The sequence below is a fragment of the Ramlibacter sp. MAHUQ-53 genome (assembly GCF_052600055.1).
In genome coordinates this window covers 55,587-107,498 of the sequence record NZ_JBQWTS010000005.1, presented here as the reverse complement: position 1 = coordinate 107,498, position 51,912 = coordinate 55,587, and the positions used below count along the sequence as shown (strand labels likewise).

General features: G+C 69.9%; 62 protein-coding genes and 2 tRNA genes (2 of these 64 running past the window's edge). 22 read left to right on the top strand and 42 right to left on the bottom strand.

Annotated features, from left to right (window positions below):
- Window positions 1–681 carry the 5' portion of a LysR family transcriptional regulator gene (locus tag ACT80S_RS09420; RefSeq protein WP_377415371.1) on the bottom strand. 237 nt of this gene lie to the left of the window's left edge, so 681 of the gene's 918 nt are visible here — the first part of the coding sequence; the start codon lies at window positions 679–681; its stop codon lies off the left edge, out of view.
- A 105-nt stretch (window positions 682–786) separates the two neighbouring features.
- Here ACT80S_RS09420 and ACT80S_RS09415 point away from each other — a divergent pair, with 105 nt between their 5' ends.
- From ACT80S_RS09415 to ACT80S_RS09400, 4 genes are all read left to right on the top strand, one after another.
- Entirely contained in the window at window positions 787–2,328 is a 1,542-nt protein-coding gene (locus ACT80S_RS09415; protein WP_377415370.1) for a CoA-acylating methylmalonate-semialdehyde dehydrogenase, read from the top strand.
- A gap of 53 nt (window positions 2,329–2,381) precedes the next feature.
- A complete protein-coding gene (locus ACT80S_RS09410) occupies window positions 2,382–4,007 on the top strand; it encodes a GMC family oxidoreductase (RefSeq protein WP_377415369.1) in 1,626 nt (541 codons plus the stop codon).
- Between the two features lie 217 nt (window positions 4,008–4,224).
- Window positions 4,225–4,983, top strand: coding sequence for a sulfite exporter TauE/SafE family protein (locus ACT80S_RS09405; RefSeq protein ID WP_377415368.1), 759 nt, complete (start codon window positions 4,225–4,227; stop codon window positions 4,981–4,983).
- Between the two features lie 37 nt (window positions 4,984–5,020).
- Window positions 5,021–5,554: a DUF2946 family protein gene (locus ACT80S_RS09400; protein WP_377415367.1), complete on the top strand. Its 534-nt coding sequence runs from the start codon at window positions 5,021–5,023 to the stop codon at window positions 5,552–5,554.
- A 46-nt stretch (window positions 5,555–5,600) separates the two neighbouring features.
- Here ACT80S_RS09400 and ACT80S_RS09395 read toward each other — a convergent pair whose 3' ends face one another.
- A complete protein-coding gene (locus ACT80S_RS09395) occupies window positions 5,601–6,158 on the bottom strand; it encodes a c-type cytochrome (RefSeq protein WP_377415366.1) in 558 nt (185 codons plus the stop codon).
- 130 nt (window positions 6,159–6,288) lie between these two features.
- On the opposite strand from ACT80S_RS09395, the gene ACT80S_RS09390 reads away from it, so the two are divergent.
- Window positions 6,289–6,364, top strand: a tRNA-Arg gene (locus ACT80S_RS09390).
- 22 nt (window positions 6,365–6,386) lie between these two features.
- Here the strand turns inward: ACT80S_RS09390 and ACT80S_RS09385 are convergent.
- Both ACT80S_RS09385 and ACT80S_RS09380 read right to left on the bottom strand, forming a co-directional pair.
- Entirely contained in the window at window positions 6,387–7,367 is a 981-nt protein-coding gene (locus ACT80S_RS09385; protein WP_377415365.1) for a Bug family tripartite tricarboxylate transporter substrate binding protein, read from the bottom strand.
- Between the two features lie 4 nt (window positions 7,368–7,371).
- On the bottom strand, window positions 7,372–8,256 hold the full coding sequence (locus ACT80S_RS09380) for an alpha/beta fold hydrolase (protein WP_377415364.1): 885 nt from the start codon (window positions 8,254–8,256) through the stop codon (window positions 7,372–7,374).
- Between the two features lie 101 nt (window positions 8,257–8,357).
- Here ACT80S_RS09380 and ACT80S_RS09375 point away from each other — a divergent pair, with 101 nt between their 5' ends.
- The 3 genes from ACT80S_RS09375 (at window position 8,358) to ACT80S_RS09365 (ending at window position 10,625) form a co-directional block, all read left to right on the top strand.
- Entirely contained in the window at window positions 8,358–9,245 is an 888-nt protein-coding gene (locus ACT80S_RS09375) for a LysR family transcriptional regulator (protein ID WP_377415363.1), read from the top strand.
- 9 nt (window positions 9,246–9,254) lie between these two features.
- Window positions 9,255–10,061 carry a 4,5-DOPA-extradiol-dioxygenase gene (ygiD, locus tag ACT80S_RS09370; protein WP_377415362.1) on the top strand — a complete coding sequence of 269 codons (807 nt, stop codon included), beginning with the start codon at window positions 9,255–9,257 and terminating at the stop codon, window positions 10,059–10,061.
- 81 nt (window positions 10,062–10,142) lie between these two features.
- On the top strand, window positions 10,143–10,625 hold the full coding sequence (locus ACT80S_RS09365; RefSeq protein WP_377415361.1) for a phasin family protein: 483 nt from the start codon (window positions 10,143–10,145) through the stop codon (window positions 10,623–10,625).
- 6 nt (window positions 10,626–10,631) lie between these two features.
- Here the strand turns inward: ACT80S_RS09365 and ACT80S_RS09360 are convergent, their stop codons facing one another.
- Entirely contained in the window at window positions 10,632–11,537 is a 906-nt protein-coding gene (locus ACT80S_RS09360) for a LysR family transcriptional regulator (RefSeq protein ID WP_377415360.1), read from the bottom strand.
- Window positions 11,538–11,639: 102 nt separating this feature from the next.
- Between ACT80S_RS09360 and ACT80S_RS09355 the strand changes: the two genes are divergently transcribed.
- Both ACT80S_RS09355 and ypfH read left to right on the top strand, forming a co-directional pair.
- On the top strand, window positions 11,640–12,455 hold the full coding sequence (locus ACT80S_RS09355; protein WP_377415359.1) for a DODA-type extradiol aromatic ring-opening family dioxygenase: 816 nt from the start codon (window positions 11,640–11,642) through the stop codon (window positions 12,453–12,455).
- Window positions 12,452–13,117, top strand: a complete 666-nt coding sequence (ypfH, locus tag ACT80S_RS09350; protein WP_377415358.1) for an esterase — start codon at window positions 12,452–12,454, stop codon at window positions 13,115–13,117. The genes ACT80S_RS09355 and ypfH overlap by 4 nt, the downstream gene beginning before the upstream one ends.
- On the opposite strand, the gene ACT80S_RS09345 is transcribed toward ypfH, so the two are convergent.
- Entirely contained in the window at window positions 13,089–14,117 is a 1,029-nt protein-coding gene (locus tag ACT80S_RS09345; protein ID WP_377415357.1) for an ornithine cyclodeaminase, read from the bottom strand. The genes ypfH and ACT80S_RS09345 overlap by 29 nt on opposite strands.
- A 160-nt stretch (window positions 14,118–14,277) precedes the next feature.
- Between ACT80S_RS09345 and ACT80S_RS09340 the strand changes: the two genes are divergently transcribed.
- Window positions 14,278–14,814 (top strand): Hsp20/alpha crystallin family protein, encoded by a 537-nt coding sequence (locus ACT80S_RS09340; RefSeq protein ID WP_377415356.1) that lies wholly within the window; start codon window positions 14,278–14,280, stop codon window positions 14,812–14,814.
- 5 nt (window positions 14,815–14,819) lie between these two features.
- Here the strand turns inward: ACT80S_RS09340 and ACT80S_RS09335 are convergent, their stop codons facing one another.
- From ACT80S_RS09335 to rplN, 19 genes are all read right to left on the bottom strand, one after another.
- Window positions 14,820–15,905: a hypothetical protein gene (locus ACT80S_RS09335; RefSeq protein WP_377415355.1), complete on the bottom strand. Its 1,086-nt coding sequence runs from the start codon at window positions 15,903–15,905 to the stop codon at window positions 14,820–14,822.
- A gap of 143 nt (window positions 15,906–16,048) precedes the next feature.
- Window positions 16,049–16,125: transfer RNA gene (locus tag ACT80S_RS09330), tRNA-Met, on the bottom strand.
- 35 nt (window positions 16,126–16,160) lie between these two features.
- A complete protein-coding gene (rplQ, locus tag ACT80S_RS09325) occupies window positions 16,161–16,550 on the bottom strand; it encodes a 50S ribosomal protein L17 (protein WP_377415354.1) in 390 nt (129 codons plus the stop codon).
- A gap of 67 nt (window positions 16,551–16,617) precedes the next feature.
- The gene (locus tag ACT80S_RS09320; RefSeq protein ID WP_377415353.1) at window positions 16,618–17,607 is read right to left on the bottom strand and encodes a DNA-directed RNA polymerase subunit alpha; all 990 of its coding nucleotides are present in this window, start codon (window positions 17,605–17,607) and stop codon (window positions 16,618–16,620) included.
- 112 nt (window positions 17,608–17,719) lie between these two features.
- Complete coding sequence (rpsD, locus tag ACT80S_RS09315; RefSeq protein ID WP_377415352.1) at window positions 17,720–18,343, bottom strand: 30S ribosomal protein S4; 624 nt, start codon at window positions 18,341–18,343, stop codon at window positions 17,720–17,722.
- Window positions 18,344–18,434: 91 nt separating this feature from the next.
- Entirely contained in the window at window positions 18,435–18,839 is a 405-nt protein-coding gene (gene rpsK, locus ACT80S_RS09310) for a 30S ribosomal protein S11 (RefSeq protein ID WP_377415351.1), read from the bottom strand.
- An 18-nt stretch (window positions 18,840–18,857) separates the two neighbouring features.
- Window positions 18,858–19,223 carry a 30S ribosomal protein S13 gene (gene rpsM, locus ACT80S_RS09305; protein WP_377415350.1) on the bottom strand — a complete coding sequence of 122 codons (366 nt, stop codon included), beginning with the start codon at window positions 19,221–19,223 and terminating at the stop codon, window positions 18,858–18,860.
- Between the two features lie 25 nt (window positions 19,224–19,248).
- Entirely contained in the window at window positions 19,249–19,362 is a 114-nt protein-coding gene (gene rpmJ, locus ACT80S_RS09300) for a 50S ribosomal protein L36 (RefSeq protein WP_011481465.1), read from the bottom strand.
- A 62-nt stretch (window positions 19,363–19,424) separates the two neighbouring features.
- Window positions 19,425–20,744, bottom strand: coding sequence for a preprotein translocase subunit SecY (gene secY / locus ACT80S_RS09295; protein WP_377415349.1), 1,320 nt, complete (start codon window positions 20,742–20,744; stop codon window positions 19,425–19,427).
- 21 nt (window positions 20,745–20,765) lie between these two features.
- A complete protein-coding gene (rplO, locus tag ACT80S_RS09290; RefSeq protein ID WP_377415348.1) occupies window positions 20,766–21,200 on the bottom strand; it encodes a 50S ribosomal protein L15 in 435 nt (144 codons plus the stop codon).
- A gap of 19 nt (window positions 21,201–21,219) precedes the next feature.
- Window positions 21,220–21,402: a 50S ribosomal protein L30 gene (gene rpmD, locus ACT80S_RS09285; protein WP_377415347.1), complete on the bottom strand. Its 183-nt coding sequence runs from the start codon at window positions 21,400–21,402 to the stop codon at window positions 21,220–21,222.
- A 13-nt stretch (window positions 21,403–21,415) separates the two neighbouring features.
- Window positions 21,416–21,937, bottom strand: coding sequence for a 30S ribosomal protein S5 (gene rpsE / locus ACT80S_RS09280; protein WP_377415346.1), 522 nt, complete (start codon window positions 21,935–21,937; stop codon window positions 21,416–21,418).
- 18 nt (window positions 21,938–21,955) lie between these two features.
- Window positions 21,956–22,321 (bottom strand): 50S ribosomal protein L18, encoded by a 366-nt coding sequence (gene rplR, locus ACT80S_RS09275; RefSeq protein ID WP_377415345.1) that lies wholly within the window; start codon window positions 22,319–22,321, stop codon window positions 21,956–21,958.
- Between the two features lie 11 nt (window positions 22,322–22,332).
- Window positions 22,333–22,866, bottom strand: coding sequence for a 50S ribosomal protein L6 (gene rplF, locus ACT80S_RS09270; RefSeq protein WP_377415344.1), 534 nt, complete (start codon window positions 22,864–22,866; stop codon window positions 22,333–22,335).
- Window positions 22,867–22,882: 16 nt separating this feature from the next.
- Window positions 22,883–23,278, bottom strand: a complete 396-nt coding sequence (rpsH, locus tag ACT80S_RS09265; protein ID WP_377415343.1) for a 30S ribosomal protein S8 — start codon at window positions 23,276–23,278, stop codon at window positions 22,883–22,885.
- A 16-nt stretch (window positions 23,279–23,294) separates the two neighbouring features.
- Window positions 23,295–23,600: a 30S ribosomal protein S14 gene (gene rpsN, locus ACT80S_RS09260; RefSeq protein ID WP_377415342.1), complete on the bottom strand. Its 306-nt coding sequence runs from the start codon at window positions 23,598–23,600 to the stop codon at window positions 23,295–23,297.
- 9 nt (window positions 23,601–23,609) lie between these two features.
- Window positions 23,610–24,149 (bottom strand): 50S ribosomal protein L5, encoded by a 540-nt coding sequence (gene rplE, locus ACT80S_RS09255; RefSeq protein WP_377415553.1) that lies wholly within the window; start codon window positions 24,147–24,149, stop codon window positions 23,610–23,612.
- A 2-nt stretch (window positions 24,150–24,151) separates the two neighbouring features.
- Complete coding sequence (rplX, locus tag ACT80S_RS09250) at window positions 24,152–24,469, bottom strand: 50S ribosomal protein L24 (protein ID WP_377415341.1); 318 nt, start codon at window positions 24,467–24,469, stop codon at window positions 24,152–24,154.
- Window positions 24,470–24,478: 9 nt separating this feature from the next.
- Window positions 24,479–24,847, bottom strand: coding sequence for a 50S ribosomal protein L14 (gene rplN / locus ACT80S_RS09245; RefSeq protein WP_377415340.1), 369 nt, complete (start codon window positions 24,845–24,847; stop codon window positions 24,479–24,481).
- A 249-nt stretch (window positions 24,848–25,096) separates the two neighbouring features.
- Here rplN and proC point away from each other — a divergent pair, with 249 nt between their 5' ends.
- Window positions 25,097–25,933 (top strand): pyrroline-5-carboxylate reductase, encoded by an 837-nt coding sequence (gene proC, locus ACT80S_RS09240; protein WP_377415339.1) that lies wholly within the window; start codon window positions 25,097–25,099, stop codon window positions 25,931–25,933.
- 26 nt (window positions 25,934–25,959) lie between these two features.
- Here the strand turns inward: proC and ubiA are convergent, their stop codons facing one another.
- From ubiA to recG, 4 genes are read right to left on the bottom strand one after another with little or no spacing between them, the layout of a single operon-like run.
- On the bottom strand, window positions 25,960–26,847 hold the full coding sequence (gene ubiA / locus ACT80S_RS09235; protein WP_377415338.1) for a 4-hydroxybenzoate octaprenyltransferase: 888 nt from the start codon (window positions 26,845–26,847) through the stop codon (window positions 25,960–25,962).
- 1 nt (window position 26,848) lies between these two features.
- Complete coding sequence (locus tag ACT80S_RS09230; protein WP_377415337.1) at window positions 26,849–27,340, bottom strand: Dps family protein; 492 nt, start codon at window positions 27,338–27,340, stop codon at window positions 26,849–26,851.
- Window positions 27,341–27,398: 58 nt separating this feature from the next.
- Window positions 27,399–28,352, bottom strand: a complete 954-nt coding sequence (locus ACT80S_RS09225) for a LysR substrate-binding domain-containing protein (RefSeq protein ID WP_377415336.1) — start codon at window positions 28,350–28,352, stop codon at window positions 27,399–27,401.
- Between the two features lie 18 nt (window positions 28,353–28,370).
- Window positions 28,371–30,524 (bottom strand): ATP-dependent DNA helicase RecG, encoded by a 2,154-nt coding sequence (gene recG, locus ACT80S_RS09220; RefSeq protein WP_377415335.1) that lies wholly within the window; start codon window positions 30,522–30,524, stop codon window positions 28,371–28,373.
- Between the two features lie 60 nt (window positions 30,525–30,584).
- On the opposite strand from recG, the gene queA reads away from it, so the two are divergent.
- On the top strand, window positions 30,585–31,628 hold the full coding sequence (gene queA, locus ACT80S_RS09215) for a tRNA preQ1(34) S-adenosylmethionine ribosyltransferase-isomerase QueA (protein WP_377415334.1): 1,044 nt from the start codon (window positions 30,585–30,587) through the stop codon (window positions 31,626–31,628).
- Window positions 31,629–31,632: 4 nt separating this feature from the next.
- Entirely contained in the window at window positions 31,633–32,793 is a 1,161-nt protein-coding gene (tgt, locus tag ACT80S_RS09210; RefSeq protein ID WP_377415333.1) for a tRNA guanosine(34) transglycosylase Tgt, read from the top strand.
- Between the two features lie 31 nt (window positions 32,794–32,824).
- Here the strand turns inward: tgt and ACT80S_RS09205 are convergent, their stop codons facing one another.
- The 7 genes from ACT80S_RS09205 to ACT80S_RS09175 form a co-directional block, all read right to left on the bottom strand.
- Complete coding sequence (locus ACT80S_RS09205; protein ID WP_377415332.1) at window positions 32,825–33,307, bottom strand: DUF456 domain-containing protein; 483 nt, start codon at window positions 33,305–33,307, stop codon at window positions 32,825–32,827.
- 8 nt (window positions 33,308–33,315) lie between these two features.
- On the bottom strand, window positions 33,316–34,572 hold the full coding sequence (locus ACT80S_RS09200; RefSeq protein WP_377415331.1) for an FIST signal transduction protein: 1,257 nt from the start codon (window positions 34,570–34,572) through the stop codon (window positions 33,316–33,318).
- A 22-nt stretch (window positions 34,573–34,594) separates the two neighbouring features.
- The gene (locus ACT80S_RS09195; protein WP_377415330.1) at window positions 34,595–35,224 is read right to left on the bottom strand and encodes a PhaM family polyhydroxyalkanoate granule multifunctional regulatory protein; all 630 of its coding nucleotides are present in this window, start codon (window positions 35,222–35,224) and stop codon (window positions 34,595–34,597) included.
- Between the two features lie 94 nt (window positions 35,225–35,318).
- On the bottom strand, window positions 35,319–35,825 hold the full coding sequence (locus ACT80S_RS09190) for a copper chaperone PCu(A)C (protein ID WP_377415329.1): 507 nt from the start codon (window positions 35,823–35,825) through the stop codon (window positions 35,319–35,321).
- Between the two features lie 22 nt (window positions 35,826–35,847).
- Complete coding sequence (locus ACT80S_RS09185) at window positions 35,848–36,408, bottom strand: YcnI family copper-binding membrane protein (RefSeq protein ID WP_377415328.1); 561 nt, start codon at window positions 36,406–36,408, stop codon at window positions 35,848–35,850.
- A gap of 89 nt (window positions 36,409–36,497) precedes the next feature.
- Complete coding sequence (locus ACT80S_RS09180) at window positions 36,498–36,851, bottom strand: hypothetical protein (RefSeq protein ID WP_377415327.1); 354 nt, start codon at window positions 36,849–36,851, stop codon at window positions 36,498–36,500.
- A 33-nt stretch (window positions 36,852–36,884) separates the two neighbouring features.
- The gene (locus ACT80S_RS09175; protein ID WP_377415326.1) at window positions 36,885–37,766 is read right to left on the bottom strand and encodes an amino acid ABC transporter substrate-binding protein; all 882 of its coding nucleotides are present in this window, start codon (window positions 37,764–37,766) and stop codon (window positions 36,885–36,887) included.
- Window positions 37,767–37,924: 158 nt separating this feature from the next.
- Between ACT80S_RS09175 and otsB the strand changes: the two genes are divergently transcribed.
- The 3 genes from otsB to ACT80S_RS09160 are packed head-to-tail and all read left to right on the top strand — an operon-like array spanning window position 37,925 to window position 41,887.
- On the top strand, window positions 37,925–38,668 hold the full coding sequence (gene otsB, locus ACT80S_RS09170) for a trehalose-phosphatase (RefSeq protein ID WP_377415325.1): 744 nt from the start codon (window positions 37,925–37,927) through the stop codon (window positions 38,666–38,668).
- Window positions 38,665–40,452: a glycoside hydrolase family 15 protein gene (locus ACT80S_RS09165; protein WP_377415324.1), complete on the top strand. Its 1,788-nt coding sequence runs from the start codon at window positions 38,665–38,667 to the stop codon at window positions 40,450–40,452. Before otsB ends, ACT80S_RS09165 begins: the two co-directional genes overlap by 4 nt.
- A gap of 16 nt (window positions 40,453–40,468) precedes the next feature.
- Complete coding sequence (locus ACT80S_RS09160; RefSeq protein WP_377415323.1) at window positions 40,469–41,887, top strand: alpha,alpha-trehalose-phosphate synthase (UDP-forming); 1,419 nt, start codon at window positions 40,469–40,471, stop codon at window positions 41,885–41,887.
- Between the two features lie 32 nt (window positions 41,888–41,919).
- Here ACT80S_RS09160 and ACT80S_RS09155 read toward each other — a convergent pair whose 3' ends face one another.
- A complete protein-coding gene (locus tag ACT80S_RS09155; RefSeq protein ID WP_377415322.1) occupies window positions 41,920–42,936 on the bottom strand; it encodes a fumarylacetoacetate hydrolase family protein in 1,017 nt (338 codons plus the stop codon).
- 101 nt (window positions 42,937–43,037) lie between these two features.
- Between ACT80S_RS09155 and ACT80S_RS09150 the strand changes: the two genes are divergently transcribed.
- Both ACT80S_RS09150 and ACT80S_RS09145 read left to right on the top strand, forming a co-directional pair.
- Window positions 43,038–44,033, top strand: coding sequence for a DUF3108 domain-containing protein (locus ACT80S_RS09150; protein ID WP_377415321.1), 996 nt, complete (start codon window positions 43,038–43,040; stop codon window positions 44,031–44,033).
- 102 nt (window positions 44,034–44,135) lie between these two features.
- Window positions 44,136–44,408, top strand: coding sequence for a BTH_I0359 family protein (locus ACT80S_RS09145; RefSeq protein WP_377415320.1), 273 nt, complete (start codon window positions 44,136–44,138; stop codon window positions 44,406–44,408).
- Here ACT80S_RS09145 and ACT80S_RS09140 read toward each other — a convergent pair.
- Window positions 44,398–45,465, bottom strand: coding sequence for an AbrB family transcriptional regulator (locus tag ACT80S_RS09140; protein ID WP_377415319.1), 1,068 nt, complete (start codon window positions 45,463–45,465; stop codon window positions 44,398–44,400). The two genes, ACT80S_RS09145 and ACT80S_RS09140, sit on opposite strands and share 11 nt — an antisense overlap.
- A gap of 47 nt (window positions 45,466–45,512) precedes the next feature.
- On the opposite strand from ACT80S_RS09140, the gene ACT80S_RS09135 reads away from it, so the two are divergent.
- Window positions 45,513–46,247, top strand: coding sequence for a ChaN family lipoprotein (locus tag ACT80S_RS09135; protein ID WP_377415318.1), 735 nt, complete (start codon window positions 45,513–45,515; stop codon window positions 46,245–46,247).
- A gap of 12 nt (window positions 46,248–46,259) precedes the next feature.
- On the opposite strand, the gene ACT80S_RS09130 is transcribed toward ACT80S_RS09135, so the two are convergent.
- Entirely contained in the window at window positions 46,260–47,594 is a 1,335-nt protein-coding gene (locus ACT80S_RS09130; protein ID WP_377415552.1) for an aminotransferase class III-fold pyridoxal phosphate-dependent enzyme, read from the bottom strand.
- 95 nt (window positions 47,595–47,689) lie between these two features.
- On the opposite strand from ACT80S_RS09130, the gene purU reads away from it, so the two are divergent.
- Entirely contained in the window at window positions 47,690–48,538 is an 849-nt protein-coding gene (gene purU / locus ACT80S_RS09125; RefSeq protein WP_377415317.1) for a formyltetrahydrofolate deformylase, read from the top strand.
- A gap of 23 nt (window positions 48,539–48,561) precedes the next feature.
- On the top strand, window positions 48,562–50,055 hold the full coding sequence (locus tag ACT80S_RS09120; RefSeq protein ID WP_377415316.1) for an FAD-linked oxidase C-terminal domain-containing protein: 1,494 nt from the start codon (window positions 48,562–48,564) through the stop codon (window positions 50,053–50,055).
- 3 nt (window positions 50,056–50,058) lie between these two features.
- Here ACT80S_RS09120 and ACT80S_RS09115 read toward each other — a convergent pair whose 3' ends face one another.
- From ACT80S_RS09115 to tsaB, 3 genes are all read right to left on the bottom strand, one after another.
- The gene (locus tag ACT80S_RS09115) at window positions 50,059–50,898 is read right to left on the bottom strand and encodes a uracil-DNA glycosylase (RefSeq protein ID WP_377415315.1); all 840 of its coding nucleotides are present in this window, start codon (window positions 50,896–50,898) and stop codon (window positions 50,059–50,061) included.
- Between the two features lie 31 nt (window positions 50,899–50,929).
- Entirely contained in the window at window positions 50,930–51,397 is a 468-nt protein-coding gene (gene rimI / locus ACT80S_RS09110) for a ribosomal protein S18-alanine N-acetyltransferase (protein ID WP_377415314.1), read from the bottom strand.
- Between the two features lie 100 nt (window positions 51,398–51,497).
- Window positions 51,498–51,912: the 3' portion of a tRNA (adenosine(37)-N6)-threonylcarbamoyltransferase complex dimerization subunit type 1 TsaB gene (tsaB, locus tag ACT80S_RS09105; protein ID WP_377415313.1), read on the bottom strand. Its footprint extends 278 nt past the window's final position; 415 of the gene's 693 nt are visible here — the last part of the coding sequence; the start codon falls outside the window, past its right edge; the stop codon is at window positions 51,498–51,500.

The following is a 51,912-nucleotide window of genomic DNA, read 5'->3' as shown; positions in this document are numbered from 1 at the left end:
GTTCGCCTTCAGGGGGCCTGACACCGCCACGGCGACCCGCTCGGGACGGCGGCGGCGCTCCTGCTCGAAGGACCAGCTCTGGCCCGCGGCATCCCGCAGGTACAGGAGGCAGGCATGCGCGGAGAGCTCCGAGGGATGCCCGGGCTCGCCGTGCCGGCGCAGGTAGTCGCGGCTGGCCACCAGCAGGGATCGCGAGGCGCACAGGGGCCACGCCACATGCGTCTCCGGCGGCGCCTGGGTATGCCGGATCGCCAGGTCGAAACCTTCCTGCGCGAGGTTCACCAGGCGGTCGCTCAGGTCCAGCTCCAGGCGGATCTCCGGGTAGCGCTGGAGGAAGGCGGGCAGGATCGGCGCGATGTGCTGCCGTCCCAGGGCCACGGGGGCGGTGAGGCGCACCAGGCCGCGCGGCGAGCCGGCCAGGTCGCGGACGCCGGCGAAGCTGTGCTCGATGCGCTCGAACGGCGCCTGGATGTCGTCGACGAGCTGCTGGCCCGCCGGGGTCAGGCTCACCGAGCGGGTGGTCCGCCGCACCAGGGGCACGCCGGCCGCGCGCTCCAGTTCGGCGATGCGCTGGCTCACCGTGGCCTTGGACACCCCGAGCCGGCGCGCGGCCTGCGTATAGCTGCGGGTCTGGGCCAGCACGGTCAGCAGGTGCAGGTCGGCGAAGGCGGGCGTAGTCATGCTTGTATTGTTCATCGAATCGAACAATCTGATTGAGGTTCTGGCCTTCCCGGCCGGCACCGCGACGCCTAGACTGGGCCCCAGCAACCGATTGAAGGATCCTCCATGAACGCACCCGAGAAAGCCCTCGCCGCCACCGGCGTCGCCACGATCGACCACTGGATCGGGGGGCGCGTCTGCGCGGGCCGCAGTGGCCGCCACGCCGATGTCCACAATCCCGCCACCGGCCAGGTGACCGGCCGGGTGGCGCTGGCCGACACCCGTGAAGTGGACCAGGCGGTCGCCACCGCCCAGGCCGCCTTCCCCGCGTGGGCCGAGACTTCGCCGCTGCGCCGCGCGCGGGTGATGTTCAAGTTCCTCGAGCTCCTGAACCAGCACCGGGACGAACTGGCCCGCATGATCACCGCCGAACACGGGAAGGTGTTCACCGACGCCCAGGGCGAGGTCACGCGCGGCATCGAGATCGTGGAATTCGCCTGCGGCATCCCGCAGCTGCTCAAGGGCGACTACACCGAGCAGGTCTCCACCGGCATCGACAACTGGACGATGCGCCAGCCCCTGGGCGTGGTCGCCGGCATCACTCCCTTCAATTTCCCGGTGATGGTGCCGATGTGGATGTTCCCGGTGGCCCTGGCCTGCGGCAACACCTTCGTCCTCAAGCCCAGCCCGCTGGACCCGAGCCCCTCGCTGCGCATGGCGGAACTGCTGAAGCAGGCCGGCCTGCCCGATGGCGTGTTCAACGTGGTCCAGGGCGACAAGGACTCGGTCGACGCCCTGTTGGAGCACCCCGGCGTGAAGGCCCTGTCCTTCGTCGGCTCCACGCCGATCGCGCAGAAGATCTACGAGAGCGGCGCCCGCCACGGCAAGCGCGTGCAGGCCCTGGGCGGCGCGAAGAACCACATGGTGGTGATGCCCGACGCCGACATGGACCAGGTCGCTGACGCCCTGATCGGCTCGGCCTACGGCTCCGCCGGCGAACGCTGCATGGCGATCTCGGTCGCCGTGCTGGTCGGCGACACCGGCGACCGGCTGATGCCGGTGCTGGCCGAGCGCACCCGCGCGCTCAAGGTGAAGAACGGCGTCGAGCTCGACGCCGAGATGGGCCCGATCGTGAGCCGGGTGGCGCGTGACCGCATCACCGGCTACATCGATGCCGGCGTCGCCGAGGGCGCCCAGCTCGTGGTCGACGGCCGCGGCTTCCGGGGCCAGGCGGCCGGCGCGGGCTGCGATGACGGCTTCTGGCTCGGCGGCACCCTGTTCGACCATGTCACGCCCGACATGAAGATCTACCGCGAGGAGATCTTCGGCCCGGTGCTGGCCTGCGTGCGGGCCAAGGACTTCGCCGAGGCGCTGACCCTGGTCAACGACCACGAGTTCGGCAACGGCGTGGCCTGCTTCACCCGCGACGGCAACGTGGCGCGTGAGTTCAGCCGCCGCATCCAGGTGGGCATGGTCGGCATCAACGTGCCGATCCCGGTGCCCATGGCCTGGCACGGCTTCGGCGGATGGAAGAAGAGCCTGTTCGGCGACATGCATGCCTACGGCGAGGAGGGCGTGCGCTTCTACACGAAGCAGAAGTCCGTCATGCAGCGGTGGCCTGAGAGCATCGGCAAGGGCGCCGAGTTCGTGATGCCGACCTCGAAGTAACGCAGCGCTTATCCTTCGCGCTGCGTCATCAGAACAACGAGGGACAACGCGCGATGAGCGACACGACGTTCGATCACATCATCATCGGCGCCGGCACGGCCGGCTGCCTGCTCGCCAACCGACTGAGCGCCGACCCGTCCCGGCGTGTGCTGCTGATCGAAGCCGGCCGCAAGGACGACTACCACTGGATCCACATCCCGGTCGGCTACCTGCATTGCATCGGCAACCCGCGCACCGACTGGCTGTACCGCACCGAAGCCGAAGCCGGCCTCAACGGCCGCCAGCTGCGCTACCCACGCGGCAAGACGCTGGGGGGCTGCTCCAGCATCAACGGCATGATCTACATGCGGGGCCAGTCGCGTGACTATGACCAGTGGGCCCGGCTCACGGGTGATGCCCGCTGGCGCTGGGAGCACTGCCTGCCGTATTTCCGCAAGCACGAGGACTACCACGGCGGCTCCGATGCGCTGCATGGAGCCGGTGGCGAGTGGCGGGTGGAGAAGCAGCGGCTTCGCTGGGACATCCTCGACGCCTTTTCCCAGGCCGCGCAGCAGGCCGGCCTGCCCGCCTGCAACGACTTCAACCGCGGCGACAACGAGGGCGTGGGCTACTTCGAGGTGAACCAGCGCGCCGGCTGGCGATGGAACACCGCCAAGGCCTTCCTGCGCCCGACCTGCTACGGCCGCCCCAACTTCGAGATGTGGACCAACGCCCATGTGCGGCGGCTGGTGATCGAGCGTGGCGAGGACGGCGCGCTGCGCTGCACCGGCGTCGAGGTGTGGACCGGCAGCGAGATGGTCACGGCCCGCGCCAACCGCGAGGTGCTGCTGTCGGCCGGCAGCATCGGCTCGCCGGCGATCCTGCAGCACTCGGGCATCGGCCCCGCCAGCCTGCTGCAGTCGCTGGACATCCCCGTCCTGCAGGACCTGCCGGGCGTGGGCGCCAACCTGCAGGACCACCTACAGATCCGCTCGGTATTCAAGGTGCAGGGCGTCAGCACGCTCAACACCCTGGCCTCCAGCTGGTGGGGCAAGGCCCGGATCGGCCTCGAGTACGCGTTCAAGCGCAGCGGCCCCATGAGCATGGCCCCCTCCCAGCTGGGCGCCTTCACCCGCAGCTCGCCGGACCAGCCGTGGCCGAACATCCAGTTCCACGTGCAGCCCCTGAGCCTGGACGCATTCGGCGAACCGCTGCACACCTTCGACGCGTTCACCGCCAGCGTCTGCAACCTGAACCCCACCAGCCGGGGCACGGTCAAGATCCGCAGCCAGGACTTCCGTGACGCCCCCCTGATCGCCCCCAACTACCTCAGCACCCCCGAGGACCGCCGCGTGGCGGCGGACTCGCTGCGCGTGGCGCGGCGCATCGCCGCGCAGCCGGCGCTGGCCCCGTACCGGCCCGAGGAATGGAAACCCGGCCCGCAGTACCAGTCCGACGAGGAACTGGCCCGGCTGGCGGGCGACATCGCGACCACCATCTTCCACCCGGTGGGCACCACCCGCATGGGCGCCGAGGATGACCCGATGGCCGTGCTGGACCCGCAAATGCGCGTGCGCGGCGTGGCCAACCTGCGGGTGGTGGACGCCGGCGCCATGCCCACGATCACCAGCGGAAACACCAACTCGCCCACGCTGATGATGGCCGAGAAGGCCGCCGACTGGATCCTCGCCGCGGGGTGAGGACCACGGGTAAGCCCCAATGCTCATCCGGACGACGCCCAAGTACAGTGCGTCAACTCGCAGACGCACCGTAACTGGGCGTCGCTGAAAAGCGAGGGGTCCGAGGAGACATCGGAGACAAAACCCACATCACAAAAGAACAAGCAGGCATCCCACAACGATGCCGACCGCAAAGGCGCCCCCAAGGCGCCTTTGCTTTTTTGGGGACAATCCCGGCATGGAATTGCTGCTGATGGCGCTTGCGTCCCTGGGCGCCGGGTTCGTGGACGCGATCGTCGGGGGCGGCGGCCTGATCCTGGTGCCCGCCCTGTTCACGCTGTTTCCCACTGCACCGCCCGCCACCCTCTTCGGCCTGAACAAGAGCGCCTCGGTCTGGGGCACCGCGATGGCGACCTGGCAGTACAGCCGGCGCGTCACCCTGAACTGGCACGCGCTGCTGCCCGCCACCGCGATGGGCCTGGCGGGCGGCTTCACCGGGGCCTGGGCGGTCACCGTGGTCTCGGGCGACTTCCTGCGCCGCCTGCTGCCGCTGGTGCTGCTGGCGGTGCTGCTGTATACGCTGGCGCGCAAGGACCTGGGCCGCCACCATGCCCCGGTGTTCTCCCGCAACACGGAGCGCCTGGTGGCCTGCGGCATCGCGCTGGCAGTGGGCTTCTACGACGGCTTCTTCGGTCCCGGCACCGGCAGCTTCTTCGTCTTCCTCTTCGTGCGCCTGCTGGGGTATGACTTCCTCAACGCCTCGGCCGCCGCCAAGCTCCTGAACGTCACCACCAACCTGGCCGCGCTCGTGCTTTTCGCGTTCAAGGGCCATGTCTGGTGGCACTACGCCGCCGTGATGGCGGTGGCCAACGTGGCCGGCAGCCTGCTCGGGACCCGCCTGGCCCTGCGCCATGGCGCGGGCTTCGTGCGCGGCGTGTTCATCGTCGTGGTCTCGGCCCTGATCCTCAAGACGGGCTACGACGCCTTCCTGCGCTGAGCCCGCGCGGGCTCGCCGCGCCGCCTATCATTGGGCCATGGACGATATCGTGCGCCAGGCCATGGCCAAGTGGCCGCATGTGCCCCACTGCTACGGGTGGCTGGGGCTGGACGCGCGCGGCGGCTGGTACATGCGCGACGACCGCGTGCAGGCCGCGGGCCCGTTCCCCCAGGCCAAGGGCTCGCTGCTGCGGCATGACAAGCTGGTCGACTTCATCCAGCGCAATTACGAAGCCGACGAGACGGGCCGCTGGTACTTCCAGAACGGCCCGCAGCGGGTGTACGTGGAGCTCGAGGCGGCCCCGCTGGTCTGGCGGGTGCACGGTGACGGCCAGGTCTTCTCGCACTGCGGCCAGCCTGCGCGGGTGCGCGCCTGCGTGATCGACGAAGCCGGACGCCTGTACCTCGACACCGACCAGGGCTTCGGCCTGGTCCACAGCCTGGACATGGCGCTGGCGGCCGACGCGGTGGAAAGCGGCCGCTGGGCGCCGCGGGAGATGCTGGCGCAGGATCTGCCGACGCAGTACGGCTTCGTTCGGAGCCCGGCGGCGCAGCGGGCACCGCACTCGTGAAAAAGCCGCCCGCGGATGCGGGCGGCTTTCTCGAATCAGCGTGAGATTACTTGGCGGCGGATGCCGCGGCCGCGGGGCGCTGCGGCTCGGCGAACTTGGCGCCGCCGGCGTTGGCCAGGTAGACCACGGCGCGGCCGATCTCGAGGTCGTCGAAATCGCCACCACCCTGGGCGCCCATGGCGCCCTTGCCCTTGAGGGCGGAGTTCAGCAGGGCCTCGTAGCCGGCCTTGATGCGGGCACCCCAGGCACCGGCATCGCCGAGCTTGGGCGCCCCGGCGGCGCCGGAGGTGTGGCAGGCCGCGCACTGGGCCTTGAAGACTTCCTCGCCGGACTTCAGGGCGCGGTTGGCATCACGGATCTCGACGGAGCCGACCTTGCGCAGGCGCTCGGCGACGCCGCGCTCCTGGTCCTGGGCGGTCACGCCACCAAGAGCATAGCGCTCGGCCTGGGCGCTGCCGGCCGGCTTGCTATCAGAGGTGACATAAGCGACCAGGCCCATGATGATGAACACCGGAACCACGAACGAAAAGAACGAGGCCCAGAGCAGTTGCTTCGGGGTCTTGATCGGACCGGTATGGGCTTCTTCGTGCTGGCTGTCGCTCATTGCGTCCTCGGGCAAAACGGTGCTGGGGATGAAATCAACCTTCGATTATAAGGGGCCGACAGGGCGCCTCCTTCGCAGGCGCCGGGGACAGGGTCCGGCATGGGTCATAATCAGCGGGTTGTTTCATCGCGCGGCTGTAGCTCAGTGGATAGAGTATTGGCCTCCGAAGCCAAGGGTCGTGGGTTCGATCCCCGCCAGCCGCGCCATCTTCTGCCTCCCTCCCACCCCTCACTCCAGCTTGATGCCTGACTTGCTCAGGAACTGCTGCCAGAACGGGTACTCGGTGCGAATGTAGGCCGCCAGTTCCGCGCCCGTCATGGGCATCGGCTCGAGCTCCATTTCCTGCATCTTGCGTCGCATGTCCGGGTGGGCGACCACCTTGGCCAGCTCGCTGCCCAGTCGCTCGGCGACGGGGGCAGGCAATCCGGCCGGCGCCATCAGCCCCCACCAGACCGAGAGGTTGATGCCGGCCAGGCCCGACTCCTGGAGCGTCGGCGTGTCAGGCAGTACCTGCAGGCGCTTGTCACCGGTCACCGCCAGGGCGCGCAGCTTGCCGCCCTTCACCAGCGGCAGCACCGCGGGCGGCGTGTCCGAGCTGAAAAGGATCTCGCCGCGCACCACGTCGGTCAGCGACTGGCCACTGCCCTTGTAGGGGACGTGCTTGCTGTTCATCTCGGCCTGCTTGATCACCACCTCGCTGGTCAGGTGCCCGATGGTGCCGACGCCGGCGCTCGAGAAGCTCGAAGGCTTGTCCTTGTCGCGCGCACGGGCCACCAGCTCGCGGAAGCTGCGCGGCGCATCGGGATTCACGCTGGTCACCACCACCAGGGGCGTGCGGCCCACGCCCCCCAGCGGGGTGAAGTCGCGATCCGCGCGGTAGGTCGGCTGGCTGCTCAGGAGGGGCGACGTGATCAGCGTGGCATTCGTGGCGAGCGTGAGCGTGTAGCCGTCGGCCGGCGCCTTGGCCACCGACTGCGTGCCCAAGGTGCCGCCCGCGCCGGCGCGGTTCTCCACGGTCACCGGCACGCGCAGCTGCTCGGACAGGCGCACCGCCAGCAGCCGGCCGAGGATGTCGCTGCCGGTGCCGGGGGCGAAGGCCACCACCAGCTTGATCGGCTGCGAGGGGTAGGTGTCGGCGCGGGCCAGCGAAGGCGCCAGCATGCAGGCCAGCCCGAGCGTCGTCAGGCCACGGCGAAGGTTGGATCTCATCACGTCACTCCTTGAAGAAGGCCAGCAGCTCCGCGAGCGTGTGCTCGGGCGCCTGTTCGGTCGGGTAATGCCCGCAGGGCAGCTCCTGCATGCGGACGATGTTCGCGCAGTACTTCGGCCACTCGATGCGCGCGTCGTGGTGGTGCGCGGTGTGGCTCTTCTCCCCCCACAGGACCAGCGCCGGCGGCTGGACCTTGCGGCCCGCCTCGAAGTCCGCGGTGTCCATCTGCAGGTCCAGCGTCGCGGCGGCGCGGTAGTCCTCGCACACGGCGTGGATGTTCTCGGGGGTGCACACGCGGATGTACTCGGTGATTTCCTCCTCGGTGAAGCCGCCCTTGCCGGGTCCCTGCTTCATCAGCTTGTCGCGGATGTAGAAGGCCTCGTTGCCCCGAAGCAGGGTCTCTGGAAAGCCGCGCTTCTGGGCCATGAACCACCAGTGGTACAGGTCCAGCGCCATCTGGACCTGGATGTCCTTGAAGACGCAGTGCGTGGGCAGGATGTCGAGGAAGGCGACGCGCGTGACCTTGTCCGGATGGTCCATCGCCATGCGGAAGGCGGTGCGCGCGCCCCGGTCGTGGCCTGTCACGCCGAAGCGCGCGAAGCCCAGGTGCTGCATCACCTCCACCTGGTCCTGGGCCATGCGGCGGAAGGTGTAGTTGGAGTGGTCCGGCAGGCCCTCGGGCTTGCCGCTGTCGCCGTAGCCGCGCAGGTCGGTGGTGACGACGGTGAAGTGCTCGGCCAGGCGTGGGGCGATGCGGTCCCAGCTCATTTGCGTGAGCGGGTTGCCATGCAGCAGCAGCAGGGGCGGACCCGACCCGCGGATGCGGCCGACGATGCGTACGCCGGGGTCGGAGGTTTCGATCTCGAAAGGCTGGGGGGTCGTGGACATGGGGCCGCACCTTACCGGGTAGCCCCTCGCCGGACAATCGCGATTATCGAGACCGATTGTTCTGCCCTCCCGAATAAACTTCCTTGCAGGAGAACCCGTCCATGGACATCAACCTGCGCCACCTGCGCACCTTCCTCGAGGTGGCCGAGGCCGGCAGCTTCCGCGACGCCTCCGGCCAGATCCACCGGTCCTTCTCGGTGGTCAGCACCCAGGTGCGGCAGCTCGAGGAGCAGCTCGGCGTCGCGCTGTTCCACCGCACCACGCGCAGCGTGAAGCTCACCGCGGCAGGCCTGGTGCTGCGCGATGCCGCGCGCAAGGGCTTCCGCGAGATCGAGGCCGGCGTGCGCGAGCTGCAGGAGACGCTGGACCTCGGGCGCGGGCGCATCACGCTGGCCTCCTCGCCGATCATGGCGGCGACCCTGCTGCCGCCGTGGCTGGCGCGCTTCGAGGCCGAGTACCCGGCGATCCAGATCCGGGTGCACGAGCTCACGCCCGCAGGGATCCTGGAAAGCGTCGCCAGCGGCGACTCGGACTTCGGCATCGGCCCCGCCGCGCCCGGCGCCGGCGTGAAGTTCGAGCCGTTGCTGGAGGAGAGCCTGATGGCCCTGGTGCCGCGCCGGCTCAAGGCCACCGCTGCCGGCACCATCACGCTGCGCGAGGTGTCGAGGCTGCCGGTGCTGCTCCTGAGTGAAGCGACGGCGTTGCGCGGCATGTTCGACGAGGCGTGCCGCAAGGCGGGCATCGCGCTGGCGCCGAAATACGAGTCGACCCAGGCGCAGACCCTGATCGCGATGGCCAACGTCGAACTCGGCGCGGCCATCCTCCCGCGGTCGGTGCTGCCTGCGCGGCCCGACCGCCGCGTGCAGGCGCTGCGCATCGTGTCGCCCGCCCTGAGCCGGCGCATCGGGCTATTCACTGCTTCGCGGCGCGCGCTCTCGCCGGCCGCGGCACGCCTGGCCGAGGTGATCCGGGCCGGGGCGCGCGCCTAGAATTTCCGCATGCCCCTGACTCCCTCGCCCAAGATGCCGGTACTGTTCCTGGGACACGGCAGCCCCATGAACGTGATCACGGACAACCCGTACCGCGAGGCCTGGCGCGTGCTGGGCACGCAGTTCGGCACGCGCTGGCCGCGGCCCCGCCTGATCCTGTGCGTGTCCGCGCACTGGCTCACGCACGGCTGGTGGCTCACCGGGCAGGCGCAGCCGCGCACCATCCACGATTTCGGCGGGTTCCCGCAGGAGCTGTTCGCGCAGCAATATCCCGCGCCAGGCGCCCCCGGGGAGGCCACGCAGATCAGCGCGCTGCTGGCGGACGTGCCGGTGGGCATCGACGCGCGCGAGTGGGGCTATGACCACGGCAGCTGGGGCGTGCTCAAACCCATGTTCCCGCAGGCCGACATTCCCGTCCTGCAATTGAGCCTGAACTGGGACGCGCCGCCGGCCGACCACCTGGCGCTGGGCCGGCGCCTGCGCCCGCTGCGTGAGCTGGGCGTGCTGGTGGTGGCCAGCGGCAACACCGTCCACAACCTGCGGGCGATGCGGCGCGAGGCCACCGGCTTCGACGCCTACGACTGGGCGATCGAGTTCGACACGCGCATCGCCCAGGCGATCGAACGGGGCGATCCCGACGCGCTCGCCGACTTCCAGGGCATGGGCGACATCGCCCGCCTGGCCCACCCGAGCTATGACCACTACCTGCCGCTGCTGCATGCGGCGGGCGCCGCGGAGCCCGGCGAGGCGGCGGAGTTCTTCAGCGCGGACTTCCAGGGCGCGTCGGTGGCGATGCGCTCGGTGGTCTGGGGCTGAGGGTCACCGGGCTTGCGGTAGATCAACGCGGCCGCCGCCTCCTGGAGTATGTTGAACTTCCGGATCACAAGGCAGCCCGCAATGACTACCAAGCCATCATCCCCCCGCAAACCCGTCGCCGCCCCCGCCGAGGCTGCGGCCGCCCCGTTCCTGGACCTCTGGGGTGACCTGCCCCGGCAGCAACTGGCCGTGTGCACCGAGTCGCTGTGCGCCGTCCTGCAGGGGTTCGAGAACATCCGGCGCGTGCAGGCGCAGGCCGCGCACCGCGCCTTGCAGCGCCACGAGTCGGCGAGCACGCGCCTGTCTACAGGCTGCGACGCCCACCAGCTCGCGTCCCTGCAGGTCGACCTGGTGCAGCACGACCTGCAGGAGATGGGGCGCTACTGGCAGGAGCTCGGTCACGCCGCGATGGAGATGAACCAGCGGCTGTTCATGAGCCTGTTCCAGTGGGGGGGGCCCGTCGCGGTGGAAGGCGTGCGCCAGGCCACCGACGCGGCCTCCATCCTGTCCGGGTTCGGCGAACCGTTCTCCTGGCACCCGCCGCGGACGGCGATGCGCCACTAGGGTGTGTCAGCGGGCGCTGTCCGCCTCCGGGACGGACAGCTGCTGCGCGAGGTAGTCGATCAGCCGCCTGACCTTGGGTGGCACCTGCTTGCGCGAGGGGTAGACCGCGTGAACCCCCAGCTCCAGCGACCGGTAGGCGGGCAGGACCTCGACGAGCGCGCCCGATTGCAGGTGCGCCTCGACCAGGAAGGAGGGCTGGAGGACGATGCCCTGGTGCGCCAGAGCCGCCGCCACGCAGGTGTCGCCGCTGTTCGTGTGCATCCGAGGCTGGACCCGGACCTCGGTCGGCCCGGCGGGTCCCGTGAACGCCCAGGTGTCGCCCATGGCGAGGAGGCTGTAGGCCAGCACGGCATGCCGCGCCAGGTCGGCCGGGTCGCTGGGATGCCCGTGGGCCACCAGGTAGCCGGGTGAGGCGCACAGGACGAGCCGGGTCGATGCGAGCTGCCGGCTCACCAGGGACGAACTGGCGAGGCGGCCGATCCGCACGGCGAGGTCGAAGCCTTCCTCGATCAGGTCCACCTGCCGGTCGGACAAGGTGAGGTCGAGCCGGACCCGCGGATGCGCGGCGAGGAAGCCGCCCCACAGCGGCGCCAGCCGCATCACGCCGAACGAGACGGGGGCGCTGACCTTGAGGGTGCCGGCCACCTGGCCACTGCGCACGGTGACTTCGGCCTCGGCTTCCTCGACCCCGGCCAGCAACTCCCGGCACCGCGCCAGGAACACCTCGCCCTCGCCGGTGAGCGAAAGGCGGCGCGTGGTCCGGTGCAGCAGGCGCACGCCCAGCCGGGCCTCGAGCTCCGAGACGATCCGCGAGACCGCGGCCTTCGAAAGCACGAGCTCGTCGGCCGCACGCACGAAGCTGCCGGCCTCGACGACCGCCGTGAACACCCGCATCTCCTGGAACCGGTCCATGTCGCCACCCTCCTCCGAGGGCCAGATTGTTCACCCATGAGAGACAGTTCATCCATCGAACCTCAATTTATTTCCATGATCTGAATCAATAGAGTGACACGCATGGAACGTCTCCCCACCCTCTTCGTCTCGCACGGCGCGCCGACCTTCGCGCTGAACCCGGGCCGCGCCGGCCCGCTGCTGACGGCGCTGGGGCGCACCCTCGTGCGTCCGCGCGCGGTGCTGGTCGTCTCGCCGCACTGGGTGACCCGGCGGGTCGCGGTGACGACTTCGCCACAGCCGCGCACCATCCATGACTTTGGCGGGTTCGACCGCGCCCTGTACGGGATCACCTACCCCGCGGCAGGCGCTGCCGTGGTCGCCCAGCGCGCCGCCGGCCTGCTGCGCGCCGCCGGCTGGGAGCCCGACCTGGACCCGGAGCGCGGCCTGGACCATGGCGCCTGGGTGCCCCTGCTGCACCTGTATCCGGCGGCGGATGTGCCCGTCGTCCAGGTGTCGATGCCGGCCACGCTCGACGCAGCGTCCGCCCTGGCCATGGGGCGCGCCCTCGCGCCGCTGGCCGACGAAGGCGTGTTCGTGGTCGGTTCCGGCAGCATCACCCACAACCTGTACGAGTTCCGCGCCGGCGAGGCCGCCGAGGCGCCCTATGCGCGGGAGTTCACGGCCTGGATCCGCGACGCCGTGGCCTGCAGCGACACCGCCCGCCTGGTCGCTGCCCTGGAGCTGGCGCCGCACGCGGCGCGGGCCCATCCGACCCCGGAGCACTTCCTGCCACTGCTCGTCGCGCTGGGCGCTGCGCCCGAGGGGGCTCCTGCCAGCGTGCTGGACGGCGGTATCGAGCATGGCGTGCTGGCCATGGACTCGTATGTCTTCGGACGCTTGCCCGCGCCCGGCACGCCGAGCCGGGAGGGCGCATGACCGCCGATGCCTCGCTGGTGCTGTCCCGTCCCGCCGGTCCGGCCACGGAGCTGATCCTCCTGTTCCACGGCGTGGGGGCGCAGGCCGCCAGCCTCGGGCCGTTGGGCGAGTTCCTGGCGACGCAGCGGCCGCAGGCCTGCGTGGTCAGCGTGGCTGCGCCGTGTCCGTCAGACCTGGGTGCGGGGCGGCAGTGGTTCTCCGTGCAGGGCGTCACCGAGGCGAACCGGCCGACCCGCATCGCCCAGGCACTGCCCCTGTTCGCGGAAGCGGTCCGGCACTGGCAGGAGGAAACCGGCGTGGCGCCGGAGGCGACCGTGCTGGTCGGCTTCTCGCAAGGCGCGATCATGGCGCTGGCGACGACCCAGGTCGGGCCAACCTCGGCAAGCCGGGTCGTGGCCCTCGCGGGCCGCTTCGCCGCACCACCGACCCGTGCTCCGCAGGGAACTTCAGTGCACCTGATCCACGGCGCGGAAGACCCCGTCATCGTGGTCGGCCACAGCCTGGAGGCCGGGCAAGCCCTTCGTGCCCTCGGAGCGCGCGTGACAGTCGACCTGGTTCCCGGCCTCGGCCACGCGATCGACGCGCGCATGGCGAACCTCATCGTGGCCCGCCTCGGCCCGCCGCCGGGCGACCTCACGTACCGGGCGGCTCGAGCAGGCTGAACAGGTCCTTGGGGTCTGCGAGGTCCGGTACCAGCGGCAGCTCGCGACCGACGCCCAGGGCGATGGCCTGGGCCTGCAGGTAGCGCAGCGCTGAAAAATCTTCCAGCGCAAAGCCGACCGAGTCGAAGACCGTGATGTCCTGCTCCCCCAGGCGCCCCGGCTGGCCGCCGCCGAGCACTTCCCAGAGTTCGGTGACAGGCAGGTCTGGCGGCAACAGCTGGAGGTCGCCCTCGAGCCGCGTCTGCGGCTCGTACTCGACGAACACGCGAGCGTTGCGCAGCACGTCGGGATGCAGCTCGGTCTTGCCGGGGCAGTCGCCGCCGATCGCGTTGAGGTGCATGCCGGGCACCACGAGGTCCGGCGTGATCAAGGCTGCGCGGACCTTGCGGGCGGTGGCCGTGGTGACGATGTCGGCGCCGCGTACCGCCTGCGCCACGTCGGCGCAGGCCTGGACGTCCAGGCCCCTGGCTCGCAGGCGCCGCTCCAGTCGCCCCATGGCCTGGGGGTCGATGTCGTGCAGTCGCAGCGAGTCGATGCCCAGGAGGTGATGGAACGCCAGCGCCTGGAATTCACCCTGGGCGCCGTTGCCCACGAGCGCCATGACGCGGCTGCCGGGACGCGCCAGCGCCTGCGCCGCCAGCGCCGACGTGGCGGCCGTGCGCAGCGCGGTGACGAGGGTGAGGTCGCACACGAACCTCGGCAGGCCGGTGGCCACATCGGCCAGCACACCGAACGCCATGACCGTGGGCAGCCCGAGCGCGGCGTTGGCCGGGTGGCCGTTGACGTACTTGAAGCTGAAGGTGGTGCCATCGCTCACCGGCATCAGCTCGATCACGCCCACCGGCGAGTGGCTGGCGAGACGGGCGCTCTTCTCGAAGCGGGGCCAGCGCAGGAAGTCGTCACGCAGGGCCTGCACCAGGCCTTGCAGACAGCCCGGCAGGCCGATGCGACGCACCAGGGTGGCCACATCATCCGGCGACAGGAACAAGGTGGCAGCCATGCAGGACAGTCTCGCGCGCAGCGGCCTGCGCTGCAAGTCGTTCGGACGCCGGATCGCCGACATCCGCGCGCGGCATGGGCTGACAGGGCAGCGACCCGCCGAGTCCGCACGTTGTCGACACGCGCGCCGTGCGCGTGCCCCCCCGCGAAAGGAGCTTTCCATGACATCCCGATACCTGGCCCCGTTCCAGCCGCCCTCGCGGACGCTGGCAGGCGGGGACCTGCTCTCGGACCTGTACCGCGAGATGAACCGGCTGCTCGAGGACTTTGCCGGCTCAGGTGCGCCCGGCACGGGCGGCCTGATGCAGGTGCCGCGCGTGGATGTGCGCGAGAACGAGCAGGAGCTCTGCGTGTGCGCCGAGCTGCCTGGCATCCCGCCGGACGCTGTCGACGTGCGCATCGACGGCCATCTGCTCACGTTGCGCGGCGAAAAGAAGGACGAGTCCCGGCAGCAGCACGAGGACTACCACCTGATGGAGCGCAGCTTCGGGCGCTTCCAGCGCTCGCTGCAACTGCCATTCGCGCCCGAACCTGAGCAGGTGCGCGCGGAGTTCGAACACGGCGTGTTGACGGTGCACCTGCCCAAGCAGTCGCAACAGTCCCGAAGCCGCCGCGTCGAGGTCCACGCCCAGCCATCCCATGGCAAGGCGCAGCCGCAGGTGACCACCACCCCGGGGGCGAGCGGGAGCCACCACTGAGCGCATCATCGAGCGGGCGGCAACTTGAGGCTCGCCAGTTCGACCGCCTTCAGCAACTGGGCCCGCACGGGCGCGGGCAGGGCGCTGCGATCCTCGTCGGTGAAGGAGGCCACCCTCGGGCGCACCCCCTGGAGCTGCCAGGCATCGAAGAGCCTGGCGATGGCGAGCACCTTGCGCTCGCGTATGGCGGCGTCGGTCTCGGGCTGGTTAAGCGCCTCAAGCGCTGCGAGAAGTCCCTTGATCAGCAGCGGTTTCTCGCCCGGCGTGATGAAGTTCGAGACGCTGCGCGTGTCCGCCCCGGCCAGGACCGCCTTCACATGCGCCGCTGCACGGTGTTCATCCGTGAATTCGCGGGGCGGTGTACCCTGGCTGGTCGGTGCGCTGACGGGGCTGGGCCGTCCAGCCGGTGACGGGGCGAGGGGCTTCGCGACCGAAGGTGTCAGCGCGACGGGCTCGGGTTGGGCAACCGATTGGGAGGTCGGACGCTGCGGAGTCTGGCTCGGCTTGGGGACGTTGATCGTCTGGATACGCACGCTGTCGCGCTTGTTGTCTTGGGACTGGGCGCCTCGGTCGGCGGCTGAGGCATAGGCTTCAGGGGCCGTGAGCATCTCGCCGGCGTCAAACATGGCATCTGCGGCAAGGCGTAGCCGCGCGTGCTGCGTGGTCAGATCATCCAGGGGCACGATCGTGATGGCATGCGCCACGAGTTCGGCGGCCCGGTACCTGGGCAATTGCGTTTCCTTGTGGAGGACGTCGATCAGGCTCGTGACGCTGACCAGGCGCCTCAGGGTGCCCACCGTCACCACCGCCGGCTTCACGCCGGACGCAGCGCGCCAGATCTCACCCTCGATCTGGCTGCAATTTCGCTGTTTGAGGGCGTCGGTCCAGAGCGTCTTCAGACCGGTGACCGCCGAGGTCCGGTGCGCGTCGCGCCCGGAGAATGAGCTGTCGCCGGGCTTCTCCTTGACCTTCCAGGAACCACTGACTCGCAGCTCCTTGTCGGCGGGGACGGCCTTGCCGTCATGGTGCGTGAGCGCGGCCAGGTCCTCGAGCTTGAGGGACGGGGTAGGCTTGACGCGAACGGAATACATGGAACCTCCTGGACAAAAAGTCCGGGTTGGTCCCTCGAAGACGAGAGGCGGCACGACCGCTCGTCCACCTCGTCCCGTCGCCGCACCAAAGAAAAAGCCCACCGGAAGGTGGGCTTTGAAGTTCAGCGTGAACCGCTGGAATTTGGTTGCGCGGGCAAGATTTGAACTTGCGACCTTTGGGTTATGAGCCCAACGAGCTACCAGGCTGCTCCACCGCGCGTCAGAGAAACGAGAGTATACCCTAAATCCAGCCGATTATTCGGCGGCGGGAGCGTCGGAAGCAACTTCCGGACGATCGACCAGCTCGACGAGCGCCATCGGGGCGTTGTCGCCCACGCGGAAGCCCATCTTCAGGATACGGGTGTAGCCGCCCGGACGGGTCGCGAAACGCGGGCCCAGGTCGTTGAACAGCTTGGTGACCATATCGCGGTTGCGCAGGCGGTCGAAGGCCAGACGCTTGTTGGCGACGGTGTTGGTCTTCGCCAGGGTGATCATCGGCTCGACGACGCGGCGCAGTTCCTTGGCCTTGGGGACCGTGGTCTTGATGACTTCGTGCTCGAGCAGCGAGTTCATCATGTTGCGCAGCATCGCCTGGCGGTGCTCGGAAGTACGGTTGAGTTTGCGGAGGCCGTGGCCGTGACGCATGGTGTGTTCCTTTCTTTATGAATAAAAGGCAGCCGTATCAGGTACTGCCAGTTCACCAGGGTGTGGATTATCGCTTGTCCAGACCGGCGGGCGGCCAGCTTTCCAGCTTCATGCCCAGGGTCAGGCCACGCGAGGCCAGCACTTCCTTGATTTCGTTGAGCGACTTGCGACCCAGGTTCGGGGTCTTGAGCAGCTCGTTCTCGGTACGCTGGATCAGGTCGCCGATGTAGTAGATGTTCTCGGCCTTCAGGCAGTTGGCCGAGCGCACGGTCAGTTCGAGCTCGTCGACCGGACGCAGAAGGATCGGGTCGAACTGCTGCGAGCTGCGCTGCACCGGCTGGTCGAAGGCGGCCAGTTCGCTGCCTTCCAGCTGGGCGAAGACGGCCAGCTGTTCCACCAGGATCTTGGCGGACGCGCGCACGGCATCTTCAGCGGTGATGGCGCCGTTGGTCTCGATCTCGACGACCAGCTTGTCCAGATCGGTGCGCTGCTCGACGCGGGCGCTCTCGACGGTATAGCTCACGCGCTTGACCGGGGAGAACGAAGCGTCCAGGACGATGCGACCAATGGACTTGGTCGGCTCGTCGGCGTAGCGGCGCATCGTGCCGGGCACGTAGCCGCGGCCCTTCTCGACCTTGATCTGCATGTCCAGCTTGCCGCCTTGCGACAGATGGGCGATGACGTGATCCGGATTGATGATCTCGACGTCGTGCGGGGTCTGGATGTCGGCGGCCGTGACCGGGCCTTCACCATCCTTGCGCAGGGACAGCGTCACCTCGTCACGGTTGTGGAGCTTGAACACCACGCCCTTGAGGTTCAGCAGGATCGCCACGACGTCTTCCTGGACGCCGTCGATCGAGGAGTACTCGTGAAGCACACCAGCGATGGTGACTTCGGTTGCCGCATACCCGACCATCGAGGACAGCAGCACGCGACGCAGCGCGTTGCCCAGCGTGTGGCCGTAGCCGCGCTCGAACGGTTCCAGCGTCACCTTGGCGCGGTTGTTGCCAAGCTGCTCCACGTTGATGGACTTGGGTTTCAGCAAATTGGTTTGCATGCAGGACTTCCTCTCAATACCCCCGGCTCGTTACACCGGTAAGGCTGGTGAAGCGCCCGGCCGAGGTGCCCCCCGGCCAGGAACGGAAAACTAACGCGCGAGTGAACGCGAATTAACGCGAATACAGTTCGACGATCAGCGATTCGTTGATGTCGGAACCGAATTCGTCGCGGTCCGGAACCTTCTTGAAGGTGCCTTCGGCCTTGTCGGCGTTCACTTCGACCCAGGCGGGCATGCCCACTTGCAGGGCCAGTTGCAGGGCCTCGACGACGCGGTTCTGCTTCTTGGACTTCTCGCGCACGGCGATGACGTCACCGGCCTTGACCAGGTAGGACGGGATATTCACCGGCTGGCCGTTGACCGTGATGGCCTTGTGCGACACCAGCTGGCGGGCTTCCGCGCGGGTGGAGCCGAAGCCCATGCGATACACGACGTTGTCCAGGCGGGACTCGAGCAGCGACAGCAGGTTGGCGCCGGAGTTGCCCTTGCGGCGCGAAGCCTCGGCGAAGTAACGGCGGAATTGCTTTTCCAGCACGCCGTACATGCGCTTGACCTTCTGCTTCTCGCGCAGCTGCAGGCCGAAGTCGGAGGTGCGCTGGCCCGAGGTGCGGCCGTGCTGGCCGGGCTTGGAGTCGAACTTGGCCTTGTCGCTGATCGAGCGGCGGGCGCTCTTCAGGAACAGGTCGGTGCCTTCACGGCGGGAGAGTTTGGCCTTGGGGCCGAGGTAACGTGCCACTTTGCTTCCTTTAAATGACTACCGCGGCCAGATGCCGCGGGAGCCGGCTACCCGAGGGTGCCGGCGGTGGGCTTCGGTTGAAAACCGGAACTTAGATACGACGACGCTTCTGCGGGCGGCAGCCGTTGTGCGGCACCGGGGTCACGTCAGCGATGGACGTGATGCGGATGCCCAGGGCAGCCAGGGCGCGCACGGAGGACTCGCGGCCAGGGCCGGGGCCCTTGATCTCGACGTCCAGGTTCTTGATGCCCTGCTCGATGGCGGCGCGGCCAGCCACTTCGGACGCGACCTGCGCGGCGAAGGGGGTGGACTTGCGCGAGCCCTTGAAGCCCTGGCCACCGGAGGAGGCCCAGGACAGGGCATTGCCCTGGCGATCGGTGATCGTGATGATCGTGTTGTTGAAGGAGGCGTGAACGTGGGCGATGCCGTCCGAGACGTTCTTGCGGACCTTCTTGCGCACGCGCTGGGCGGCGTTGCTGGCGGGAGACTTGGCCATGATTTATCTCTTTCCCGATTATTTCTTCAGAGCCTGGGCAGCCTTGCGCGGGCCCTTGCGGGTACGGGCGTTGGTGCGGGTGCGCTGACCGCGCATCGGCAGACCGCGGCGATGACGGAAACCACGGTAGCAGCCGATGTCCATCAGGCGCTTGATGTTCATCGTGGTTTCGCGGCGCAGGTCACCTTCGATGGTGAGCAGACCGATCTGGTCGCGGATCTTTTCCAGATCGGCGTCCGTCAGGTCCTTGACCTTCTTCGCGTAATCGATGCCGCAGGCTTCGCAGATCTTGCGAGCGCGGGTGCGACCGATACCGAAGATGGCGGTCAGGCCGATCTCAGTGTGCTTGTGCGGCGGAATGTTGATGCCAGCAATACGTGCCATGTGCGTCTTTCCTGAAACTCTTAAATCAGCCCTGGCGCTGCTTGTGACGCGGATCGGTGCAGATCACGCGGACAACGCCCTTGCGGCGGATGATCTTGCAGTTGCGGCAGATCTTCTTGACGGAAGCCGAAACTCTCATTTTCTATTCTCCTAAATACCTCGCGCCTACTTTGCGCGTAAAACGAAGCGGGCGCTCGGCAATCAGCCGCCCAAGGTGGTCTTGAAGTTGGCCTTCTTCAGCAGCGACTCGTACTGCTGGGACATCAGGTAGTTCTGCACCTGAGCCATGAAGTCCATGGTCACGACCACGATGATCAACAGGGACGTGCCACCAAAATAGAACGGCACGTTGTAGCGCAGGATCAGGAACTCCGGCAGCAGGCACACGAGGGTGATGTACACCGCTCCGGCCAGCGTCAGGCGAACCAGGATCTTGTCGATGTAGCGAGCCGTCTGGTCACCGGGACGAATGCCCGGGATGAAGGCGCCGCTCTTCTTCAGGTTGTCGGCCGTTTCTTTGCTGTTGAACACCAGCGCGGTGTAGAAGAAGCAGAAGAAGACGATCGCAGCCGCGTACAGCATCACGTAGATCGGCTGGCCCGGCGACAGGCTGGCGGCGATGTCACGCAGCCAGCGCATCGAGTCACCGGTGGAGAACCAGCCCACCACCGTCGCCGGCAGGAGGATGATCGACGAGGCGAAGATCGGCGGGATCACGCCAGCCATGTTCAGCTTCAGGGGCAGGTGCGACGACTGGCCGCCGTACACCTTGTTGCCGACCTGGCGCCGTGCATAGTTGACGAGGATCTTGCGCTGCCCGCGCTCCACGAACACCACTACCCAGGTCACCACGGCCACCAGGGCCACGATGAACAGGCTGACCAGGATGTTCATGGCGCCGGTACGCACCAGCTCCAGCAACCCGGCGATCGCCGCGGGCAGGCCCGCCGCAATGCTCGAGAAGATCAGGATCGAGATGCCGTTGCCCAGGCCGCGCTCGGTGATCTGCTCACCCAGCCACATCAGGAACATCGTGCCTGCCGTCAGGCTCACCACCGTCGTGAGACGGAAGCCGAAACCAGGGTCGAGGACCAGGCCGGGCGAGCCTTCCAGGGCGATCGCGATGGACAGCGACTGGAAGAGGGCCAGGCCCAGCGTGCCGGCACGGGTGTACTGGGTGATCTTGCGGCGTCCTGCCTCGCCTTCCTTCTTGAGCTGCTCGAACGTCGGGACGACGTAGGTGAGCAGCTGCATGATGATGGAAGCCGAGATGTACGGCATGATCCCGAGGGCGAACACCGCAAAACGCGAGAGCGCGCCGCCCGAGAACATGTTGAACAGGCTCAGGATGCCGCCCTGCTGCGTCTTGAACAGCGCCGTCAGCTGCGCCGGGTCGATGCCCGGCACCGGGATGTGCGCGCCGATGCGATAGACCACCAGCGCGAGCAGCAGGAAGACCAGCCGGCGACGCAGGTCGCCGAACTTGCCGGTCTTCGCAATCTGGGCAGCGTTAGTGGCCACGCGGGACTACCTTCAGTTCAATCACTCAGCGATGCTGCCGCCGGCAGCCTCGATGGCAGCCTTGGCACCGGCGGTGGCGCCAATGCCGGACAGCTTCACAGCGCGCTTGAGCTCGCCGGACTTGATCACCTTCACGACCTTGGCCAGCTCGGGCACGAGGCCGGCGGCCTTGAGGGCCAGCAGGTCGACCGCGTCGGCGCCCAGGGCTTCCAGCTGCGAGAGGGTGATCTCGGCATTGAACTTCAGCAGGTGCGACTTGAAACCGCGCTTGGGCAGGCGGCGCTGCAGGGGCATCTGGCCGCCTTCGAAGCCGACCTTGTGATAGCCGCCCGAACGCGACTTCTGGCCCTTGTGGCCACGGCCGGCGGTCTTGCCGAGGCCGGAACCGATACCACGGCCGACGCGACGCTTGGCGTGCTTGGCGCCCGCTGCGGGCTTGATGTCATTGAGTTGCATCGTGTGCCTTCCCTACCTGTCAGAGAACCTGGACCAGGTAGCTGATCTTGTTGATCATGCCGCGCACTGCAGGGGTGTCCTCCAGCTCGCTGACGCTGTTCAGCTTGCGCAGGCCCAGGCCACGCACGGTGGCGCGGTGGTCGGCCTTGGTGCCGATGGGGCTGCGAACCAGCTTGATCTTGACGGTTTGCTTGTTTGCCATGTCAGTACTCCGGTCAGGCGGCGAAGATGTCTTCGACCGACTTGCCGCGCTTGGCTGCCACTTCCGCGGGGGTCGTGCAGTTCTTCAGCGCGTCGAAGGTGGCGCGGACCATGTTGTAGGGGTTCGTCGAACCGTGGCTCTTGGCCACGATGTCGGTGATGCCCATGACTTCGAACACGGCGCGCATCGGGCCGCCGGCGATGATGCCGGTACCCTTGGGGGCCGGGGCCATCATGACGCGGGCGGCACCGTGGTGGCCGACGACGTTGTGATGGATGGTGCCGTTCTTCAGGGACACCTTGGTCATGTTGCGGCGGGCCTCTTCCATGGCCTTCTGCACGGCAGCCGGCACTTCCTTCGACTTGCCCTTGCCCATGCCCACGCGGCCGTCACCGTCGCCGACCACGGTCAGAGCGGCGAAGCCGAGGATACGGCCGCCCTTCACGACTTTGGTCACGCGGTTGACCGCGATCATTTTCTCCCGCAGGCCGTCTTCCGGACCGTCACCCTGGGGCTTCGCTTGCATTTTTGCCATCTTGTGTATCCGTGTCCGTTAGAACTGCAGGCCAGCTTCGCGGGCGGCATCGGCCAGCGCCTTGACGCGGCCGTGGTAGGCGAAACCAGAACGGTCGAAAGCAACCTTCTCAACGCCGGCGGCCTTGGCCTTCTCGGCGATCAGCTTGCCGATCGCGGCGGCGGCAGCGGTGGTGGCACCCTTGCCGGAACCGCCGAGCGACGTGCGAACGTCGGCCTGGGCGGTGTTGGCCGCGGCCAGGACCTTCGTGCCGTCTTCGGAGATGACGGCGGCGTAGATGTGCAGGTTGGTGCGATTGACGGTCAGACGCGCGACGCCTTGCTGGGCAATGCGGATGCGGGTCTGGCGGGCGCGGCGCAGGCGCTGCTCTTTCTTGGTCAACATCGTGCTGCCCCTTACTTCTTCTTGGTCTCTTTGATCGTGATCTTCTCGTCCGCGTAGCGGATGCCCTTGCCCTTGTAAGGCTCGGGAGGACGAACTTCACGGATCTTGGCGGCGACCTGGCCGACGGCCTGGCGATCAGCACCCTTCACCACGATTTCCGTGGGGGTGGGGGTGGCGACGGTGATGCCAGCGGGCATGTCGATGTTCACAGGGTGCGAGTAGCCGACCGCGAGGTTCAGCTTGGCGCCCTGGGCAGCGGCCTTGTAGCCCACGCCGACCAGCGACAGCTTCTTCTCGAAGCCCTGGGTCACGCCGACGACCATGTTGTTGACCAGCTGGCGGACGGTGCCGCTCATGGCATTGGCTTCACGCGATTCGTCGACCGGGGTGAAGGACAGCTTGCCGTCCTTGTTCTCGACCTTGACCAGACCGGTCAGGGCCAGCGACAGCGCGCCGCCCTTACCCTTGACGTTGACCTGATCCTGCTTGATTTCAACGGTCACGCCCTCGGGGACGGCGACCGGCATTTTTCCGACTCGGGACATTTCTAGATCCTTCCCTTTAGGCGACGTAGCACAGGACTTCGCCGCCCACGCCGTTGGCGCGCGCCTTGCGGTCCGTCATCACGCCCTGGGGGGTGGTGACGATGGCGATGCCGAGGCCGTTCTGGACCTGCGGAATGGCGTCACGGCCCTTGTAGACACGCAGGCCGGGACGGCTCACGCGCTCGATGCGCTCGATGACCGGGCGACCGGCGTAGTACTTCAGCGAGATTTCCAGCTCGCTCTTGCCGGCTTCGGTCTTGACCTGGAAGCCGTCGATGTAACCCTCGTCCTTCAGGACCTGGGCGATAGCGACCTTGACCTTGGAGGAAGGCACGCTCACCGAGGCCTTCGACACCATCTGCGCGTTGCGGATGCGGGTCAGCAGGTCGGCAATGGGATCACTCATGCTCATGTTCTGTCTCTCCTGCTTACCAGCTGGCCTTGATCACGCCAGGGATGTCGCCTGCAAAGGCCATCTCGCGGATCTTGTTACGAGCCAGACCGAACTGGCGGAAGGTGCCACGCGGACGACCGGTGATTTCGCAGCGGTTGCGCTGACGGGTCGGGTTCGCGTTGCGGGGCAGTTTTTGCAGGGCCAGGCGAGCAGCAGCGCGCTCTTCCTCGCTCTTCTTGACATCGCTGGCGATGGCCTTCAGTTCGGCGTGCTTCTGCGCGAACTTGGCGACCAGTTTGTCTCGCTTGAGCTCGCGCTCGATCAAAGCTTTCTTAGCCATGATTTACCCTTAATTCTTGAACGGGAAGCGGAAGCCGGCGAGGAGCGCCTTGCACTCGTCGTCGGTCTTGGCCGTGGTCGTGATGCTGATGTTCAGGCCACGCAGAGCATCCACCTTGTCGTACTCGATTTCGGGGAAGATGATCTGTTCCTTGACGCCGATGTTGTAGTTGCCACGGCCGTCGAACGAGCGGCCGGAGATACCACGGAAGTCACGCACGCGCGGCAGGGCCACGGTGACGAAGCGGTCCAGGAATTCATACATGCGCTGGCCGCGCAGGGTGACCATGGCACCGATGGCCTGACCTTCGCGGATCTTGAAGCCGGCGATGGCCTTCTTGGCCTTGGTGACGACGGGCTTCTGGCCGGCGATCTTGGTCAGGTCGCCCACGGCGTGGTCCATGACCTTCTTGTCGGCGACGGCTTCCGAGACACCCATGTTCAGGGTGATCTTGGTGATGCGCGGCACCTCCATCGGGGACTTGTAGCCGAACTTGGCGGTCAGCTCGGGGACCACCTTGTCGAGGTAATGCTGCTTGAAACGTGCCATGGTCATGCCACCTTGATTTCTTCGCCGGAGGACTTGAACACGCGCACGCGCTTGTCGCCCTCGACCTTGATGCCCACGCGATCGGCCTTGCCGGTGGCGGGATTGAAGATCGCCACGTTGGACTGGTGGATCGGCATGGACTTCTCCACGATGCCACCGGTGGTGCCCTTCATGGGGTTCGGCTTGGTGTGCTTCTTCACCAGGTTGATGCCTTCGACGACCACATGGGAGTCGTCCTTGCGCAGCACCACCTTGCCACGCTTGCCCTTGTCACGGCCCGCGAGGACGATGACCTCGTCGCCTTTGCGAATCTTGTTCATGTCTTCCTCTTACAGGACTTCAGGGGCCAGGGACACGATCTTCATGAACTTCTCGGTACGCAGTTCACGCGTCACGGGGCCGAAGATGCGGGTGCCGATGGGCTCCAGCTTGTTGTTGAGCAGCACGGCGGCGTTGCCGTCGAACTTGACCAGGGAGCCGTCGCCACGGCGGATGCCCTTGGCGGTGCGGACGACCACAGCGCTGTAGATCTCGCCCTTCTTGACGCGACCACGCGGAGCGGCTTCCTTGACGGTCACCTTGATGATGTCGCCCACGCTGGCGTAGCGACGCTTGGAGCCACCGAGCACCTTGATGCACAGGACGGACTTCGCGCCCGTGTTGTCGGCGACTTCGAGCCGGGATTCAGTTTGGATCATTTCAAATATTCCCAACTTGTACCCGGCAGGCAGGATGCCCACCGAGTCAGTCTTGGGCCTGTCGTTGCCAACCCGGACAATCCGGTTCAGCTTCGCATAGGCAGAAGCTCGCCAAAGAAAGGCGAGCCCGCGATTATGACTCATTGATTGGCGCTGTCAACCCCCTGACGAGCCCGGCCTCTCACGAGGCTATCTATGTGAGCAATCACTCTCCGGAATCAGCTTCTGAGATCGGGCTAGACTTGCCGGATGACCGACAACGCCCCCCTCCCGTCCCAGCAGCCACTGGCCTTCATCGGCGGCGGCAACATGGCCAGCGCCATCATCGGCGGCCTGATCCAGCAGGGCCTGCCGGCCTCGGCCATCGAGGTGGTGGAGCCGTTCGAGCCGACCCGCCAGCGCCTGAAGGACCTGTTCGGGATCGAGGCCCGGGCCGAGGCCGGGCCCGCCCTGCAGCGCGCCGGGCTGGTGGTGTGGGCGGTCAAGCCCCAGACCTTCAAGGAGGCGGCCGCCCAGGTCCGCCCCCACCTGGCGCAGGCCCTGCATCTGAGCGTGGCCGCCGGCATCCGCTCGGACAGCATCGCTGCCTGGCTGGGTACCGAGCGCATCGTGCGCTCCATGCCGAACACGCCGGCCCTGGTCGGCCAGGGCATGACCGCCCTGTTCGCCCGCACCGCGGTGACCGCGGACGACCGCAGTCTGGTCGAACGCGTCATCGGCACCACCGGCGAGTACCTGTGGGTGGATGGGGAGGCGAAGCTGGACGCGGTGACGGCGCTGTCCGGCTCCGGCCCGGCCTATGTCTTCCTGTTCCTGGAGGCGATGATCCAGGCCGGTGCCGAGATGGGGCTGGACCGCGACCAGGCCAAGCGCCTGGCGATCGCCACCTTCGCCGGCGCCTCCACGCTAGCACGCGACTCGCAGGAGCCGCCCGAGGTGCTGCGCGAACGCGTGACCTCCAAGGGCGGCACGACCTATGCCGCGCTCACCTCGATGCAGGCCGACCAGGTGCCCCAGGCCTTCATCAAGGCCATGCACGCGGCCTGCCGCCGGGCGACCGAGCTGGGCAACGAGTTCGGCAAATGAATTGACGCCGGGCGACCGGCGCCCCTTCACGCCGCCAGCGCGTACCCGGCCACCACGCCGGAGAAAACCGCCGCCCCCACCCAGTGGTTCAGGCGAAAGGCCTTGAAGCAGCCCTCGCGGGTGCGGTGGCGGATCAGGGTGAAATGCCACAGCACCTGAGCCGCTGCCGCGGCCAGGCCGAGGGCCAGGGGGCCCGCGGCCACCCGCGGCCACAGCACCGCGCCCCACAGCGCCAGGAACGCTGCGTAGCAGGCCATGATGACCGCCACGTCGGCCTGGCCCAGGGTGATGGCCGAGGTCTTCATGCCGATCTTCAGGTCGTCGTCGCGGTCGACCATGGCGTACTCGGTGTCATAGGCCAGCACCCAGAACAGGTTGCCGGCCAGGAGCACCCAGGCCACGGCCGGCACCTGCGACTGCACCGCGGCGAAGGCCATGGGGATGCCGAAGCTGAAGGCCACGCCCAACACCGCCTGCGGCATGGAGACGTAGCGCTTCGCGAACGGGTAGGCCAGCGTGACGGCCAGCGCGGCGAAGGACCAGGCGATGGTGGCCGCGTTGGTGGTGAGCACCAGGCCGAAGGCCGCGAGCGCGAGCACCGCGCCCACCGCCAGCGCCTCGCGCGGCGAGACCTTGCCGGAGGTGACGGGGCGCTGCGCGGTACGCTTGACGTGGCGGTCGAAGTCGCGGTCGGCGACGTCGTTGACGCAGCAGCCGGCGCTTCGCATCAGGATGGTGCCCAGGGTGAAGACCGCCACCAGATGCCAGCCCGGGAAGCCCCCGGCCGCGACCCACAGGCCCGACAGCGTGGGCCACAGCAGCAGCAGCCAGCCCGCCGGACGGTCCCAGCGAATCAGGTCCAGCCACAGGCGCAGGCGGGCGCCGGGCGCGGGCGGCAACGCACCAGCCTGCATGTCAGCCCTCGAGGATGGAGCGCAGCATCCAGGCCGTCTGCTCGTGGATGGTCAGGCGCTGCGTGAGCAGGTCGGCGGTGGGCTCGTCATTGGCCTGGTCGGCCAGCGGGAACAGCTCGCGCGCGGTGCGCGCCACGCCCTCGTGGCCCTTGACCAGGATGCGGACCATTTCCATCGCCGCCGGCGGGTGCTCGGGCGCGTCGGGCAGGCTGGTGAGGCTGCCGAAGACCGAGTAGGCGCCGGGCGCGGCATGGCCCAGCGAGCGGATCCGCTCGGCGATGGGGTCGACCGCGTTCCACAGCTCGGTGTACTGCTCCATGAACATCTGGTGCAGCGAGTTGAACATCGGACCGCGCACGTTCCAGTGGAAATTGTGCGTGGTCAGGTACAGGGTGAAGGTGTCGGCCAGCAGGCGCGACAGGCCCTGGGCGATGGCGCTGCGGTCGGCCTCGCTGATGCCGATGTTGATGGCGGGAACGTTGCTCGAGCTCATGGTTTCTCCTCGTGGTGCGACGACGGGGGATCGAATGTAGCGGCCTGCGGCGAAGGCGTCACGACAGGCGCTTGACGCCGGGCAACTCGCACGCATAAATCGCGTTTCGCAGCGCGGCGATGGCCTCGTAGCGGGTGAAGCTGCGGCGCCAGACGAGCACGACACGGCGCGTCGGCACGTCACCGTCGAAGGGGATGTACTTGACGTAGGCCTGGTCGTCCCGGCGCCGGCGGCCCCGCGCCGCGAGCGCCTCCTTGGGCACGGACAGCCGAGGCACCAGGGTCACGCCCATGCCCGCGGCCACCATGTGCTTGATGGTCTCCAGCGAAGAGCCCTCGAAGCTGCGGCGGATGCCTTCGGCATCACTGGAGAAGCGGGCGAACTCGGGGCAGACCTCGAGCACATGGTCGCGGAAGCAGTGGCCGGTCCCCAGGAGCAGCATGGTTTCCTGCTTCAGCTCCTGCGGGGTGATGGCGCTGCGCCCGGCCAGCGGGTGGGTGCTGGGCACGGCGGCCATGAAGGGCTCGTCGTACAGCGGCGCGACGGCCAGGCCGGTGTCGGGGAAGGGCTCGGCCAGGATGGCGCAGTCGATCTCGCCGGTGCGCAGCATCTCCAGCAGGCGCACGGTGAAGTTCTCCTGCAGCATCAGCGGCATCTGCGGCGTGCGGTCGATGGCCTGGCGCACCAGGTCCGGCAGCAGGTAGGGGCCGATGGTGTAGATCACGCCCAGGCGCAGCGGCCCGGCCAGCGGGTCCTTCCCGCGCTTGGCGATCTCCTTGATGGCGGCGGCCTGCTCCAGCACGCTCTGCGCCTGGCGCACGATCTCCTCGCCCAGGGGCGTGACCGAGACCTCGTTGGCGCTGCGCTCGAACAGCTTGACCTCCAGCTCCTCCTCCAGCTTCTTGATCGCCACCGACAGCGTGGGCTGCGAGACGAAGCAGGCCTCGGCGGCCTTGCCGAAATGCTTCTCGCGGGCGACGGCGACGATGTATTTCAGTTCGGTGAGCGTCATGAGGTCAGAAGCTGCTTGTCAGGCCTTCAGGTACTCGGATTTTCCACCGAGCCAGCGCGCAACGTGGCGTTCGGCGAGGTCGGGGTGGCGATCCAGCATCACCGGGGCGAGTTCGCGCACCATCTCCAGCAAGGCGCGGTCGGCCTCCAGGTCGGCGAAGCGCAGGAGCGGCGCGCCGGACTGGCGGGCGCCGAGGAACTCGCCCGGGCCGCGGATCTCCAGGTCGCGGCGTGCGATCTCGAAGCCGTCGTTGGTTTCGGCCATGGCCTTGAGGCGGGCGCGGGCGGTCTCGCCCAGGCGGCCGTTCTCGCCGGGCGAGTACAGCAGCACGCAGGCCGAGGCGGCCGCGCCGCGGCCGACCCGCCCGCGCAGCTGGTGCAGCTGCGACAGGCCGAAGCGCTCGGCATGCTCGATCACCATCAGCGAGGCGTTGGGCACATCGACGCCGACCTCGATCACGGTGGTGGAGACCAGCACCCCCATCTGCCCGCCCTCGAACAGCGCCATCACCGCCTTCTTCTCGGCCACCGGCATGCGCGAATGCAGTAGGCCCACCATCACGCCGGGCAGGGCCGCGGAGAGGTCCTGGTGGGTGGCGGTGGCATTGGTGAGGTCCAGCGCCTCGCTTTCCTCGATCAGGGGACAGACCCAGTAGACCTGGCGACCCTGGTCCAGCTGCGAGCGAATGCGCTCGACCACCTGCTCCCGGCGGCTGTCGGCGATGACCTTGGTGACGATGGGCGTGCGCCCCGGCGGCAGTTCGTCGATGGTGGAGACGTCCAGGTCGGCGTAGTAGCTCATGGCGAGCGTGCGCGGGATCGGCGTGGCGGACATCATCAGCAGGTGCGGCTCCTGGCCCTGGGCCTGCATCTTCGAGCGCAGCGCAAGCCGCTGCGCCACGCCGAAGCGGTGCTGCTCGTCGATGATGGCCAGCGCCAGGTTGCGGAACTGCACCTGCTCCTGGATCACCGCATGCGTGCCCACCACCAGGGCGGCCTCGCCGCTGGCGATGGTCTCCAGCATCTGCGTGCGCTCCTTCTTCTTCTGGCTGCCGGTGAGCCAGGCCACGCGCTGGCCGCGCGGCGCCAGCAGCGGCTCGAGCCAGCCGATCAGCTTGCGGAAATGCTGCTCGGCGAGGATCTCGGTGGGCGCCATCAGCGCGCACTGCCAGCCGGCGTCGATGGCGATGGCGGCGGCCAGGGCGGCAACCACGGTCTTGCCCGAGCCCACATCCCCCTGCAGCAGCCGGTGCATGGGCACCGGGCGCCCGAGGTCGCGGGCGATTTCCTCGCCCACGCGGCGCTGGGCCGAGGTCAGCGAAAAGGGCAGGGCCGCCAGCAGCTGCTCGTGCAGGCCGCCCGGGTTCACCGGCAGCGGCGGCGCGCGCAGGGCGTCGCGCTCGCGCTTGCTTTGCAGCTGCGACAGCTGCTGCGCCAGCAGCTCCTCGGCCTTCATGCGCTGCCAGGCCGGGTGGCTGCGGTCCTCCAGGGCCGCCAGCGCGGTGTCGGGGCCCGGGTGGTGCAGGAAGGCCAGCGCCTCGCGCAGGTTCCAGCCGCGGGCCAGGCCGAGGCGATCGGCGGCGCCGGGCGGGAAGGTGTCGGACAGGTCGGCCCGCGACAGGCCCGAGACCACCGCCTTGCGCAGGTAGGCCTGGGGCAGCGCCGCGACGGTGGGATACACGGGGGTGAGGGCCTCGGGCAGTGGCGCTTCGGCCGGCCGCGTGACCGGGTGCACCATCTGCCAGCCGAAGAAGCCGCCCCGCACCTCGCCGCGCGCGCGGATGCGGGTGCCCACGGCCAGCGCCTTCTGCTGCGAGGGGTAGAAGCTGAAGAACCGCAGCTGGCAGGTGTCGCCGCCGTCATCCAGGGTGACCAGCAGCTGGCGGCGCGGCTTGTAGGCGATCTCGCAGGCCGTGACCGTGCCCTCGACCTGGACGGACTCGCCCTCCCGCGCATCACGCAGGCGGGTGATGCGGGTCTCGTCCTCGTAGCGCAGGGGGATGTGCAGGGCCAGGTCGATGTCGCGCGCCAGGCCCAGCTTGACCAGGGCTTTCTGCGGGGCCGACAGGGGCTTGGTCTTTGTGATGTGGGCCCCCGCGCTCGGCACTTCGTGTCCTTCGCTGCCCCCCGAGGGGGTGCGAACTTGCTTGGGGCGGCCCGGCGCTGCGTTCATGTGACAATTCTGCATCTCCCTCCCCTCTTTCTTGGAACGGGCCCGTCCGGCCCTCAAGCAATGCGCAACTTCACCGTCGGCGACTTCGATTTCGCCCTGCCTCCCGAGCTGATCGCCCAGCACCCCGCCGAAGAACGCAGCGCCTCGCGCCTGCTCGATGGCACCAGCCCCGACCCCGCGCTCCCTGCCGACCGCATCTTCCGTGACCTGCCCTCGCTGCTGCGCGAAGGCGACCTGCTGGTGTTCAACGACACCCGCGTCGTCAAGGCCCGCCTGTTCGGCGAGAAGCCCACCGGCGGCAGGCTCGAACTGCTGGTCGAGCGCGTCCTCACCGGCCACGAGGTGGTGGCCCACATGAAGGTGAGCAAGAAGCCGCCCGTGGGCACCCGGCTGCGCATGGTCGGCGGCTTCGAGGCCACCCTGCTGGGACGCTGGCCGAACGAGGACGGCCCCCTGTTCCGCTTCGAGTTCTCCGGCGAGCCCTACCAGCTGATGGAGGCCAACGGACATGTGCCGCTGCCGCCCTACATCGAGCATGCCGACAGCGCCGAGGACGAGAGCCGCTACCAGACCGTGTTCGCGAAGAACCCGGGCGCGGTGGCCGCGCCGACCGCGGCCCTGCATTTCGACGAGCCGCTGCTCGACGCCCTGGAGGCGCGCGGCGTGCGCCGCGCCAGCGTGACTCTGCACGTGGGCGCGGGCACCTTCCAGCCGGTGAAGGTGGACAACATCGCCGACCACCACATGCACAGCGAGCGGTATGACGTGCCCGAGGCGACGCAGGCCGCCATCGCCGCGACCCGCGCGCGCGGCGGCCGGGTGGTCGCGGTGGGCACGACCACGGTGCGCACGCTGGAGTCCTGGGCCCGCGAGGGCCAGGCCCGTGGCGACACCAGCATCTTCATCACGCCGGGCTTCGAGTGGCGGGTGGTGGACCTGCTGGTGACCAACTTCCACCTGCCCCGCTCCACGCTCATGATGCTGGTCAGCGCCTTCGCCGGCTACGACCGCATCATGGCCCTGTACCGCCACGCGATCGCGCAGCGCTATCGCTTCTTCTCCTACGGCGACGCCATGCTGCTGGCCCGCACCGACCACGCCTGACCCCATGCTGCAATTCGAACTGCTCAAGACCGAGGGCCTCGCGCGCCGCGGCACGCTGACCCTGAACCACGGCGTGGTTCAGACGCCGATCTTCATGCCGGTGGGCACCTACGGCACCGTCAAGGGCGTGACGCCGCGCTCGCTCGAGGAGATGGGCGCGCAGATCATCCTGGGCAACACCTTTCACCTGTGGATGCGCCCGGGCCTGGACGTGATGAAGCAGTTCGGCGGCCTGCACCGCTTCGAGCAGTGGCACAAGCCGATCCTCACCGACTCCGGCGGCTTCCAGGTGTGGAGCCTGGGCGAGATGCGCAAGATCAGCGAGGAGGGCGTGAAGTTCGCCTCGCCCGTCAACGGCGACAAGCTGTTCCTCACGCCCGAGATCTCGATGCAGATCCAGACCACGTTGAACAGCGACATCGTGATGCAGTTCGACGAGTGCACGCCCTACGAGGTCAAGGGCCGCCTGACCACCGAGGCCGAGGCCCGGCATTCGATGGAGCTGAGCCGCCGCTGGGCCCTGCGCTGCAAGGCCGAATTCGCACGGCTGGAGAACCCCAACGCGCTGTTCGGCATCGTCCAGGGCGGCATGTTCGAGCACCTGCGCCAGGAGTCGCTGGACGCCCTCGTGGAGATGGACTTCCCCGGCTACGCCGTCGGCGGCGTGAGCGTGGGCGAGCCCAAGGAGGACATGCTGCGCATCATGGCCCACACCCCGCACCGCCTGCCCGCGGACAAGCCGCGCTACCTCATGGGCGTGGGCACGCCCGAGGACCTGGTGGACGGCGTCGCCAGCGGCGTGGACATGTTCGACTGCGTGATGCCCACGCGCAATGCGCGCAACGGCCACATGTTCACGCGCTTCGGCGACCTGAAGATCCGCAACGCCCGGCATCGCAGCGACGAGCGCCCGCTGGACGAGACCTGCACCTGCTACGCCTGCAAGGGCGTGACGAACCCGGACGGCACGGTCTCCGGCGGCTTCTCGCGCGCCTACCTGCACCACCTGGAGCGCTGCGGCGAGATGCTGGCCCCCATGCTGGCCAGCATCCACAACCTGCACTACTACCTGAACCTGATGCGCGAGGTGCGCGAGTCGCTGGATGCCGGGCGCTTCGCCGCCTACGCCAGGCAGTTCCGCGAGGACCGCGCGCGCGGCGTCTGACGGCGGCGCCGCCCCGGCGCCACGGCGCGGCTCACACCAGCAGCGCCACCACGTACACGCCGACCATCATGAAGGCCAGGACGACCTTGGCCAGCAGCCCCAGCATCAGCCCCACCCAGGTGGCGGCGCCGACCTTCATCGCGCCGACATGGTCCCGCCGCGCCAGCCACTCGCCGATGGCGGCGCCCACCAGCGGCAGCACGAACACCCCCACCAGCCCCATGAACAGGCCCAGCACGGTGCCGATCGCCGCGCCGGAGACGGCCTGCGGGCTCGCGCCTGCCCGCCGCGCGCCCCAGGATGCGGACACGTAGTCCAGCACCCAGGACAGCACCGCGAGCACGGTCACGACGACGAGGGCGAGGCCGCCGACGCGGGTGAAGCCGTCGATCCACGCGCCCAGGACGATGCCCGCCAGCACGAACGCCGTGCCAGGCAGCGCCGGCAGCACGGTGCCGGCCAGGCCGGCGACGATCAGGGCGAGGCTCACGAGCCACCAGGCGGTGTCGGCCATGGCGCGGGTCAGTGCGGCTCGGTGAAGACGGTGAGGACGCCGGTGTAGCCGTACAGGTGGTGGCGGGCGATCTCGCCGGCGGCGAAGAAGCCCACCAGGGGCACGTCGCCCAGCGCATGGCGCACCACCTGCAGCTCGGCGCTCGGGCCGCCGAAGTGCGCGCCGCCGCGACCGGTGCAGCTCACGTAGACGGCCCCGGCGATGCGGCGGGCCGGCGACGGCGCGGAGAGCGCGTCGGGCGACGCCAGCGCCGCGGCCAGGGGCTGGCCCATCTCCTCGGGCTCGAGCTCCTCGCGGATCTCGGCGCAGATGCGCACCAGGTCCGCGCGGGCGGCCCGCGCATGGCGCTGGCAGAACGCCATGGGCATGCCGGCCTCGACCTGGTCGGCCACCGCGACGCCGCGGCGGCCCGGGTCCAGGCCGATGATGTGGCGCACCCGCACGTCGGGCCCGAAGCTGCCGGTGCGGCCGACCGCGTCCGCGCCCGCGGAGGTCAGGCCGACCAGGGTGGCGCGCAGCGTGCCCATGGCCTTCTGCGGCTCGTCGAGGGAGATGCCGAGGTCCTCGAGCAGCAGGTCCAGCGCGGGCTGGTCGTCGAGGGTGAGGATGACGTTGCCTTCGGCCCGGGTGATCACGCGCTGGCGCGTGACCGGCTGGCAGCCCTGGGTGACGCGCGAGACCACGCTCACGCCCTCGCCGAAGGCCACGCCGGACAGGCCGCCGCTGAAGACGCCGCCGGCCGCGCCCTGCCCGCGCAGGTTGCCGTTGCCGCCGACGGCGAATTGCACGGCCTCGGTGCGGCTGGAGGACAACCCGCCGAACAGGTAGCCGCTCGCCGTGCGCCCGGCCATCTCGGCCACCAGGTCGGCGACATCGGGCGTGCCGGGGTCGGCATGCACCAGCGCCGTGTGCGGCTCGAAGGCCAGGCCCAGCGGCGCGACGCCGGAGAACACGCGGTACTGGTCGGCCGGCAAGGCGCACAGCATCACGGCCACGGCCGGCTCGTCGAAGTACTCGGCGTTGTTGGCGCAGATGCCCACGCCCACGGTGCCGGCCCAGTCCACCACCTCAGGCAGCTCGGCCTGCAGGTGGTCGAGGATCTCGCGCGCGTGGGCGGCGTAGTGGTCGGTGATGTACAGGAGCCCCAGCGTCGGGGCGCTCGCGTACTCGGGCAGGGCCATCTGCGCGCGAAGCTGCGCCAGCACCAGCCCGACCCCCATGGGCCACTGCGGGTGGGTGGCATGGCCGAAGGGGAACAGCGTCATCGCAACGGTCCGGGAGGGCGCATCAGCCGCGGTCGCCGCCCGCGGGCTTGCGCGGGGCGGCCTTGCGGGCGGGCGCCTTGCGAGCCGCCTTCTTCGCCGGGGCGGCGGCCTGCGCGGTCTCGGCGGACTTCTGGGCGACATCCTGCAGGGCGGTGGCGGCGATGTGCTGGAATTGCTGCGTCAGCGAGCCCCACCACTGCATCGGGTCGACGACGGGACCGGCGGCCGGCGCGGCGGCGGCCTTGGCCTTGCCCGCCGCCTTGCGGGGCCGCGCCTCGGCGGCGGACTCCTGCGGCGCGGGCGCCGGGGCCGGGGCGGCCGCCGGTTCGGCGGCCCCGGGCCGCAGCTTCAGGGATTCGGCCAGGTCGGCCATGCTGCAGTTCATGCCCTGGAGCGTGGCCAGGGTCATCCTCTGCACCTCCAGCGCCTGGATGGTCGCGGCCAGCGCCTTGGAGTTCTGCTCCAGCCAGAAGTGGACCGCGCGCAGCTCCTGGATGCGCTTGTCGAGTTCCTCGACGTTGAGCGTGGGCGCGACCCAGCTCGAAAGATTGGGCATCTGGGGCAGGGCCTCGGTAGCGCCCTTGGCCAGGTTCTGCAGGAAATCGAAGCCGGGCACGAGCTTGGCGAAGCCCTGGTGTTTTGAATCGCTCATCGAGGGCACTCCGGGAGTTCGCAACGAGCTTATCAGGCTGCGACCGCACGGGCCATGCCGCGAAACGCGCAGGGGCCTGTGCGCGACGCAGGCCTCAGTGCCGGTGCGTACCCGGGTGCGCGCCGGCGGGGTGGTGCGCCGGCGCCTCGGCGCCACCGGGGGCGCGCACGGCCACCGGCACCTGCAGCTCGAGCCGGCGCTCGGCGCCCCGCGCATCGCGCAGCACCAGGGTCAGCGGCACGCGGGTCTCGGCCTTCAGCGGCACCTTGAGCTGGGTCAGCATCAGGTGGTGGCCGCCGGGGCGCAGCTCGACGGCCTGGCCGGCGGGCAGGGCCAGCGAGGGCAGGGGCCGCATGCGCATGATGTCGCCGTCCATCTTCATCTCGTGGATCTCGGACACGCCCGCCACCGGGGTGCTCACGCCCACCAGGGTGAGCGACTCCGCCGCGGTCAGGCGCATGAACGCGCCGGTGCCGCTCTGGCCGGGCACGGCGGTGCGGATCCAGGCGCCGTCGACCTGGAGGCCGGGGACCTGGGCGAAGGCGGAGGCGGCCGCCAGGGCCAGGGACGTGGCCAGGCCACGCAGGAACAGGGGCTTCATGGGGATCTCCTGGGGGAAATGATCAATGCGCGTGGGCGCCCGCGCCGCCGGCGGGCAGGATGTCCAGGGCCGGGGCCGGGGATTGCAGGGCGGAGGCCTTCTGGCCGGGGCCGGGGACCTGCACCCAGTCGTGGCGGCCCTGGACGCACACCTGGCGCACCGGCCAGTGCAGCGTGCCGGCGGCCTCGGGCAGGCGGGCCTGCAGCACGAACTCGTCGTAGTGCGCGGCGTCCAGCATGTCCTCGGGGGTGCGGGCGGTCCAGGTGATGCGCACCACATCCTCGGCGACCGGCTTGCCGTGGTTCATGTACGGGGCGGCGAGCACGGCGCGCTCGATGGCGACCTGCCAGCCCGGGCGCGGCATGGGGCGCGCGCCGCGCACCCCGGCAGGGATCTCGACGATGACCTGGCGGGTCGGCGAGTCGCCGCAGCCATGGCTGATGCGGAAGGCGGCCTTGTAGGTGGTCCCGGCCAGGGCGGCGGGCCACTCGAGGGTGACATGGGCGCGGGCGGGCAGGCCCGCCAGGGTGGCGGAGGCGACGGCGCACACCAGGGCGGCGCGCGCAGGAAGGCGATGGATCATGGAACGGAAACGGTCTCGGCGGGGGCAGGCGGTCCTGCCATCCCTCCACGGAACGGGCCGCGGCGCACCGGGCGCGCGCGGACGAAGGCTCAGGCGTGGAGGGCGGCCGGCGGGCCGCGCGCCGGCAGGGGCGCATGGGCGGCGCGCGTGACGGGGGCCGGCGTCCCCCACCCCGGCTCGCCGCCGGTGGGCACGGCACCGGCGGCCACCGGCGCGGCGACGGGCAGCGGGCCGGCCAGCGGCTGGCACAGGGGGCACTGCATCGCCGCGGCCCCGGCCGGGGCGTCGGCATCGCCGGCCTGGAGCTTCATGGCGCCACCGGCGCACACGACCTCCAGCACCTGGGGCTGCACCGCGGGCGCGGCGACCGCGACGCCCAGCGCGAGCAGCCACGCGGCCAGCACCAGGCGGGCAAAGCGGGTCATGTCACGCAGGGATCGCATGGGTGCGGATTATCCCCGAGCCCCCGCCCGGCTTCAGCGGAAGCGGGCGTGGGCCTCGCGCAGCTCCGGGCTCATGGGCAGGGACAGGCCCTTGCGCGCCAGCGGGTTCGGGCGCACCAGCCACTTGTCATGCAGTTCGGCGAAGCGGCCGCTCGTGACCAGGTGGGCGAAGCTGGCGTCGACCAGTTGCTGCAGCTTCGGGTCCTGCGCGAAGGCAATGGCGATGGGCTGCGGAGCGATCGGCGTGGGCAGCAGCCGGAAGCTGGCGGCGTCGGGCAGGTCGGCCACCGCGCCCCGCAGCAGCACCTCGCCGCGCGCCCAGGCCGCGGCCTGCCCCAGGCGCAGCTTCGAGAGCGCGTCGTCGGCGTTGAGGGCGCGCACGATGCGCAGGTCCAGCGCGTTGTCGCGGCTGTACGCCTGCATGATCCCGTCGGCCGGGGTGCGTCCCAGCACCACCACGGTCTGGCCCCGCAGGTCGCTCAGGGTGGTGAAGGGGTGGGGATGGTGCGTGAGCAGCTTGACCGTGGAAATGAAGATCGGCGCCGAGAAGCTCATGACCTGGCGGCGCTCGGCGGTGTCGGTGACGCTGGCGCACAGCAGGTCCACGGTGCCGGCCTGTACCGCGCGGTTGAACTGGTCCGACGCCACCGGGATCAGGCGGGTGCGCAGGTCGAGGCGCGCGAGCTCGAGCTTGATGCGCTCGGCGATGACGGCGCACAGGTCCAGGCTGAAGCCGGCGGGGCCGTCGGGCCCCTTCGCCGAGAACGGCGGCGCGCCCTCGCTGTAGCCGATGTTGATCTGCCCCCGCTCGGCGATGCGCCGGAGCACGTCGGGCGATTGCGCCTGCGCCGGCAGGCACAGCAGGGCGAGCGCCGCGAACAGCAGGCGGGCCACGGAGGATGCGAAGGCATTCATGGTCGAAGTTCAGAGGTCTTTGGTTTGATTCTGTTACGGCACCCCCACCCGCCACAAGCCACCGTCGTGCCCGGGCCACGCGCGTCGGCCGCCTCCTACGCAGGGCGGCGCTCTCCAGAGGCGCCGTCCGGCCGTGGCGGTTGCTAGGGTCGTCCGGCATGACGGCCTGCCTGGACTTCCTCTGCCCCGCCTGCGCGCTGTTCCTCGACTTCGACGGCACGCTGGTGGACATCGCCGACCACCCCGAGGCCGTGGTCGTGCCCCGGGGGCTGGTGGACACGCTGGCGCGCACCCAGGCCTGCCTCGGGGGCGCGGTGGCCGTCGTGAGCGGCCGGCCGATCGCCCAGATCGACCGCTTCCTCGCGCCGCTGGTGCTGGGGGCGGCCGGGGTCCACGGCGCCGAGCGCCGGCGCGCCGACGGCAGCCTCACCGGCCTGCCGCCGCCGCCGCTGGCGCGCCCGCTGGAGGCGGCGCAGGCGCTGCAGCGGGCCTACCCCGCCCTGGTGGTCGAGTCCAAGCGGGCCTCGGTGGCCCTGCATTACCGGCGCGCCCCCGAGCTGGAGCCGGTCTGCATGGCGGCCATGCAGGATGCGGTGGACCACTGCCCCGGGCTGGCGCTGCTGCAGGGGAAGATGGTGGTCGAGGCCAAGCCGGTGGAGGCCACCAAGGGCCGCGCCATCGAGGCCTTCCTCGAGGAACCGCCGTTCCAGGGCCGGCTGCCGGTGTTCATCGGCGACGACGTGACCGACGAGGCCGGCTTCGCCGCGGTCCAGCGCCTGGGCGGGCTCGGCGTCAAGGTCGGCGAGGGCACCAGCATGGCCACGCACCGCCTGGCCGACCCGGCGGCCATGCGCGGCGCGCTCGAGGCGGCCCTGGCCCACGCGGCGGGGAGCGGGCGATGACCGCGACGCCCTCCCTGAACCTGGGCGTGGTCGGCAACTGCGCGTACTCCGCGCTGGTCGACACGTCCGGCGCCGTGGTCTGGTGCTGCCTGCCCCGCTTCGACGGCGACCCGGTGTTCAACGCCCTCCTCGACCCGGGCGAGAGCGGCAGCCTCTGGGCCTTCGAGCTGGAGGACTTCGCCCGCAGCCTCCAGCGCTACGAACCCAACACCGCGGTGCTGCGCACCGAGCTGTACGACCGCCAGGGCCAGGGCATCGCCATCACCGACTTCGCGCCGCGCTTCGTGAACCGCGGACGCATGTTCCGCCCGCTCACCCTGGTGCGCCGGGTCCAGGTGATCGGCGGGTCGCCGCGCCTGCGCGTGGTGCTGCGCCCGCGCTTCGACTGGGGCCGCAACCTGCCCCAGATCACCCAGGGCAGCACCCACATCCGCTATGTCGGCACGCACGGTGCGCTGCGCCTGAACAGCGACGCGCCGCTGTCGTACATCCTGGCCGAGTCGTTCTTCGTGGCGGACCGGCCGATGAACTTCATCCTCGGCCCCGACGAGACCCTGCTGACCGGTATCGAGGACACGGCCCGCGGCTTCGAGCAGGAGACGCTGGCCTACTGGCGAGGCTGGTCGCGCGCGCTGTCGCTGCCGCTGGAGTGGCAGGACGCGGTGATCCGCGCCGCCATCACGCTCAAGCTCTCGCTGTTCGAGGACACCGGCGCCATCGTCGCCGCGATGACCACCAGCATCCCCGAGGCGCCGAACAGCGGCCGCAACTGGGACTACCGCTTCTGCTGGCTGCGCGACGCCTTCTTCGTGGTGCGCGCGCTGAACGGCCTGTCCGAGGTGGCGACGATGGAGGACTACCTGCGCTGGCTGCAGAACGTGGTGGTGCGCTCGCGGGGCGGGCACATCCAGCCCCTGTACGGCATCGGCCAGGAGACCACGCTGCCCGAGTCGGTGCTGCCGCACCTGCCCGGGTACCGCGGCATGGGGCCGGTGCGCGTGGGCAACCAGGCCGCCGAGCACTTCCAGCACGACGTGTACGGCAACATCGTGCTGGGCGCGGCGCAGGCGTTCCACGACCACCGCCTGTTCCGCCGCGCGGGGCGCGCCGAGTTCGGCGCGCTCGAGGCGGTGGGCGAACAGGCCTGGAGCGTGCATGACCAGCCCGACGCCGGCATGTGGGAGCTGCGCACCCGGGCGCGGGTACACACCTCCTCGGCGCTGATGTCCTGGGCCGCTTGCGACCGCCTGGCCAAGGTGGCCCACACCCTGGGGCTGCCCGAGCGGGCGGCGTTCTGGCGCGAGCGGGCCGGGGTGGTGCGCGAGCGCATCCTGCGCGAGTCCTGGAGCGAGGAGCGGCAGGCCTTCGCCGAGAGTTTCGGCGGGCGCGACCTGGACGCCAGCGCGCTGCTGATGGCGGAGGTCGGCTTCATCGACCCGCGCGACCCGCGCTTCATCTCGACGCTGGACGCCCTGGAGCGCTCGCTGTGCGACGGGCCCTTCATGCGCCGCTACGAGGCGCCCGACGACTTCGGCCGGCCGGAGACCGCCTTCAACATCTGCACCTTCTGGCGCATCGACGCGCTGGCCCGCATCGGCCGGCGCGAGCAGGCGCGCGAGATTTTCGAGCTGATGCTCGCCAGCCGCAACCCGCTGGGCCTGCTGTCCGAGGACACGCACGCGGGCACCGGCGAGATGTGGGGCAACTTCCCCCAGACCTACTCCATGGTCGGCCTGATCAATGCCGCGGTGCGGCTGTCGACCTCCTGGGACGCGGTGATCTGAAACCGAGGGCCCCGAGGTGCCGCGCCTGGTCGTCGTCTCCAACCGCGTGGCCGACCCGCGCAAGACCGCGGCCGGCGGCCTGGCCGTGGCCCTGGCCGAGGTGCTGCACAACACCGGGGGGCTGTGGTTCGGGTGGAGCGGGCGGGTCGTCGAGAAGGCCGAGGGCGGCGCGCCCGGCGAGGGCGCCACCCACCGCCACCACGCCGGCCCGGTGACCCTGGTGACGGTGGACCTGGCACGCGAGGACCACGACGCCTACTACCTCGGCTACGCCAACGGCGTGCTCTGGCCGGTGTTCCACTACCGGCTGGACCTGGCCGACTTCGACGCCGGCTACATCACCGGCTACCTGCGCGTGAACCAGCTGTTCGCGCGCCTGCTCGCCCCGCTGCTGCGGCCGGACGACCTGGTCTGGGTGCACGACTACCACCTCGTGCCCCTGGCCAGCGAGCTGCGCGCGCTGGGCTGCCAGCAGCGCATCGGCTTCTTCCTGCACATCCCGCTGCCGCCGCCGATGATTCTGGCGGCGATCCCGGGGCACGACTGGCTGGTGCGCGGGCTGTGCGCCTACAACCTGGTGGGGTTCCAGAGCCAGGTCGACCACGAGCACTTCTGCCGCTACATCCAGCGCGAGGCGCTGGCGCAGGACATGGGCGAGGGGCGCTGGCGCGTCTTCAACCGCACGGTCCAGGCGGGTGCATACCCGATCGGCATCGACGTCGGCGAGTTCACGGCCCTGGCCGACACCCGCGAGGCGCGCGAGATGCACCAGCGCATGACGCGCGAGTACTCGCGCCGCAAGCTGCTGGTGGGGGTGGACCGGCTGGACTACTCCAAGGGCCTGCCCCAGCGCATGCGCGCCTTCCGCGAGCTGCTGCGGCAGCACCCGGAGACGCACCACAGCGCCACGCTGGTCCAGATCGCGTCGCCGAGCCGGGAGGACGTCAGCGCCTACACCGAGATCCTGCACGAGCTCGAGAGCCTGTGCGGCTCCATCAACGGCAACTACGGCGACCTGGACTGGATGCCGGTGCGCTACATGCACCGCACGGTGGCCCGCACCCGGCTGCCCGGGCTGTACCGGGCCTCGCGCGCGGCGCTGGTCACGCCGCTGCGCGACGGCATGAACCTGGTGGCCAAGGAGTTCGTCGTCGCCCAGGACCCGCAGGACCCGGGCGTGCTGGTGCTCTCGCGGTTCGCCGGGGCCGCCGAGCAGCTCACCGAGGCGCTGCTGGTGAACCCGTACGACTCCGAGGGAACGGCAGCGGCGATCCACCTGGCGCTTCAGATGCCGCTCGAGGAGCGCCGTACGCGCCATGCGGCGCTGCTGGATACCTGCCGCCGCTTCGACGTGCACTGGTGGTGCGACACCTTCCTGGCGGCGCTGCGCAAGGCGCAGGCCGAAGAATCGGGCACGCCATGGCTGCGCCTGTGACCTGCCCACAGCGCCCGGCGCGGCGCGGGAGATCAGTCCGCGTGGGGCGCCACGATCTCCTGGTCGATTGCGCCGAAGACGCTCTGGCCGTCGCGGCCCTTCATCTCGATGCGGATGGTGTCGCCGTACTTCATGAATGGCGTGGCGGGCTTGCCATCGAGCAGCATCTCCATGGCGCGCTTCTCAGCGATGCAGCTGTAGCCCTTGGGCCAGGACTTGCGGCCGTCCGGGCCTTCGACGCCGCGGTTGCTCACCGTGCCGGAGCCGACGATGCTGCCGGCGCGGACGTTGCGCGTGCGGCAGATGTGGGCGATCAACTGGCCGAAGTGGAAGGTCATCTCCTCGCCGGCCTCGCACAGGCCGACCTTGCGGCCGTTCCAGGTGCTTTGCAGGGTGAGGTGCACGCGGCCGCCCTGCCACGCCTCGCCGAGTTCGTCGGGCGTGACGGCGACCGGGCTGAAGGCGGTCGCCGGCTTGCTCTGGAAGAAGCCGAAGCCCTTGGCGAGTTCGTCGGGGATCAGGTTGCGCAGGCTCACGTCGTTGGCCAGCATCAGCAGGCGCACGCCCTCCAGGGCCTCGTCCGGGCCGGCGCCCATCTTCACGTCGCCGGTGACCACCGCGATCTCGGCCTCGAAGTCGATGCCGTACTCCTCGCGCGGCACGAGCACCGGGTCGCAGGGGCCCAGGAAGTCGTCGCTGCCGCCCTGGTACATCAGCGGGTCGCTGTAGTAGGAGGCGGGCACCTCGGCGCCGCGCGCGGCGCGCACCAGTTCCACGTGGTTGATGTAGGCCGAGCCGTCGGCCCACTGGTAGGCCCGCGGCAGCGGCGCCATGCAGCGCGCCGGGTCGAACGGGAAGGCATGGCGCGCCTTGCCGTGGTTCAGCGTGGCGTACAGGTCCTGCAGCTGGGGCGAGATGAAGTTCCAGTCGTCCAGCGCCTGCTGCAGGCGGCCGGCGATGCCGGTCGCGTAGTGGGCGGTGGAGAGGTCGCGGGAGACGACCACGAGCTGGCCATCGCGCGAGCCATCCTTGTACGTTGCGAGCTTCATGCTTTAGGCTTGTTCCATCGGTTTGAGAAAGGGGCGATCGTGCACAGCGTCCAGGTCCGGCACGCGGGCCCGCGAACCCCTGATGCTACGGGAGCGGCGCGATGAGCCGCCGCCTGCGCCCGCCCGGCCCCCTGGCCTGGATCGCCGCGGCGGTGACGGCGGCCCATGTGGCCTTGCTCCAGGCGCTGCTTCCCGCGACTCCGGCGGCCGCCGGAGCCCCGCGCACGTTCGAGGTCCGGCAGCTGCCGGCCCCCTCCCCCCTGGCCGCACCCGCAGGACCCGCAGAGCCCACCGTCCTCGCCGCGGCCGCCCCGGCGCCTGCGCCTCGCGCCACCACGGCCCCCGCGCCACGGCCGCCGGCCCCGGTCGCCGCGCCTGCGGACAGACCGGCCGCACCGGCCGTGGCGGCCGCCGCTGCCCCGCACCCGCCGCACCCGGCCCCCGCAGGCGCCCCGCAGCGCGCGGTGGTCCCGCCCCCGGTGCGGCTGCATTACGCCCTGACGGGCCAGGCCCGCGGCCTGCCCCTGTCCGGGCAGGCGGACCTGGCCTGGCGGCATGACGGCCAGCGCTACGAAGCGCGGCTCGAACTGTCCAGCCTGCTCGCCTCCCGGATCCAGGAAAGCCGGGGCCGCCTCACCCCCTCCGGCCTGGCGCCGGAACGCTACGGCGAACGCACCCGCCGCGAAGAGGCCGCCCATTTCGACCCGGCCGCCGGCCGGATCACCTTCAGCGGCAACCAGCCGGAGCAGGCCCTCGCGCCCGGGGCCCAGGACCGCCTGAGCGTGCTGCTGCACGTGGGGGCGCTGCTGGCGGGCGACCCCGCGCTGCGCCGGCCGGGCCGGGTGATCGCGGTGCAGACCGCCTCGACGCGGGACGCGGACACCTGGCATTTCTCGGTCGAGGCCCAGGAGGAACTGGCCCTGCCGGGCGGGCACCAACGGGCGCTACGTTTGCAGCGCCTGCCCCGCAAGGAATTCGACCAGAAGGTCGAACTCTGGATCGCCCCGGGCCTCGACTACCTTCCGGTGCGCGTGCGCCTGACGCAACCCTCGGGCGACTGGCTGGACCAACAATGGGCCGGGTCCGACAGGAACTGAAGGCCTCGCCCCCGGTCTCACCCTCTGAGGGGTGGCGCAGTGAGCCGGTCGGCCTTGAAACCGGCCGGAACGTTGTTAACTGGAGCGCTGGAAGGAGGCACCATGCACATGCTCTATGACTCCGACGCCTTCGTCGTCGTGCACATGCAGGCCAACGCACCCGCAGAGGGCGAGCCTGAGCCCAACGTGGCCCGGCACGGCTTCGAGATCGTCGACAAACGCTCCAACAAGGAGGTCTACCTGGACGGCTCCTGGGCCGAGGCGTTCCAGCGCCAGATCAATGCCTGGCAGGAGAACACCCCCACCCAGGAAGAAGTCGAGGAAACCCTGGACGGCTACGCCGAGCTGGCGCAGAACCCGCTGGTCATGCACTGACCTGGCGGCGCCGCAGCCACCGGTGGACGGGCGCCACCAGCAGCAGCACCGCCACCAGGCGGCAGACCTGGAACGCCGTCACCACCGGCACGCCCAGCTGGAGCACCTTGGCGGTGATCGCCATCTCGGAGATCCCGCCCGGCGAAGTCCCCAGCACCAGGGTGGCCGGATGCAGGCCCGTCCCCCACGCCAGCAGGGCCCCGAAACCCGCGCACAAGGCGATCATCACCACCGTTCCCGCACCCACCGCCATCAGCCAGCGTGGCGCCGTGCGCACGAATTCCGCCCGGAAACGCACCCCCAGGCTCACCCCGATCACGAGCTGGGCCGCATTGATGGCCCAGGGCGGCAGGGCGGACAGCTCGATCCCCGCCATGGTCAGGCCCATGGACGCCCCCAGCGCGCCGACGAACCAGGGGTTGGCCCAGCCCAGTCGCCGCATCACGAAGGCGCCGGCCAGGGTGGCGGCGCCCAGCACCGCCAGCTGGGGCCAGGCCACCACGCGCAGCGCGGGCTGGGCCACATCCAGCCCGTGCAGGCCGCTGAAGGTGAAGGCGAAGGGGATGGTCACGGTGACCACCAGCAGGCGCAGGCTGTGTGCCGCGGCCACCAGGTCGGTGCGCGCGCCCTCACGCTCGGCCAGCAGCGTCATTTCCGAGGCGCCGCCGATGGCCCCGGCGAAGTAGCTGGTGGCCCACCGCACCCCGCCCTGCTCGGGCATGTCGCGGGCCACCACCCGGTCCAGCCAGCAGGCGAAGCCCCAGCCCAGGACCAGGGCCCAGACGATGGCGATGGCGACCGCCCACCACAGGCGCAGCACCAGGGCGGTGACGTCGGGCGTGAAGTACAGCCCCAGCGCGGCGCCGATGGCCCACTGGCCGGCGTTGCGGACCGGGGCCGCGCTGGCGGTAGGCAGGCCGCGCAGGGAGGCCAGGGCGGTGACCAGCAGGGGGCCGATCATCCAGGGCAGGGGCAGGTGCAGGGCCCGCCACGCGAGCGCGGCGGCCCAGGCGGCGGCCAGGGTGGCCAGGACGCGGAAGGCGGAACGGGGAGACATGAGGCAGGCAGGCGCGGCCGGGGGCGGCCGGCGCGTAGTATCCCCTGATGCAAGGAACGGTCCTGATCGCACTGGCCGCGGCCGCCGCCGCATTCGCCGCCGGCGACGCCCTGCCCCCCGAGGCGGCCCGGGCGCTGCCGGCCGACGCCCTGCTCCTGGGCGAGCAGCACGATGCCCCCCGCCACCAGCGCCTGCACCACGACACGGTGCGGGCGCTCGCGGCCCGGGGGCAGCTGGCGGCCCTGGCGCTGGAGATGGCGGACCAGGGCGCGTCCACCGCCGGCCTGCCGCGCGACGCCGGCGAGGAGGCGGTACGCGCCGCCCTCGGCTGGCAACCCCGGGCCTGGCCCTGGGAACCCTATGCGCCGGCGGTGATGGCCGCGGTGCGGGCCGGCGTGCCGGTGCTGGGGGCGAACCTGCCCCGGGAGCGGCTGCGGGCCGCCATGGCCGACGCCTCGCTGGACACCCGCCTGCCCCCCGAGGCGCTGGCGCGCCAGCAGGAGGCGGTGCGCGCCGGGCATTGCGACCTGATGCCCGCCGCCCAGGTGGGGCCGATGGCCCGGGCCCAGGTCGCGCGGGACCGGGCCATGGCCGACACGCTGGCGCAGGCGCTGCAGCCCGGTCGCACCGTGGTGCTGCTGGCGGGCAGCGGCCATGTCGACGCCGGGATCGGCGTGCCGCGCCACCTGCCGCAGGGCGTGGTGGCGCGGTCGGTGGCCTGGACGCCCGAGCCGCCGGCCCGGGACTACTGCGCCGAGCTGCGCAGGCAGATGGGGCGCTGAGCCCGCGACCGGTCAGGCGTGGCGGCGGATCGCGTCGGCCAGGGTGTTCACCATCTGGTCGATGTGCGACTTCTCCACGATGTAGGGCGGGGCGATCACCAGCACGTCGCCGGCCGGGCGCACCAGCGTGCCGCGCTTGAAGCAGTCGACGAAGACGTCGTAGGCGCGCTTGCCCGGCAGGCCCGCCACCGGCGCGAGTTCGACCGCGGCGGCGCAGCCCAGGCTGCGGATGCCGATGACGTTGGGCAGGCCCTTGAACGCCGAGTGGAAGGCGTCGCCCAGCACCCGGCCCATCTCGCCAGCGCGCGCGAACAGCTGCTCCCGCTCGAACAGCTGCAGCGTGGCGATGGCCGCGGCGCAGGCCACGGGGTGGCCCGAGTAGGTGTAGCCGTGGAAGAACTCGATCACGTGCTCGGGCGCGTCGGTCTTCATCATCTGGTCGTAGAGGCGGTCGCGGCAGATCACGCCGCCCAGGGGGATGACGCCGTTGGTGACGCACTTGGCGAAGTTCAGCATGTCGGGCACCACGCCGTACCAGTCGGAGGCGAAGGGCGTGCCCAGGCGGCCGAAGCCGGTGATGACCTCGTCGAAGACCAGGAGGATGCCGTGCTTGTCGCAGATCTCGCGCAGGCGCTGGAGGTAGCCCTTGGGCGGGATGTACCAGCCCGAGCTGCCGGCCACCGGCTCGACGATGATGGCCGCGACGTTGCCCGGGTCATGCAGCGGCAGGATGCGCTGCTCCAGTTCCAGCAGCGGGTCCTCGGCCCAGACCGGCTCCTCGTGGTGTATGTAGGCATGGTTCACCGGGTCGTGGATGAACCGCAGGTGGTCCACCCGCGGCAGCATCGCGGTGCCGAACACCTTGCGGTTGGCGGGGATGCCGCCCACGCTCATGCCGCCGAAGCCCACGCCGTGGTAGCCGCGCTCGCGGCCGACGAAGACGTTGCGGTGGCCCTCGCCGCGGGCGCGGTGATACGCCAGCGCCAGCTTCATCGAGGTGTCGGCGGCCTCGGAGCCGGAGTTGCAGAAGACCACCTTGTTCAGGTCGCCCGGGGCCAGGGCGGCGATCATGCCGGCGGCCTGGAAGGCCTGGTCGTTGGAGACCTGGAAGGCGGTGGCGTAATCGAGCGTGTCGAGCTGGCGCTTGATCGCCTCGTTGATCGGCGCGCGGTTGTGGCCCGCGCCCACGCACCACAGGCTGGAGATGCCGTCGATGACCTGGCGCCCGTCATGGGTGGTGAAGTGCATGCCGTCGGCCGCGACGAAGACGCGCGGGTCCTTGCGGAAGCCCCGGTTGGGAGTGAACGGCAACCAGTGGTTGTCCATGGAAAACTCGTTGTAGGCCATGCTTCGATCCATTCTGGGGTGGAGGAATTGAACAATTCTGGCACTGTGGCCCCGGTCCGGAAGCCTCGGCCAAGCCCTGCGACAATCGCCGGGTTATGAGCCACGCCTACATCCTGACCCTCTCGTGTCCTGACCGTCCCGGCATCGTCCACGCCGTTTCCGGCTTCCTGCTCGAGCGGGGGGGCAACATCGAAGAAGCCGCCCAGTACAACGACCATGACACGGGCCTGTTCTTCATGCGGGTGCAGTTTGCGTGCGACCGGCTCACCTTCGGGGACCTGAAGCAACAGCTGGGCCAGTTTGCCGCCCCCTTCGGCATGAACTGGCAGCTTCACGCCACCGACTCGCCGATGCGCACCGTGCTCATGGTGAGCAAGGAAGGCCATTGCCTGAACGACCTGCTGTTTCGCTGGAAAAGCGGGCTGCTGCCGCTGGACATCCGCGCGATCGTCTCGAACCACCGCGAGTTCTACCAGCTGGCCGCGAGCTACAACGTGCCGTTCCACCACATCCCGGTGACGGCGGCGACCAAGGAGCAGGCCGAGGCCAAGCAGTACGAGATCATCGAGTCCGAGGGCGCCGAGCTGGTGGTGCTGGCGCGCTACATGCAGATCCTCTCGAACGACCTGTGCCAGAAGCTGTCGGGCCGCGCGATCAACATCCACCACAGCTTCCTGCCTTCGTTCAAGGGCGCCAAGCCCTACTACCAGGCGCATGACCGCGGCGTGAAGCTGATCGGGGCGACCGCGCACTACGTGACCGCCGACCTCGACGAGGGCCCCATCATCGAGCAGGACGTGGCCCGCGTGGACCACAGCAAGACGGTGGAGGACCTCACCGCCATCGGCCGCGACACCGAGAGCCTGGTGCTGGCGCGCGCCGTGAAGTGGCACAGCGAGCATCGCGTGCTCCTGAACGGCCACAAGACCGTGATCTTCAAGTAACCTGCCCTGCCTCCGGAGGCGCCATGAACGCACCCCTCGACCCGGCCATCGCCCAGCGCGCCGAGCGCCAGCGGCAGGTCGTCCAGGCCCTGGCCCCGCTGCTGCCGCAAGGCGGGCTGCTGTGGACTCCGGAGGACACCACCCCCTACGAGTGTGACGGCCTCACGGCCTACCGGCAGCGCCCGCTGGCCGTGGCCCTTCCCGAGACCGAGGCCCAGGTGGCCGCCGTGCTCAAGGCCTGCCACGCGCTGGCGGTGCCGGTGGTGGCCCGCGGCGCGGGCACCGGCCTGTCCGGCGGCGCGATGCCGCACGCCCTGGGCGTGACGCTGTCGCTGGCGCGCTTCAACCGCATCCTCGAGGTCGATCCCGCCAGCCGCACCGCCCGGGTGCAGTGCGGCGTGCGCAATCTCGCGATCAGCGAGGCAGCGGCTCCCTACGGCCTGTATTACGCGCCCGACCCGTCCAGCCAGATCGCCTGCACCATCGGCGGCAACGTGGCCGAGAACTCCGGCGGCGTGCACTGCCTGAAGTACGGCCTGACGATCCACAACGTGCTCAAGGTGCGCGGCTTCACCATCCAGGGCGAGCCGGTGGAGTTCGGCAGCGAGGCGCTGGACGCGCCGGGCTACGACCTGCTGTCCGTCATCGTGGGCAGCGAGGGCATGCTGGCCGTGACCACCGAGGTCACCGTCAAGCTGGTGCCCAAGCCGATGCTGGCGCGCTGCATCATGGCCAGCTTCGACGACATGCGAAAGGCCGGCGACGCGGTGGCCGCGGTGATCGCCGCCGGCATCATCCCCGCCGGCCTGGAGATGATGGACAAGCCCATGACCGCCGCGGTCGAGGACTTCGTCCACGCCGGCTACGACCTCAGCGCCGAGGCCATCCTCCTGTGCGAGAGCGACGGCACGCCCGAGGAGGTCGAGGAGGAGATCGGCCGCATGAGCGAGGTGCTGCGCAACGCCGGCGCCACCGCCATCGCGGTGAGCCGCGACGAGGCCGAGCGCCTGCGGTTCTGGAGCGGCCGCAAGAACGCCTTCCCCGCCTCGGGCCGCATCAGCCCCGACTACATGTGCATGGACTCCACCATCCCGCGCAAGCGGGTGGCGGACATCCTGCTCGCCATCCAGGCCATGGAGAAGAAGTACGGCCTGCGCTGCGCCAACGTGTTCCACGCGGGCGACGGCAACCTGCACCCCCTGATCCTGTTCGACGCGAACGACCCGGACCAGCTGCATCGCTGCGAGCTGTTCGGCGCCGACATCCTGGAGACCAGCGTGGCCATGGGCGGCACCGTCACCGGCGAGCACGGCGTGGGCGTGGAGAAGCTCAACTCCATGTGCGTGCAATTCTCCGCCGAGGAAAACGAGCAGATGTTCGGCCTCAAGCGCGCCTTCGATGCCCAGGGCCTGCTCAATCCGGGCAAGGTGGTGCCCACGCTGCAACGCTGCGCCGAGTACGGGAAGATGCTGGTGCGCGGCGGGCAGATCGCCCACCCGGACCTGCCGCGGTTCTGAGCCTCAGCCCCGGGGCGGTTCCAGCCGGTCCAGGGCCAGGCACAGGTCGGCCCAGGCCTTGGCCTTCTCCGGCAGGTTGCGCAGCAGGTAGGCCGGGTGGTAGGTCACCACCACCGGCACGCCCTGGTATTCGTGCACGCGCCCGCGCAGCTTGCCCAGGGGCTCGGTGCTCCCGAGCAGGGACTGCACCGCGAAGCGGCCCATGGCCACGATGATCTTCGGCTGCAGCAGGGCCACCTGGCGGCGCAGGAAGGGCTCGCACTGGGCCACTTCGGCCGGCTCGGGGTTGCGGTTGCCGGGGGGCCGGCACTTCAGGACGTTGGCGATGTAGACCTTGTGCTGGCGGTCCAGGCCGATGGATCGCAGCATGTTGTCCAGGAGCTTGCCGGCGGCGCCCACGAAGGGCTCGCCCTGCAGGTCCTCGTTCTCGCCCGGGGCCTCGCCCACGACCAGCCACTCGGCCTGCCGGTCGCCCACGCCGAAGACGGTGTTGCGCCGGCTCTGGCACAGGCCGCAGGCCTGGCAGCCGGCGACGGCGGCCTCCAGGGCCTCCCAGTCCATGGCATCGACACCGCCGGGGCGGTCGCCGGCGGGATGCAGGACGACCGGGGCGGCCGGTGCCGGGGGCGACGCGCGGGTCACCGGGGCCCGGGGGGCTTCATCGGCGAGCGCAGCGCAGGCCTCCACCGACGCCGCAACCGGCGAGGCGACGGCACTCCCCCCCGCCTGGTGGGGGGGTGAGGAAGGGGCGCTGTCCGGACGCCCGCCCGGGATCGCCTCGACGAGACGAATCCCCATCTCGGCGAGCATGGCGCGTTGGCGGTCGTCCAGGTGCAGGGTCATGGAAGGATTGTCGCTGGGCAGGACCGGGCGCTCAGAGCTGGAAGCTCATGACGATGGCGTCCTCGCGCCTGCCATGGCCGGCCGGGTAGTAGCCCTTGCGCAGGCCGACGCGGCGGAAGCCGTAGCGCTCGTACAGGTGCTGCGCGCGCGCATTGCTGACGCGCACCTCCAGCCACAGCCACTGCGCCCCCCGGCCGCGGGACCACAGGGCGAGCGCGTCGAGCAGGACGCGCCCCCAGCCCTGGCCCTGCAGCGTGGGCACGACGGTGATGTTCAGGAGGTGCACCTCGTCGACGCCCATCATCGCGACGTAGTAGCCGATCACCTCCTCCCCGGCCACCAGCAGCTGCGCCTGGTAGCCGGCGCGCAGCGAGTCCTCGAAGTTGCCGCGGGTCCAGGGGTGCGGGTAGGCCACGGCCTCGATCGCCAGCACGGCATCGAGCCGGTCCGGCGTCATCGGCGCCAGCCCCGCCTCACGCACCTGCGGCACGGCGCTCATGCGGCCCCCACGCATGTGGGCCCCCACGCTCGGCACTGCGTGTCCTTCGCTGCCCCCCGAGGGGGCGCGCGCTTGCTTGGGGCGGCCCGGCGCGGCGCGCTCATGCCGCCGCCTTCAGCGCCATGCGCTCCGCGGTCGTCTGGGCGACCTTGTCCCGCACGTAGATCGGCAGCGCCGCGGCCGGCGGCACGACGCCGCCCGCGGCGGCCAGCGCAGGGGCCAGGCGCAGCATCGCGTCGGCCGTGGGCAGGGCCTCGATGCGCGGGGCTCCCGCCGGCAGACGCGCGCCGTACGGGCCGAAGGCATTGCCCGCGAGCACCCAGCCCTCGGGCACCGCCACGGCCTCGGGCCGGTACAGGCCGATCGGGCCCTGGCGCTGCCAGGCCTGGCCGTCGAAGGCGTAGGCGGCGGCGTAGACCTCGTCCATCCGCGCGTCGAGCAGGGCCAGCACGCGGGTGGCGCCGTGGGAGGCGCGGGCGGCCTCGGCCACGGCCATCAGGGTCTCGACCGGCAGC

Bases quoted from the DNA above. Each gene is read 5' to 3' on its own strand.
- ACT80S_RS09195 (WP_377415330.1), bottom strand. From the start codon at position 35,224: ATGAGCGATTCAAAACACCAGGGCTTCGCCAAGCTCGTGCCCGGCTTC.
- ACT80S_RS09135 (WP_377415318.1), top strand. From the start codon at position 45,513: ATGCAAGGAACGGTCCTGATCGCACTGGCCGCGGCCGCCGCCGCATTC.
- ACT80S_RS09150 (WP_377415321.1), top strand. From the start codon at position 43,038: ATGAGCCGCCGCCTGCGCCCGCCCGGCCCCCTGGCCTGGATCGCCGCG.
- ACT80S_RS09385 (WP_377415365.1), bottom strand. From the start codon at position 7,367: ATGAGATCCAACCTTCGCCGTGGCCTGACGACGCTCGGGCTGGCCTGC.
- tgt (WP_377415333.1), top strand. From the start codon at position 31,633: ATGCTGCAATTCGAACTGCTCAAGACCGAGGGCCTCGCGCGCCGCGGC.
- rplX (WP_377415341.1), bottom strand. From the start codon at position 24,469: ATGAACAAGATTCGCAAAGGCGACGAGGTCATCGTCCTCGCGGGCCGT.
- ACT80S_RS09145 (WP_377415320.1), top strand. From the start codon at position 44,136: ATGCACATGCTCTATGACTCCGACGCCTTCGTCGTCGTGCACATGCAG.
- rpsK (WP_377415351.1), bottom strand. From the start codon at position 18,839: ATGGCCAAGTCTCCCGCCAGCAACGCCGCCCAGCGCGTGCGCAAGAAG.
- ACT80S_RS09140 (WP_377415319.1), bottom strand. From the start codon at position 45,465: ATGTCTCCCCGTTCCGCCTTCCGCGTCCTGGCCACCCTGGCCGCCGCC.
- rplQ (WP_377415354.1), bottom strand. From the start codon at position 16,550: ATGCGTCACGGCCACGGCCTCCGCAAACTCAACCGTACTTCCGAGCAC.
- ACT80S_RS09345 (WP_377415357.1), bottom strand. From the start codon at position 14,117: ATGGCTGCCACCTTGTTCCTGTCGCCGGATGATGTGGCCACCCTGGTG.
- ACT80S_RS09230 (WP_377415337.1), bottom strand. From the start codon at position 27,340: ATGAGCTCGAGCAACGTTCCCGCCATCAACATCGGCATCAGCGAGGCC.
- ACT80S_RS09375 (WP_377415363.1), top strand. From the start codon at position 8,358: ATGGACATCAACCTGCGCCACCTGCGCACCTTCCTCGAGGTGGCCGAG.
- rpsM (WP_377415350.1), bottom strand. From the start codon at position 19,223: ATGGCACGTATTGCTGGCATCAACATTCCGCCGCACAAGCACACTGAG.
- ACT80S_RS09415 (WP_377415370.1), top strand. From the start codon at position 787: ATGAACGCACCCGAGAAAGCCCTCGCCGCCACCGGCGTCGCCACGATC.
- rplR (WP_377415345.1), bottom strand. From the start codon at position 22,321: ATGTTGACCAAGAAAGAGCAGCGCCTGCGCCGCGCCCGCCAGACCCGC.
- rpsH (WP_377415343.1), bottom strand. From the start codon at position 23,278: ATGAGCATGAGTGATCCCATTGCCGACCTGCTGACCCGCATCCGCAAC.
- ypfH (WP_377415358.1), top strand. From the start codon at position 12,452: ATGACCGCCGATGCCTCGCTGGTGCTGTCCCGTCCCGCCGGTCCGGCC.
- ygiD (WP_377415362.1), top strand. From the start codon at position 9,255: ATGCCCCTGACTCCCTCGCCCAAGATGCCGGTACTGTTCCTGGGACAC.
- ACT80S_RS09180 (WP_377415327.1), bottom strand. From the start codon at position 36,851: ATGCGATCCCTGCGTGACATGACCCGCTTTGCCCGCCTGGTGCTGGCC.
- proC (WP_377415339.1), top strand. From the start codon at position 25,097: ATGACCGACAACGCCCCCCTCCCGTCCCAGCAGCCACTGGCCTTCATC.
- ACT80S_RS09400 (WP_377415367.1), top strand. From the start codon at position 5,021: ATGGACGATATCGTGCGCCAGGCCATGGCCAAGTGGCCGCATGTGCCC.
- rpsE (WP_377415346.1), bottom strand. From the start codon at position 21,937: ATGGCAAAAATGCAAGCGAAGCCCCAGGGTGACGGTCCGGAAGACGGC.
- rplO (WP_377415348.1), bottom strand. From the start codon at position 21,200: ATGCAACTCAATGACATCAAGCCCGCAGCGGGCGCCAAGCACGCCAAG.
- ACT80S_RS09205 (WP_377415332.1), bottom strand. From the start codon at position 33,307: ATGGCCGACACCGCCTGGTGGCTCGTGAGCCTCGCCCTGATCGTCGCC.
- rplN (WP_377415340.1), bottom strand. From the start codon at position 24,847: ATGATCCAAACTGAATCCCGGCTCGAAGTCGCCGACAACACGGGCGCG.
- ACT80S_RS09360 (WP_377415360.1), bottom strand. From the start codon at position 11,537: ATGGACCGGTTCCAGGAGATGCGGGTGTTCACGGCGGTCGTCGAGGCC.
- ACT80S_RS09340 (WP_377415356.1), top strand. From the start codon at position 14,278: ATGACATCCCGATACCTGGCCCCGTTCCAGCCGCCCTCGCGGACGCTG.
- ACT80S_RS09355 (WP_377415359.1), top strand. From the start codon at position 11,640: ATGGAACGTCTCCCCACCCTCTTCGTCTCGCACGGCGCGCCGACCTTC.
- ACT80S_RS09165 (WP_377415324.1), top strand. From the start codon at position 38,665: ATGACCGCGACGCCCTCCCTGAACCTGGGCGTGGTCGGCAACTGCGCG.
- ubiA (WP_377415338.1), bottom strand. From the start codon at position 26,847: ATGCAGGCTGGTGCGTTGCCGCCCGCGCCCGGCGCCCGCCTGCGCCTG.
- ACT80S_RS09410 (WP_377415369.1), top strand. From the start codon at position 2,382: ATGAGCGACACGACGTTCGATCACATCATCATCGGCGCCGGCACGGCC.
- ACT80S_RS09130 (WP_377415552.1), bottom strand. From the start codon at position 47,594: ATGGCCTACAACGAGTTTTCCATGGACAACCACTGGTTGCCGTTCACT.
- rpsN (WP_377415342.1), bottom strand. From the start codon at position 23,600: ATGGCTAAGAAAGCTTTGATCGAGCGCGAGCTCAAGCGAGACAAACTG.
- ACT80S_RS09395 (WP_377415366.1), bottom strand. From the start codon at position 6,158: ATGAGCGACAGCCAGCACGAAGAAGCCCATACCGGTCCGATCAAGACC.
- rpmD (WP_377415347.1), bottom strand. From the start codon at position 21,402: ATGGCAAACAAGCAAACCGTCAAGATCAAGCTGGTTCGCAGCCCCATC.
- ACT80S_RS09115 (WP_377415315.1), bottom strand. From the start codon at position 50,898: ATGACCCTGCACCTGGACGACCGCCAACGCGCCATGCTCGCCGAGATG.
- ACT80S_RS09365 (WP_377415361.1), top strand. From the start codon at position 10,143: ATGACTACCAAGCCATCATCCCCCCGCAAACCCGTCGCCGCCCCCGCC.
- recG (WP_377415335.1), bottom strand. From the start codon at position 30,524: ATGAACGCAGCGCCGGGCCGCCCCAAGCAAGTTCGCACCCCCTCGGGG.
- ACT80S_RS09405 (WP_377415368.1), top strand. From the start codon at position 4,225: ATGGAATTGCTGCTGATGGCGCTTGCGTCCCTGGGCGCCGGGTTCGTG.
- rplE (WP_377415553.1), bottom strand. From the start codon at position 24,149: ATGGCACGTTTCAAGCAGCATTACCTCGACAAGGTGGTCCCCGAGCTG.
- purU (WP_377415317.1), top strand. From the start codon at position 47,690: ATGAGCCACGCCTACATCCTGACCCTCTCGTGTCCTGACCGTCCCGGC.
- ACT80S_RS09175 (WP_377415326.1), bottom strand. From the start codon at position 37,766: ATGAATGCCTTCGCATCCTCCGTGGCCCGCCTGCTGTTCGCGGCGCTC.
- rplF (WP_377415344.1), bottom strand. From the start codon at position 22,866: ATGTCCCGAGTCGGAAAAATGCCGGTCGCCGTCCCCGAGGGCGTGACC.
- ACT80S_RS09200 (WP_377415331.1), bottom strand. From the start codon at position 34,572: ATGACGCTGTTCCCCTTCGGCCATGCCACCCACCCGCAGTGGCCCATG.
- rimI (WP_377415314.1), bottom strand. From the start codon at position 51,397: ATGAGCGCCGTGCCGCAGGTGCGTGAGGCGGGGCTGGCGCCGATGACG.
- ACT80S_RS09380 (WP_377415364.1), bottom strand. From the start codon at position 8,256: ATGTCCACGACCCCCCAGCCTTTCGAGATCGAAACCTCCGACCCCGGC.
- rpmJ (WP_011481465.1), bottom strand. From the start codon at position 19,362: ATGAGAGTTTCGGCTTCCGTCAAGAAGATCTGCCGCAACTGCAAGATC.
- otsB (WP_377415325.1), top strand. From the start codon at position 37,925: ATGACGGCCTGCCTGGACTTCCTCTGCCCCGCCTGCGCGCTGTTCCTC.
- ACT80S_RS09320 (WP_377415353.1), bottom strand. From the start codon at position 17,607: ATGCAAACCAATTTGCTGAAACCCAAGTCCATCAACGTGGAGCAGCTT.
- ACT80S_RS09225 (WP_377415336.1), bottom strand. From the start codon at position 28,352: ATGACGCTCACCGAACTGAAATACATCGTCGCCGTCGCCCGCGAGAAG.
- queA (WP_377415334.1), top strand. From the start codon at position 30,585: ATGCGCAACTTCACCGTCGGCGACTTCGATTTCGCCCTGCCTCCCGAG.
- ACT80S_RS09185 (WP_377415328.1), bottom strand. From the start codon at position 36,408: ATGATCCATCGCCTTCCTGCGCGCGCCGCCCTGGTGTGCGCCGTCGCC.
- ACT80S_RS09120 (WP_377415316.1), top strand. From the start codon at position 48,562: ATGAACGCACCCCTCGACCCGGCCATCGCCCAGCGCGCCGAGCGCCAG.
- ACT80S_RS09335 (WP_377415355.1), bottom strand. From the start codon at position 15,905: ATGTATTCCGTTCGCGTCAAGCCTACCCCGTCCCTCAAGCTCGAGGAC.
- ACT80S_RS09155 (WP_377415322.1), bottom strand. From the start codon at position 42,936: ATGAAGCTCGCAACGTACAAGGATGGCTCGCGCGATGGCCAGCTCGTG.
- ACT80S_RS09190 (WP_377415329.1), bottom strand. From the start codon at position 35,825: ATGAAGCCCCTGTTCCTGCGTGGCCTGGCCACGTCCCTGGCCCTGGCG.